The 56,476-nt window shown below is 64.5% G+C and carries 57 protein-coding genes (2 of these 57 cut by a window edge); 18 read left to right on the forward strand and 39 right to left on the reverse strand.

The genetic code is table 11. The features are described 5' to 3' along the window. The 7 genes from O9320_00850 to O9320_00880 form a co-directional block, all read right to left on the reverse strand. Positions 1–91, reverse strand: the 5' end (the start) of a protein-coding gene (locus tag O9320_00850) for a ribonuclease activity regulator RraA (protein ID MCZ8309369.1). Its footprint begins 632 nt before the window's first position; the window shows 91 of its 723 coding nt (coding positions 1–91); it begins with the start codon at positions 89–91; the stop codon falls past the left edge of the window. A 3-nt stretch (positions 92–94) separates the two neighbouring features. Further along, positions 95–1,318, reverse strand: coding sequence for a mandelate racemase/muconate lactonizing enzyme family protein (locus O9320_00855; protein ID MCZ8309370.1), 1,224 nt, complete (start codon positions 1,316–1,318; stop codon positions 95–97). 21 nt (positions 1,319–1,339) lie between these two features. Beyond that, positions 1,340–3,028 carry an ABC transporter ATP-binding protein gene (locus tag O9320_00860; GenBank protein MCZ8309371.1) on the reverse strand — a complete coding sequence of 563 codons (1,689 nt, stop codon included), beginning with the start codon at positions 3,026–3,028 and terminating at the stop codon, positions 1,340–1,342. A 5-nt stretch (positions 3,029–3,033) separates the two neighbouring features. Continuing rightward, positions 3,034–4,155, reverse strand: a complete 1,122-nt coding sequence (locus O9320_00865) for an ABC transporter permease (protein ID MCZ8309372.1) — start codon at positions 4,153–4,155, stop codon at positions 3,034–3,036. Positions 4,156–4,158: 3 nt separating this feature from the next. Continuing rightward, entirely contained in the window at positions 4,159–5,145 is a 987-nt protein-coding gene (locus O9320_00870; protein MCZ8309373.1) for an ABC transporter permease, read from the reverse strand. 86 nt (positions 5,146–5,231) lie between these two features. After that, positions 5,232–7,187 (reverse strand): ABC transporter substrate-binding protein, encoded by a 1,956-nt coding sequence (locus tag O9320_00875; GenBank protein ID MCZ8309374.1) that lies wholly within the window; start codon positions 7,185–7,187, stop codon positions 5,232–5,234. 72 nt (positions 7,188–7,259) lie between these two features. Further along, complete coding sequence (locus O9320_00880; protein ID MCZ8309375.1) at positions 7,260–8,045, reverse strand: GntR family transcriptional regulator; 786 nt, start codon at positions 8,043–8,045, stop codon at positions 7,260–7,262. Positions 8,046–8,155: 110 nt separating this feature from the next. On the opposite strand from O9320_00880, the gene O9320_00885 reads away from it, so the two are divergent. Together O9320_00885 and O9320_00890 are read left to right on the forward strand one after the other, a co-directional pair. Continuing rightward, positions 8,156–8,962, forward strand: a complete 807-nt coding sequence (locus O9320_00885) for an NAD(P)-dependent oxidoreductase (GenBank protein ID MCZ8309376.1) — start codon at positions 8,156–8,158, stop codon at positions 8,960–8,962. A 4-nt stretch (positions 8,963–8,966) separates the two neighbouring features. Further along, positions 8,967–10,238 (forward strand): glucarate dehydratase family protein, encoded by a 1,272-nt coding sequence (locus O9320_00890; protein ID MCZ8309377.1) that lies wholly within the window; start codon positions 8,967–8,969, stop codon positions 10,236–10,238. A 2-nt stretch (positions 10,239–10,240) separates the two neighbouring features. Here the strand turns inward: O9320_00890 and pcaG are convergent, their stop codons facing one another. From pcaG to O9320_00905, 3 genes are all read right to left on the reverse strand, one after another. Beyond that, positions 10,241–10,807, reverse strand: a complete 567-nt coding sequence (pcaG, locus tag O9320_00895) for a protocatechuate 3,4-dioxygenase subunit alpha (GenBank protein ID MCZ8309378.1) — start codon at positions 10,805–10,807, stop codon at positions 10,241–10,243. Beyond that, a complete protein-coding gene (gene pcaH / locus O9320_00900) occupies positions 10,800–11,513 on the reverse strand; it encodes a protocatechuate 3,4-dioxygenase subunit beta (protein ID MCZ8309379.1) in 714 nt (237 codons plus the stop codon). The genes pcaG and pcaH overlap by 8 nt, the downstream gene beginning before the upstream one ends. A 305-nt stretch (positions 11,514–11,818) precedes the next feature. Next, positions 11,819–12,235, reverse strand: coding sequence for a DUF3830 family protein (locus O9320_00905; protein MCZ8309380.1), 417 nt, complete (start codon positions 12,233–12,235; stop codon positions 11,819–11,821). 203 nt (positions 12,236–12,438) lie between these two features. On the opposite strand from O9320_00905, the gene O9320_00910 reads away from it, so the two are divergent. From O9320_00910 to O9320_00925, 4 genes are all read left to right on the forward strand, one after another. Continuing rightward, positions 12,439–12,915 (forward strand): hypothetical protein, encoded by a 477-nt coding sequence (locus tag O9320_00910; protein MCZ8309381.1) that lies wholly within the window; start codon positions 12,439–12,441, stop codon positions 12,913–12,915. A 159-nt stretch (positions 12,916–13,074) separates the two neighbouring features. Continuing rightward, positions 13,075–13,698 carry a hypothetical protein gene (locus tag O9320_00915; GenBank protein ID MCZ8309382.1) on the forward strand — a complete coding sequence of 208 codons (624 nt, stop codon included), beginning with the start codon at positions 13,075–13,077 and terminating at the stop codon, positions 13,696–13,698. Positions 13,699–13,793: 95 nt separating this feature from the next. Then, complete coding sequence (locus tag O9320_00920; GenBank protein ID MCZ8309383.1) at positions 13,794–14,936, forward strand: iron-containing alcohol dehydrogenase; 1,143 nt, start codon at positions 13,794–13,796, stop codon at positions 14,934–14,936. A gap of 37 nt (positions 14,937–14,973) precedes the next feature. Then, positions 14,974–16,512: an aldehyde dehydrogenase family protein gene (locus O9320_00925; GenBank protein MCZ8309384.1), complete on the forward strand. Its 1,539-nt coding sequence runs from the start codon at positions 14,974–14,976 to the stop codon at positions 16,510–16,512. Here the strand turns inward: O9320_00925 and O9320_00930 are convergent. The 9 genes from O9320_00930 to O9320_00970 form a co-directional block, all read right to left on the reverse strand. Then, complete coding sequence (locus O9320_00930) at positions 16,509–17,210, reverse strand: ABC transporter ATP-binding protein (protein MCZ8309385.1); 702 nt, start codon at positions 17,208–17,210, stop codon at positions 16,509–16,511. The genes O9320_00925 and O9320_00930 overlap by 4 nt on opposite strands. Continuing rightward, complete coding sequence (locus O9320_00935; protein ID MCZ8309386.1) at positions 17,210–17,971, reverse strand: ABC transporter ATP-binding protein; 762 nt, start codon at positions 17,969–17,971, stop codon at positions 17,210–17,212. The genes O9320_00930 and O9320_00935 overlap by 1 nt, the downstream gene beginning before the upstream one ends. Continuing rightward, positions 17,968–19,848 carry an ABC transporter permease gene (locus O9320_00940; GenBank protein ID MCZ8309387.1) on the reverse strand — a complete coding sequence of 627 codons (1,881 nt, stop codon included), beginning with the start codon at positions 19,846–19,848 and terminating at the stop codon, positions 17,968–17,970. The genes O9320_00935 and O9320_00940 overlap by 4 nt, the downstream gene beginning before the upstream one ends. A 12-nt stretch (positions 19,849–19,860) precedes the next feature. After that, entirely contained in the window at positions 19,861–21,069 is a 1,209-nt protein-coding gene (locus O9320_00945; protein ID MCZ8309388.1) for an ABC transporter substrate-binding protein, read from the reverse strand. Positions 21,070–21,136: 67 nt separating this feature from the next. Then, complete coding sequence (locus O9320_00950) at positions 21,137–22,594, reverse strand: aldo/keto reductase (protein ID MCZ8309389.1); 1,458 nt, start codon at positions 22,592–22,594, stop codon at positions 21,137–21,139. Between the two features lie 25 nt (positions 22,595–22,619). Next, complete coding sequence (locus O9320_00955; GenBank protein MCZ8309390.1) at positions 22,620–23,894, reverse strand: ABC transporter substrate-binding protein; 1,275 nt, start codon at positions 23,892–23,894, stop codon at positions 22,620–22,622. Positions 23,895–23,986: 92 nt separating this feature from the next. Then, the gene (locus tag O9320_00960; protein ID MCZ8309391.1) at positions 23,987–24,403 is read right to left on the reverse strand and encodes a hypothetical protein; all 417 of its coding nucleotides are present in this window, start codon (positions 24,401–24,403) and stop codon (positions 23,987–23,989) included. Then, the gene (locus O9320_00965; protein ID MCZ8309392.1) at positions 24,400–25,449 is read right to left on the reverse strand and encodes an aldo/keto reductase; all 1,050 of its coding nucleotides are present in this window, start codon (positions 25,447–25,449) and stop codon (positions 24,400–24,402) included. Before O9320_00965 ends, O9320_00960 begins: the two co-directional genes overlap by 4 nt. Further along, a complete protein-coding gene (locus O9320_00970) occupies positions 25,446–25,781 on the reverse strand; it encodes a TIGR04076 family protein (GenBank protein ID MCZ8309393.1) in 336 nt (111 codons plus the stop codon). Before O9320_00970 ends, O9320_00965 begins: the two co-directional genes overlap by 4 nt. Positions 25,782–25,885: 104 nt before the next feature. On the opposite strand from O9320_00970, the gene O9320_00975 reads away from it, so the two are divergent. The 7 genes from O9320_00975 to O9320_01005 all read left to right on the forward strand — a co-directional run bounded on the left by O9320_00975 (position 25,886) and on the right by O9320_01005 (position 31,617). Continuing rightward, the gene (locus tag O9320_00975; protein MCZ8309394.1) at positions 25,886–26,644 is read left to right on the forward strand and encodes an ABC transporter ATP-binding protein; all 759 of its coding nucleotides are present in this window, start codon (positions 25,886–25,888) and stop codon (positions 26,642–26,644) included. Continuing rightward, positions 26,641–27,369, forward strand: coding sequence for an ABC transporter ATP-binding protein (locus tag O9320_00980; protein ID MCZ8309395.1), 729 nt, complete (start codon positions 26,641–26,643; stop codon positions 27,367–27,369). Before O9320_00975 ends, O9320_00980 begins: the two co-directional genes overlap by 4 nt. After that, complete coding sequence (locus tag O9320_00985; GenBank protein MCZ8309396.1) at positions 27,366–28,295, forward strand: branched-chain amino acid ABC transporter permease; 930 nt, start codon at positions 27,366–27,368, stop codon at positions 28,293–28,295. Before O9320_00980 ends, O9320_00985 begins: the two co-directional genes overlap by 4 nt. After that, positions 28,292–29,242, forward strand: a complete 951-nt coding sequence (locus O9320_00990) for a branched-chain amino acid ABC transporter permease (protein ID MCZ8309397.1) — start codon at positions 28,292–28,294, stop codon at positions 29,240–29,242. Before O9320_00985 ends, O9320_00990 begins: the two co-directional genes overlap by 4 nt. Positions 29,243–29,318: 76 nt before the next feature. Further along, positions 29,319–30,329, forward strand: coding sequence for an aldo/keto reductase (locus O9320_00995; protein ID MCZ8309398.1), 1,011 nt, complete (start codon positions 29,319–29,321; stop codon positions 30,327–30,329). Continuing rightward, a complete protein-coding gene (locus O9320_01000) occupies positions 30,326–31,162 on the forward strand; it encodes an amidohydrolase family protein (protein ID MCZ8309399.1) in 837 nt (278 codons plus the stop codon). Before O9320_00995 ends, O9320_01000 begins: the two co-directional genes overlap by 4 nt. Further along, the gene (locus O9320_01005) at positions 31,162–31,617 is read left to right on the forward strand and encodes a fucose-binding protein (protein ID MCZ8309400.1); all 456 of its coding nucleotides are present in this window, start codon (positions 31,162–31,164) and stop codon (positions 31,615–31,617) included. The genes O9320_01000 and O9320_01005 overlap by 1 nt, the downstream gene beginning before the upstream one ends. A gap of 4 nt (positions 31,618–31,621) precedes the next feature. On the opposite strand, the gene O9320_01010 is transcribed toward O9320_01005, so the two are convergent. Further along, entirely contained in the window at positions 31,622–33,118 is a 1,497-nt protein-coding gene (locus O9320_01010; protein MCZ8309401.1) for a M81 family metallopeptidase, read from the reverse strand. 31 nt (positions 33,119–33,149) lie between these two features. Next, positions 33,150–34,271: a M24 family metallopeptidase gene (locus O9320_01015; GenBank protein ID MCZ8309402.1), complete on the reverse strand. Its 1,122-nt coding sequence runs from the start codon at positions 34,269–34,271 to the stop codon at positions 33,150–33,152. 165 nt (positions 34,272–34,436) lie between these two features. On the opposite strand from O9320_01015, the gene tcuA reads away from it, so the two are divergent. From tcuA to O9320_01030, 3 genes are all read left to right on the forward strand, one after another. Next, the gene (gene tcuA / locus O9320_01020; protein ID MCZ8309403.1) at positions 34,437–35,843 is read left to right on the forward strand and encodes an FAD-dependent tricarballylate dehydrogenase TcuA; all 1,407 of its coding nucleotides are present in this window, start codon (positions 34,437–34,439) and stop codon (positions 35,841–35,843) included. After that, the gene (gene tcuB, locus O9320_01025) at positions 35,830–36,939 is read left to right on the forward strand and encodes a tricarballylate utilization 4Fe-4S protein TcuB (protein ID MCZ8309404.1); all 1,110 of its coding nucleotides are present in this window, start codon (positions 35,830–35,832) and stop codon (positions 36,937–36,939) included. The genes tcuA and tcuB overlap by 14 nt, the downstream gene beginning before the upstream one ends. A 180-nt stretch (positions 36,940–37,119) precedes the next feature. Continuing rightward, the gene (locus tag O9320_01030) at positions 37,120–37,569 is read left to right on the forward strand and encodes a fasciclin domain-containing protein (protein ID MCZ8309405.1); all 450 of its coding nucleotides are present in this window, start codon (positions 37,120–37,122) and stop codon (positions 37,567–37,569) included. Between the two features lie 141 nt (positions 37,570–37,710). Here the strand turns inward: O9320_01030 and O9320_01035 are convergent, their stop codons facing one another. The 8 genes from O9320_01035 to O9320_01070 form a co-directional block, all read right to left on the reverse strand. Continuing rightward, positions 37,711–37,986 (reverse strand): hypothetical protein, encoded by a 276-nt coding sequence (locus O9320_01035; protein ID MCZ8309406.1) that lies wholly within the window; start codon positions 37,984–37,986, stop codon positions 37,711–37,713. 173 nt (positions 37,987–38,159) lie between these two features. Continuing rightward, on the reverse strand, positions 38,160–39,083 hold the full coding sequence (locus O9320_01040; GenBank protein ID MCZ8309407.1) for a peptidyl-alpha-hydroxyglycine alpha-amidating lyase family protein: 924 nt from the start codon (positions 39,081–39,083) through the stop codon (positions 38,160–38,162). Continuing rightward, positions 39,080–40,177 carry an ABC transporter ATP-binding protein gene (locus tag O9320_01045; GenBank protein MCZ8309408.1) on the reverse strand — a complete coding sequence of 366 codons (1,098 nt, stop codon included), beginning with the start codon at positions 40,175–40,177 and terminating at the stop codon, positions 39,080–39,082. The genes O9320_01040 and O9320_01045 overlap by 4 nt, the downstream gene beginning before the upstream one ends. After that, positions 40,174–41,655, reverse strand: coding sequence for an amidohydrolase family protein (locus O9320_01050; protein ID MCZ8309409.1), 1,482 nt, complete (start codon positions 41,653–41,655; stop codon positions 40,174–40,176). Before O9320_01050 ends, O9320_01045 begins: the two co-directional genes overlap by 4 nt. Then, complete coding sequence (locus O9320_01055) at positions 41,652–42,485, reverse strand: ABC transporter permease (protein MCZ8309410.1); 834 nt, start codon at positions 42,483–42,485, stop codon at positions 41,652–41,654. The genes O9320_01050 and O9320_01055 overlap by 4 nt, the downstream gene beginning before the upstream one ends. Continuing rightward, positions 42,485–43,642: an ABC transporter permease gene (locus O9320_01060; protein MCZ8309411.1), complete on the reverse strand. Its 1,158-nt coding sequence runs from the start codon at positions 43,640–43,642 to the stop codon at positions 42,485–42,487. The genes O9320_01055 and O9320_01060 overlap by 1 nt, the downstream gene beginning before the upstream one ends. Before the next feature lie 95 nt (positions 43,643–43,737). Further along, entirely contained in the window at positions 43,738–44,796 is a 1,059-nt protein-coding gene (locus tag O9320_01065; GenBank protein MCZ8309412.1) for an ABC transporter substrate-binding protein, read from the reverse strand. 20 nt (positions 44,797–44,816) lie between these two features. Beyond that, complete coding sequence (locus tag O9320_01070) at positions 44,817–45,878, reverse strand: ABC transporter substrate-binding protein (GenBank protein MCZ8309413.1); 1,062 nt, start codon at positions 45,876–45,878, stop codon at positions 44,817–44,819. A gap of 214 nt (positions 45,879–46,092) precedes the next feature. Here O9320_01070 and O9320_01075 point away from each other — a divergent pair, with 214 nt between their 5' ends. Beyond that, the gene (locus tag O9320_01075; protein ID MCZ8309414.1) at positions 46,093–46,821 is read left to right on the forward strand and encodes an FCD domain-containing protein; all 729 of its coding nucleotides are present in this window, start codon (positions 46,093–46,095) and stop codon (positions 46,819–46,821) included. 80 nt (positions 46,822–46,901) lie between these two features. Continuing rightward, a complete protein-coding gene (locus O9320_01080) occupies positions 46,902–48,263 on the forward strand; it encodes an amidohydrolase family protein (protein ID MCZ8309415.1) in 1,362 nt (453 codons plus the stop codon). Positions 48,264–48,328: 65 nt separating this feature from the next. On the opposite strand, the gene O9320_01085 is transcribed toward O9320_01080, so the two are convergent. The 10 genes from O9320_01085 to O9320_01130 form a co-directional block, all read right to left on the reverse strand. After that, entirely contained in the window at positions 48,329–49,090 is a 762-nt protein-coding gene (locus O9320_01085) for a LamB/YcsF family protein (protein MCZ8309416.1), read from the reverse strand. Then, positions 49,087–49,395, reverse strand: a complete 309-nt coding sequence (locus O9320_01090; GenBank protein ID MCZ8309417.1) for a hypothetical protein — start codon at positions 49,393–49,395, stop codon at positions 49,087–49,089. The genes O9320_01085 and O9320_01090 overlap by 4 nt, the downstream gene beginning before the upstream one ends. After that, positions 49,392–50,366: a biotin-dependent carboxyltransferase family protein gene (locus tag O9320_01095; protein MCZ8309418.1), complete on the reverse strand. Its 975-nt coding sequence runs from the start codon at positions 50,364–50,366 to the stop codon at positions 49,392–49,394. The genes O9320_01090 and O9320_01095 overlap by 4 nt, the downstream gene beginning before the upstream one ends. After that, entirely contained in the window at positions 50,363–51,028 is a 666-nt protein-coding gene (pxpB, locus tag O9320_01100) for a 5-oxoprolinase subunit PxpB (GenBank protein MCZ8309419.1), read from the reverse strand. The genes O9320_01095 and pxpB overlap by 4 nt, the downstream gene beginning before the upstream one ends. Beyond that, positions 51,021–52,373 carry an acetyl-CoA carboxylase biotin carboxylase subunit gene (locus O9320_01105; GenBank protein MCZ8309420.1) on the reverse strand — a complete coding sequence of 451 codons (1,353 nt, stop codon included), beginning with the start codon at positions 52,371–52,373 and terminating at the stop codon, positions 51,021–51,023. The genes pxpB and O9320_01105 overlap by 8 nt, the downstream gene beginning before the upstream one ends. Next, complete coding sequence (locus O9320_01110; GenBank protein ID MCZ8309421.1) at positions 52,366–52,680, reverse strand: biotin/lipoyl-binding protein; 315 nt, start codon at positions 52,678–52,680, stop codon at positions 52,366–52,368. The genes O9320_01105 and O9320_01110 overlap by 8 nt, the downstream gene beginning before the upstream one ends. A gap of 121 nt (positions 52,681–52,801) precedes the next feature. Next, on the reverse strand, positions 52,802–54,019 hold the full coding sequence (locus tag O9320_01115; GenBank protein MCZ8309422.1) for an aspartate transaminase: 1,218 nt from the start codon (positions 54,017–54,019) through the stop codon (positions 52,802–52,804). Between the two features lie 10 nt (positions 54,020–54,029). Continuing rightward, complete coding sequence (locus tag O9320_01120; GenBank protein ID MCZ8309423.1) at positions 54,030–55,337, reverse strand: TRAP transporter large permease subunit; 1,308 nt, start codon at positions 55,335–55,337, stop codon at positions 54,030–54,032. Further along, positions 55,334–55,909 carry a TRAP transporter small permease gene (locus O9320_01125; GenBank protein MCZ8309424.1) on the reverse strand — a complete coding sequence of 192 codons (576 nt, stop codon included), beginning with the start codon at positions 55,907–55,909 and terminating at the stop codon, positions 55,334–55,336. Before O9320_01125 ends, O9320_01120 begins: the two co-directional genes overlap by 4 nt. A gap of 1 nt (position 55,910) precedes the next feature. Further along, positions 55,911–56,476, reverse strand: the 3' portion of a protein-coding gene (locus tag O9320_01130; protein MCZ8309425.1) for a TRAP transporter substrate-binding protein. The gene runs 439 nt beyond the window's last position; 566 of the gene's 1,005 nt are visible here — the last part of the coding sequence; its start codon lies beyond the right edge, outside the window; its stop codon occupies positions 55,911–55,913.

Here is a 56,476-nt window from a genome sequence, read left to right on the forward strand (position 1 = left end):
GCAAGCCCCGCTTGAACAACGCCGTGCACAAGGTGGCGACGCTGACCTGCATCAGCTTTGCCCGCGTCGCATCCGATAGTTTCGGCGCCATCGCTCAGCCCTTCGGGAAATAGACGCCGCGCTTGAGGCGCGTCTGCACATAGACCTGCTCGTCGTACGTACCCTCGGCATAGGCGCCGCTTTTGGCGGCACCCGGGATCGAGACGTTGCATTCGCTCGGGTGCTGCTTGACGAAAGCCTCGTCGATGTCGACGCCGAGCCCGGGCCCGTCAGGCACTTTGAGGAAGCCGTTTTCCTGCAGGGGATGCGGCACTACGGTCTGCGCGCGCCCCACCCAATCGTCTTCGATGCGTTCGAGGATGAGGCCGTTCGGGATCGCCGCCAGCACATGCAGGGCAGCGTATTCGGCGACGGGCCCGAGCGAGCCCGAATGCGGCGCCATCATGATGTGGTGCGCTTCGGCCTGGGCCGCGATCTTCTTCATCTGCGTAATGCCGCCCGCACGGCCCGTGTCGGGCTGCACGATATCGACAAGATCTTTTTCGATGAGTTCGCGCAAGCCGTAGACCGTTGCCATGCGCTCGCCCGCTGCGAGCGTCACGTTTGCCGAATCGCGGATGCGCCGGAAGCCGTCGAGATTTTCGGGTGCGATCGGATCTTCGACGAACATCAGTCGATAGGGCTCGAGGGCGCGTGCCACTTGCGCTGCGTCGGCTGGCGTCAGCCACGGCGGCCCGTGCAGATCGATCATCAGATCCATCTCGTCGCCGATCGCGTCGCGCAGCATCGCCACTTTGCGCACGGGATCCGAGACGCCGCCGCACTTGATCGCCGTGATGCCGCGCTTCTTGAGCGACAGCGCGACCTCGGCCGTGTTGGCATGCGCGTAGATGCGAATGCGGTCGCGGATTTTGCCGCCGAGCAAATTCCAGACCGGCGTATTGAGCGCCTTGCCCTTGATGTCCCACAGCGCCATGTCGATGCCGGTCATCGCCCCGCCGCCGACCGTGCCGACCATGCCGTGGCCCATGATGGCGCACATCATCTTCTGCCACAGCCGCTCGATATGCATGGGGTCTTCGCCGATCAGGATCGATTTGAGATCCTGCACGGCCGTCTGGATCACGCGCGGCCAGCCGCTGCATTCGCCGATGCCGACGATCCCTTCGTCGGTATGCACCTTCACGAACAGCCAGTTGCGCGTGCCCGTGAGCCCCTGGCGCGTCGCTTTTGTTCCGAACGAACCGTCGGACGCCCACCCGCGTAGATTGGGCGCATCGACCTGCATCAAAAACGTCTCAATATCGACGATACGCAAAAGAACTCTCCCCCGATAGCCTCAGCCGACGTAGCGGAACCGTTTGTGGATGCTGCGCGCGCGCGGATCGGGGCGCGGAATGGCGGACAGCAGCGCCTTCGTGTAGGCGTGGTTCGGCGCATCGCACACTTGCTCGGCCGGACCCGTTTCGACCACGCGGCCGCGATACATGACGGCCACGCGATCGCACATGTAGCGGATCACGCCGATATCGTGGCTAATGAACACGTAGGAGAGGCCGAGTTCGTCCTGCAGATTCATCATGAGATCGAGCATCTGCGAGCGAATCGAAACGTCGAGGGCCGAGGTCGCTTCGTCGGCCACGATCACGCGCGGTCGCAGCGAAATCGCGCGCGCGATGCCGATGCGCTGGCGCTGGCCGCCCGAAAACGCGTGCGGATAGCGCTCGCGCCAAGCGGGATCGAGCCCCACTTGTTTGAGCAGCACCGCGACGCGGTCGTCGAGGTCGCTACCCTTGGCAATGCCGTTCACATAGAGCGGCTCGCCCACGATCTGCGCCACGGTCATGCGTGGATTGAGCGAACCCACCGGGTCCTGGAAGATCATGCGGATTTCGCGGCGCGCGGCCTTCAGGTCTTCGCCTTCGGCCGTCACGAGATCGACGACAGAGCCGTCCGCACGGCGATAGGCGATCGAACCGCCGTTGGGATTGTAGACGCGCAGCAGGCAGCGCCCCATCGTCGTCTTGCCCGAACCGGACTCGCCGACAATGCCGAGCGTTTCGCCGGGTTTCACCGACAGCGACACGTCGTCTACCGCTTTGAGCGGTGCGGCAGGTTTGCCGAAATACATGCACAGGCCCTTGACCTCGATCACGGGCTTGGCGTCTTGCGCGATGGGGGCGCGACGCAGCCGGATTTCGGCCTTCTGCTCGAGCCGCACGACCGAACCGATCAGCATGCGCGTGTAGTCGTCCTGCGGCGCATGGAAGATGCGGTCGACGGGGCCGGTCTCGGCGACCTTGCCGTGGTACATGACCAAAACGTCGTCGGCGATTTCGGCGACCACGCCCATGTCGTGGGTGATGAAGATCACGGCCATGCCGAGATCGGTCTGCAGCCGCTTGATGAGGTCGAGGATTTCGGCCTGCGTCGTCACGTCGAGGGCCGTCGTCGGCTCGTCGGCGATCAGAAGCAAGGGATTGCACGCAAGCGCCATCGCGATCATCACGCGCTGGCGCATGCCGCCCGAAAACTCGAACGTATAGCGGTCGATCGCCTTGTCGGGATTCGGGATTTCGACCTGCTTCAGAAGTTCGACCGTGCGCGCGCGCGCGGCCTTCTTGTCCATGCGCAGATGCAGGCGCAGCACTTCCATGATCTGGTCGCCGACCGTGTGCACGGGCGACAGCGACGACATCGGCTCCTGGAAGATCATCGCGATGTCGGCGCCGCGCACTTCGCGAATCGCACGGCTGCGCGGATGCAGGGCCGCAAGGTCGGTGATGCTGCCGTCGCGACGGCGCAGCTTCATGGTGCCGGCGACGATGCGGCCCGGCTGATCGACGATCTGCAGGATCGAGCGCGCGGTCACACTCTTGCCACTGCCGCTCTCGCCGACGATGCACAGGGTCTTGCCGCGCGCGACCTTGAAGGACACGCCGTCCACGGCCTTCACCACACCAGTACGCGTGGCAAAATGCGTGACGAGGCCTTCGACCTCGAGCACCGTTTCGTTCGAAGGCGGCATCGCGTTCATTTGTTGTAGGGGTCGGCTGCATCGCGCAGGCCGTCGCCGAGGAAGTTGAGCGCCATCACCGCGACCACGACGGCCGCACCGGGGGCAAACAGCCACGGGGCCGTGGCGATCGAGCGAATATTCTGCGCCTCGCGCAGCAGCACGCCCCACGAGATCGTCGGCGGCTGCAGCCCGAGCCCCAGGAAGGACAGCGAGGTTTCAGCCAAGATCATCGCCGGGATCGCGAGCGTAATGCTTGCGATGATGTGGCTCATGAAGCTCGGCAGCATGTGGCGGAAAATCACGCGCCCTTCCGAGGCACCGTCGAGCCGTGCGGCCACGACGAACTCCTCGGTGCGCAGGCTCAGGAAGCGGCCGCGCACCACGCGCGCCAACTGCGCCCAGCCGGTCAGCGAGAGAATGACCGTGATCATGAAATACTGCGTGGTGGCGGGCCAGTCCTGCGGCATGGCAGCGGCCAATGCGAGCCAGATCGGGATCGACGGCAGCGACAGAATGAATTCGATCACGCGCTGGATCCCGAAATCGAGCTTGCCGCCGAAATAGCCCGATATGCCGCCGAGCACCACGCCGATCGTCAGCGAAAGGAACACGCCGACCAATCCCAGTGACAGCGATATCTGCGCACCCTGCATGATGCGGCTGTAGACGCAGCGCCCGAGACGGTCCGCACCGAGCAGGAACAGCGGTTGGCGCGCATCGCTCGAGGCGAACATGTGCCGGTCGGTCGGGAACAGGCCGAACAAATTGTATTCGTAGCCCCTGCCGAATATTTCGAGCGGAATCTTGCGGCTCGTATCTTCGACATACACGGCCGCCAGCGACACGGGATCGCGACGCAGCGCGTAGGGATGGAAATAGGGACGGAACGCGAAGCCGTCGTCGGTGTCGAAAAAATGGATGGTCTGCGGCGGGTGGAAGGCGGCCCGCGCATTCTGGCGGGCAGGATCGTTCACGGCGAAAAAGCCCGGGATCGCCGCAACGAGATAGAGGAAGGCCACCACCACGAGCCCCACCATCGCGAGATGATGGCGCTTGAAAGCCCACCACAGCAATTGCCATTGCGAGGCAACCGCCATCTGCTTGGCATCGACCGCCCCTTCTGCAAGCGCCGCCATCGTCTACTCCAACCGGATACGCGGGTCGACGAGAGCGAGCAGAATGTCGCTGACGAGTGAGCCCAGCAAAGTCAAAGCGCAGATCAGCAGCACGAAGGCGCCGGCCAGATACATGTCCTGGCTCATTAGCGACTGCAGCAGCATGGGCCCCGCGGTCGGCAGGCTCAGCACGATCGCAACGATAACAGAGCCCGACACGAGATTGGGCAGAAGCCACGCGATCGTCGAGATGAACGGATTGAGGGCCACGCGCAGCGGGTATTTGACGAGCAAGGCGAACTCCGAAAGCCCTTTGGCGCGCGCCGTAGTGACGTAGGGCTTGTTGAGTTCGTCGAGCATGTTGGCGCGCATCACGCGGATGAGGCTCGCCGTACCGGACACCGCGAGGATCACGACCGGCACCCACAGATGCGACAAGAGATCGAGCACCTTGCCGAAGCTCCAAGGTGCGGCGACGTAAGGCTCGGAGAACAGCCCGCCGACATCCTGGCCGAACTTAACGGCCGCCACATACATGAGCACGAGGGCGAGCAGGAAGCTCGGGATCGCAAGCCCCAGAAAACTGAAGAAGGTCGCGATATAGTCGCCGACCGAGTATTTTTTGACCGCTGAAAAAACGCCGATCGGGAGCGCCAGCCCCCAGGTCAGCAGCAACGTCGAGACCGTCAGCAGCAAGGTCAGCGACATGCGCTCCCAGATGAGTTCGGAAACCGGCTGCTGCCACTCGAAGCTCAGGCCGAAATTGCCTTCGGTCACGATGCCGAAGATCCATTTTCCGTACTGCACGATCATCGGCTGATCGAGGCCGAAGCGCGCGCGCAGATCGGCGGCCGTGTTCTGGTCCACGATTTCGTTCGAAGCGGCGAGCGTCGCGATATAGGTCGTAACGTAGTCGCCCGGCGGCAGTTCGATCAGCACGAACGACAGGAAGCTCAACGCCACCAGCGACGGGATCATCCACAACAGACGCGAAACGATGAAGCGCAGCATTCGTGTTCGGGTTTCCGCTTGGGGGAAGAAGGCGGCGGCCGGCCCCGCCCTTTTCGAAGGGCAGGACCGGCCGCGCGAACCGTTCGTTACGTCGTGAAGAAGAACTGCTGCGGCAGGGACGGGCCCGGGTTGGGCCAGCTCCAGGCCTGCGGCATCTTCAGCGGCACGTTGCGCAGGTTGTTCTTCGCGATGCCGAACGAGTTGACCGCAAGGCAGACGCCGATCGTCTCGAAAGCGTCGGCCGTGAGGTCGAGCATTTCCTTGACGATCTGGCCGCGCTTGGCGATGTCGGGCGTGGCGCGCGCATCGTCGAACAGCTTCATGCGGCGCTTTTGGCTTTCCGGCGGCTCCTGGCCTTCCTTGCCGCCCGACACGTACCATTGCGTCCACGGGATCGCGTAACGCGAGCCTTGCGGATGCTGGGCGAGATAGTCGCGCGGATCGAGGATCGGATCGAGACCACCGGGGCCGGGCCACGTCGCCGCGTCGTGGTCGTTATTGTCGCCGCGCGTGTAGTAGAGGGCGCGCTCGATCGTGTTGACTTTGATGTCGACGCCCAGTGCCGCCCAGTGGCGCTTGACGAGTTCGAGCGTGTCGACCGCGTCCGGGTAGAGGGTCGGGATCACGTCGATCGCGAAGAACACTTTTTGCCCATCGGGGCGCAGGCGCATGCGGTCGGGCCCACGCCGGTAGCCGAGGCGGTCGAGGATCGCGTTGGCTTGGGCCGGATCGTGGCTCGTGAACTGGCGCGCGAGCTTTTCGTGGTACCAGGGATGGCCCGGGCGCGGCCCGGTCTGGTAGGGCTCCGACTGGCCGAGATAGACGAGATCGATGATCTCTTTGCGGTCGATGCCGAGCGACAGCGCCTGGCGGAACTCCTTGTTGGCGAACATGGCGCGCATCGCGGGATCTTTGTGCGTCATGTTCAGATAGATCATGCATTGCTGCGCGCCGGAGGCGACCAGCTCGACGAGGCGGTAGGCGCCGCGCTGCATGTTCTGCGACAGGGTCGGCTTGTTCTGCAGCGAGTCGATGTGGCGGTCCTGGATGTCGATACGGCCCGAGATCGTGTCGAGCATCAGCGATTCGACGTCCTGCGAGATGTTCATCGTCAGCTGGTCGATATAGGGCAGCTGTGCGCCGTTGGTGTCGACCTGCCAGAAATACGGATTGCGGCGCATCGTCACGCGCGTCGCACCGCCCGTGTAGGCTTCCGCGACGACCCAGGGATCGAGCGTGGGCTTCTCGGCGTTGCCCCAGCGCGACGGAATTTCAATGTCGCCACAGCGCGCGCGGAACAAAGTCGGCCAATCCGAAAGGTTGGCCGCGCGCACCTGGGCGTCGAGGCCAGTGTTATATTTCGGATGGAACTGGCTGCAATAATGCTTCGGGAACAGCGTGGGATGCTGACCGAGCGGCGTGGCCAGATTCTCGAGGAACATCGCATAGGGTGCTTCGAACGCGAACTTCACGGCCGTGTCGCTGACCTTGGTTACGACGGCCGGCTTACCGCCGATCGTGAGCACCGAGGGGACCGAGCGGTAGAGTTCGGAATTCTTCGTGCAGTCCTCGATCGCGAACACGACGTCGTCGGCGGTGAAGGGTTTGCCGTCCGACCATTTCATGCCCTGGCGCAGATGGAACACGAACTCGGTCGCGGTGGCGTTCACGTCCCAGCGTTCGGCGACGTTCGGCAGCACTTGCGTGAATTCGAGGTTCCAGCGCACGAGGCCTTGGTTGCCGACCATGCGCAGAATTCCGTTGTGGTCGCTCGAGCCGCGCAGGCCCCGGCGCAGCGTGCCGCCGTAGCGGCCCACGGTTTCGTGCGGCGTGACTACCATCGGATTGCGCGGCAGGCGCTGGTCGAGCGGCGGCAGGCGGTTTTCGGCGACCATGCGCGCGAGTTCGGGCGCTTCTTTGGGTGCGGCTTGGGCCAACGCCAAAGGCGGGCTTGCGGCGAGGGCAGCCACCCCGGCCACACCCTGCAGCAGAACGCGCCGCGATACGGCGCTCTCGGTCTTCGAATCCTGACGGTCCGACATCGGTTCCCTCCCGTTATGATGCGCCTTGGGGCGCGTTTGTTGGTTTCATTAGGGCACTAATATATCAGAGTGTCAACCTTGCTCCTCTTCGGCCGCATTGGGTGCGGTGGCAGCGGGTGCGGCGCGCACATATTCGGGAAAGCGCGCGCAGAGATTTTCGATGTTCGCCAGCGTGCCGGACAGATGCTTGCGCAGAAAAGCTTGCGCCACTTCCGGCTGGCGGTCGGCGATGGCTTCGACGATCGCCTGATGGTCATCGAGAACGATCTGGATCTTGCCGCGGGCGGGCAAATGCAGGCGCCGCAGCCGGTCGATCTGGCCGCTGTGGCGGCGGGCGAGATGCCACAGATCCTGCACGCGCGCCGCCTCGTACATCAGGCGGTGGAAATGCTGGTCCTCGGCCGAGAAGGCGCCAATATCGCTGTCCTTGGCGATCAGGCGCTGGCGCGCAAGCGAGGCGCGCAAGGAAGCGATCAGCTCAGCCGAAGGCGCCATCGCAAGCTCGCGCACGATTTCGAGCTCGATCGAACGGCGCAGAAAATGCGCCGCGCGCGCGGCCGTAAGGTCGATGAGACTCACGACCGTGGCATGCTGCGGAAAAACTTCGACGAGCCCTTCGGCCGCCAGCCGCATCAGCGCATCGCGCACCGGCGTTTGGCTCACGCCCAATTGGCGCGCAAGTGCGGCACGCGACAAGACCGTGCCCGGTGCCAGTTGCAGCGACACGATTGCCTCGCGCAGCCGCTCGAAGGCGTGGGGTGCAGCCCGGCCGCGGCGCACGGGCACCGGCTTGGGTGCCGCAGCCGCCAATCGGCGGACGGGTTTGCGCGAGCGCAGCGGGGCAGCAGGCGTTGCCATGAAACGCAGTGTATCAGAACGCGCGCTAGCGTCGAGCACTAATATATTAGTGCTTTGAAGCGAACCGCTTCCCCGCTAAAGTGGCCTTTATAAACGAACGGGAGGGACCCTTGAACATTCTTCTGACCGGTGCCGCCGGGCATATCGGCGGCAAACTGCGCCGCCTGTTCGCCGGGCGATTCTCGAAACTGCGCGTGAGCGATATCGCCCCCATCGCGGATCTCGCCCCCGGAGAAGAGAATTTCACCTGCGATCTTGCCGACCGCGACGCGGTCGAACGTGCCATGGTCGGAATCGACGGTGTCATCCATCTCGGCGCCTTGTCGGTCGAGTACGATTTCGACCGCATTCTGCAGGCCAACATCGTCGGCACCTACAATGTCTACGAGGCCGCACGCAAAGCCGGCACCAAGCGCATCGTGTTCGGCAGTTCGAACCATGCGGTGGGCTTCCATCCGCGCACGACCACGATCGACCACCGCGTCGATATCCGCCCCGATACGCGCTACGGCCTCAGCAAATGCTGGGGCGAAGCGGTGTCGGCCCTTTATGCCGACAAATACGGCGTCGAGACGCTCAACATCCGCATAGGCAATGCGGCCGACGTGCCGCAGACCTTGCGCGCCCTCGCCCTTTGGACGAGTGCACGCGATCTCGCCCAGCTCATCGCGATCGGCCTTGAGCATCCGGATATTCGCTGCGAGATCGTGTACGGCATCTCGCGCAACAGCCGCGCCTGGTACGACAATTCGAACGCCTATCGCCTCGGCTACAAGCCGCAGGACAGTGCCGACGACCATGTCGCGGCCGCCGAAGCCGGCGAAAGGAGTGCCGTGCAGGACGAGATCTCGCTGCACTTCCAGGGCGGGCCGTTCTGCTCGGCCGAATACGCAAAACCGCTGCGCGCGGCCCGTTAGCGCCATGAATCGCTCCAATCCGCGCATCGCCGCCGTCCGCACCACGCCGATCGCCTTTCGCGATCCCCCGCTCCTCAACGTGGCCGGCGTGCACGAGGCTTTTGCCTTGCGCAGCATCATCGAGGTCGAAACCGAAGACGGCCGCATCGGCCTCGGCGAGAGCTACGGCGATCTCGAAACGCTCGCCAACCTCGCCAAGATCGGCCCAATGCTCGTGGGCCTCGATCCCTACGACCTCAACGGGCTTGCGAGCCGCAGCTACCAAGCGGTGACGGGCCAGGAATTCGCGGGCCAGACCTATCCGGCCGCCGGCGACAAAGCGCTGGCGAGTGCGACCGCCGCCTTCGAAGTGGCGTTCCTCGATCTGCAGGGCCAGATCGCGGGCTTGCCGCTCTATGCGATCCTCGGCGGCAAGGTGCGCAGCCACGTGCCCTTCAGCGCCTATCTCTTCTACAAATTCAAGCAGCACAAGGACAATCCCGGCTACCCCGCCGACGATTGGGGCGAGGCGATCGACCATGCCCAGATCGTGGCGCAGGCCAAGCGCATGGTGCTTGAATGCGGCTTCGGTTCGATCAAGCTCAAAGCCGGCGTGTTCGAACCCGATTTCGAAATCGAATCCCTGCGTGCATTGCGCAAGGCCTTCCCCGACCATCCGCTGCGCATCGATCCCAATGGCGGCTGGTCGGTCGCGACGACCAAGCGCGTGATGCCGCAGCTCGACGGTTTGCTCGAATATCTCGAGGACCCGACCGGTACGCTCGAAGAAATGGGCGAGGTCGCGACCTTCGCCAAAATGCCGCTTGCGACGAACATGGTCACGATCGCCTTCGGCCATATCCCGAAATCGGTGCGACTCAATTCCGTGCAGATCGTGCTGAGCGACCACCATTACTGGGGCGGCCTGCGCGCGACCCAGAATCTGGCGCAGATCGGCCGCGTGTTCGGGCTTGGCATCTCGATGCATTCGAACTCGCATCTCGGAATCAGCTTGGCGGCGATGACGCATGTGGGAGCGACGATCCCGAACCTCGCCTATGCCTGCGACACGCACTATCCCTGGCAGGTCGAAGAGGTGATCGACGGCGGCAAGCTGAAGTTCGAGGGCGGCAGCCTGGCGCCGCCGCAGGGCCACGGCCTCGGCGTGCGCCTCGACCGCACCGCCCTTGCCACGCTGCATCGCCAGTACCAGACCTGCGGCATTCGCAAGCGCGACGACGCCAAAGAGATGCGCAAATACCGGCCGGACTGGAGCTCGGCGCGGCCGCGCTTCTAGGCTTAGACCGCGAAGAAGACCGTTTCGCCTTCGCCTTGCAGGCGGATATCGAACCGCCACTGGCCGGACGCTTCTTGCGTTGCGATCAATGTCGAGCGCCGCTCGGCCGGCACTAACGCGAGCACCGGGTCGGTTGCGTTGGCGGCTTCGCCTGCAAAATAGACGCGTGTATAAAGCCGGTTCAGCAATCCGCGCCCGAGGACGGAAACGGCGATGTGCGGGGCGCTTGCACCTGCCGCACCCGGCCTTACGGTCTGCAACCGGAAGACGCCGCCCGCATCCGTGGCCACGCGTGCGAACCCTCGGAACGGCGCATTGGCGGGCAGCCCCGCATCCGCCCCCGCATAGCGCCCGGCCGCATCGGCCTGCCAGAATTCGAGCATTGCATCGCCGACGGGCGCGCCATCGCCGTCCAACACCGCGCCGACGATTTCGATCGCGGCTCCTGCCCCTGCTATCGCCGCATCGACGGCGGCTTGGTAGGGATAGCCCGCCGGCGTCAGGCAATAATGGAAAAACGGTCCCACCGTCTGCGACGGCGTGATGCCCAACGTTTTGCGCTCAACCATGCGAACCACTTTCCATCGGCGTGGCCGCACGGCCGCGCAGCACGATGTCCCACACATAGCCGAGCGCCCATTCGGGCATCGTCGTGTCGATGTCGAAGCGCGCCACCATGCGGGCGCGCGCGGCGGCATCGGGCACCGAACCCATGATCGGATCGAGTGCGTGCAGCGGATCGCCGGGGAAATACATCTGCGTCACCAGCCGCTGCAGAAACGAGCGCCCGAACAGCGAAAAATGGATGTGCGCGGGCCGCCAAGCATTGGCGTGGTTGCGCCACGGATAGGCCCCCGGGCGGATCGTGGTGAAGCGATAGCGCCCTTGCGCATCGGTCGCCACGCGCCCCGCCCCGTAGAAATGCGGATCGAGCGGGGCCGGATGCTGGTCGACCGCATGGATGTAGCGGCCCGCCGCATTGGCCTGCCAGATCTCGACGAGCGTGTCGGGCACAGGCCTGCCGTCTTCGTCGAGCACGCGGCCCGACACGACGATGCGCTCGCCTTGCGCCTCTTTGCCGTCGTCGGTCTTCGTAAGATCGTCGTCGCCGGGGCGGCTCGCATCGTGCCCGAGCATGGGCCCCGACAATTCGGAAGCCCCCGCCTGGATCGCGATCGGCGGCAGCAAGGGTGCGCGCTTCTGCGTGCTGCGATAGCCCGGCGACAGCGACGGCGCATGCGCTGCCAAACTCGCCACGGGATAGATGTCGGTCATGTCGTCTCCCCCCACTCTGTCCCAGCACTTGGCGTGCCGCTTCAGATACGCGACAACAGGCTACAATCGGCGACAGGCGTTGACTATAGGCGACATCGGTAACCTATTTCCAACGCGCTGAAAACAAACACGAAGCACGCGATTTTGGGCCAATTGGGAGACGGATTCGGATTTTTCGAAATGTCGCCAATAGCCTTATTTCACCATGTCAAACAGCACAACGCCGCTGCCCCTCTTTTGCCGAAAGAGGAGCAGCGGCGCATTGTTCGAGAATACGCAGAACACAACCTAAATATCAATGATTTTCAGGCTGCGGCTTCGAACAGAATGTCCTGGGCACCCTGCCACAGCACGGTCTTGCCGAAGCTCGCGAGATTTTCGAGCCCGTCGGTCAGCGTGATGAAATGGTTGCCGGCCAACTGCCCGACCTTGCTCGCAAAGCGCACGCCACCATAGGCCAAGATGAGCTCGGTTTCGCTGATGCCGCCGGGATAAAGCAGGATATGGCCGGGGGCGGGATAGCTCGTGTGGTTCTCGAGCCCGAGGCCCAAATCGAGCGAGCCGAGCGGAATCCAGCAGCCCTCCCCACTCCAGCGCACATGGATGATCTTGCTGCGCCAGGGCAGCAGGCTGCGGAATTTCGCCACCGTCGCCGGGGCCGCTTCCGTCTCGAACCGACCGCCGAACACATAGCTACCTGCCGTCACGCGCACGCGATCCATTTTTTACCCTCTTGTTCGCCGATGATGCCGTTGTCGATCGACGGAATCTAGACGGCTCAGGTGCGGACGTCCAACCCGCGACGTTGGCGGTCAACTCTCCGATTGTATGGCCGAAAAAAAAGCACGGATACTCGCATTGACTTTCGATGATATTCGTATTATGTTCTTATAAGACTATATAACCCTTTAGAGGTATTTAGCCTATGCCGCTTATCGACAAGAAAATCCCCGGCTGGCTGAAAGGTGCGGTCGCCGGGATGCTGCTGCTGACGGTCGGGCATTTCATCTACCAGACCTTTTTCGTCGGCTGGCGGGAGTATCAAGTACTTGTCTTTGCGGATCAGCCTTTCGGGACTACCGACATCCGCTACGACATCTTCCTCGACGGCAACTACCGAGAAAAAACATTTTTCGTCAAACCGGCGCCGGACAGCACTTTCAGTCTCTTCGGCGCTGAACCGTTTCGCTCGACGGAGCGTCGCGTAAGCCTAGCGCTCGTTCCGCATTCGACCAACACAGCGCATCCGACCTACCGGTTCGTCGTCGAAGGCGATCCTGAAGGACATCGGTATTGCGAGATCGTGGTCTATCTGCACAACGGGACGCCCACAGTCGAAGCATGCAAGTTCAGAGAGTACGACGCTACGCTGTTTGGATTCTTCTTGAACGTCGTCAACTGACGGAAGGAGGAGGCAAACACCATGAGCGAGAAAACACAAAGGCCGGTACCGCCCGTCGATCGGGCATACCCAAACGAACTGGAGGAAGCGGTTGCCCAAAACGCGCGACAGACCTCATACCCTGGCGCCAACAACGGTCCAGCCGATGCCTACCGACACATGTTCGGTATCGCCGAAGTGCAGCGACGTAGCTCTCAGACTGTCGCGCGCACTGTCGGAACCGCGAATGAAATCGACCGCAAGACCTGGCGCCTCAAGACGGACGCCGGTTCGCAAATGGATCTTCACAACAATCGCATTGGCGAACGAATTGGCCGCGCCGCGCGCAACACCGCCGAGGTCGAAGCGTTGGTGCATGCCGAGGTGCGCGCCGCTGCCATCGAGGGCGGAACGGGGAAGAACGGCGCCGCCATATATCTGGCGCCCGAGAACTGGACCGGCGACGGCAATCGAACAACACCGATCGTCTGGCCACCGCACGATCTTGCGGGATCGAGCGAGGTCGAGCGGATTCTGGGCAAACCGACGCGGCTTTGGACCTCCGACGACGCGCGCAAAGTGATGCAAGACCGCATCTACAGGCAATGCACGCATCCGCGCCAAGCCGAAGCGTTCGAAAAAGTGCGCAAGCATTTCGAACATCGCTACCCGGCACCGACGCGCGGCAGGGCGGCCACGCAAAGCAGAGAAGGCAGCAGCGGGCCTGTCCATGTCGATGCCTATACGCGCGGGGACGGCACGCAAGTGACCACCCATTCGCGCAGCGCACCTGGACCGCGCTAGCGACGCCAGGGCGCGATCCAAGCGGCGGTTGGCGGCGATGCTGTCTTTGCTCTAACCTAGCTTCCGTCGCGAACAAGAAGACGGAAGAACGCCTAATGCCCCTCATCAAATACATCACCGACATCCAGATCGATTTTGGCGCGTCGAAGCTGCTGCACGAGGCTTGCGCTTCCGCGGGCATCAAACGCCCACTGGTCGTGACCGATAAGGGCGTGGTCGCGGCTGGTGTGGCCGCCCAAGCGCTTGCCGCGATCGAAGGGAAGCTGCCGTACGCGATTTTCGACGGCACCCCCGGCAACCCGACCGAGTCTGCCGTCGAGGCCGCCCTCGAGGCCTATCGCGCGCACGGCGCGGACGGGCTTATCGCGGTCGGCGGCGGCTCGTCGATCGATCTTGCCAAGGGCTTGGCGATCCTGGCCACGCACCCTGCCCCACTGTCGCAATACGCCACGATCAACGGCGGTGCGCCGAAGATCAGCTCGGCGTGCGCGCCCTTGATCGCGATGCCGACCACGGCGGGGACGGGCAGCGAAGTGGCGCGCGGCGCCATCGTGATCCTCAAAGACGGGCGCAAGGTCGGGTTCCATTCCTGGCACATCGTGCCGCGCACGGCCATTCTCGATCCCGACTTGACGCTGAGCCTGCCGCCGGGCCTTACGGCCGCGACGGGCATGGATGCGATGGCGCATTGCATCGAAACCTTCCTTGCGCCCGCTTTCAACCCGCCCGCCGACGGCATTGCGCTCGACGGGCTGGCACGGGCCGCCAAATGGCTGCGCCGAGCGGTCGAAAACGGCAGCGACCGCGAAGCGCGCCGCCAGATGATGAGTGCGTCGGCGCAAGGTGCACTCGCCTTCCAGAAGGGTCTGGGCGCCGTGCATTCGCTGTCGCACGCACTTGGCAGCTACAAAGTAAAATCGCTGCATCACGGCACGCTCAATGCCGTGGTGCTGCCCGCCGTGTTGCGCTTCAACGAAACCGCCGCAAGTGCGGTCGCCGAAGATAAATACGCGCGGCTGCGCCAGGCGATGGGCCTCGCCGCAGGTGCGGCCGTCGATGCGGCAGTGGCCAAACTCAACCGCGATCTTGGCCTTGCCTCGGGGCTTGGCGCCATGGGCGTGGAAAAAGACTTCATCGACGAGGCGATCGGCAAGGCGATGAAAGACCATTGCCATGCGACCAATCCGCGCATCGCGACACCCGAAGAATATCGCGCGATGCTGGCCGAAAGCTGGTAAGGCCGTCGCCCGCGCGTCCGCATTTTTGGAAAAAACCATGACCGCCATCGACTACGCCCAAGAAACTGCCCGCCTGCTCGCGAAGCTCGGCGTGGACCAAACCGCCTTCGCAAACGGGGCACGCCTCGTGCGTACGCCGATCACAGGCCAAACTATCGGTCGCGTTGCGGACGCGGATGTGGCCCAAGCGTCCGCCGCAATCGACGCGGCCCATGCGGCCTATCTCGCGTGGCGCCTCGTGCCAGCCCCGCGACGCGGCGAGCTCGTGCGATTGTTCGGCGACGAATTGCGCGCGCATAAAGAGGCACTCGGGCGGCTCGTGTCGATCGAGGTCGGCAAGGTTGCCTCCGAGGGGTTGGGCGAAGTGCAGGAGATGATCGATATCTGCGACTTCGCGGTGGGCCTGTCGCGCCAGCTCTACGGCCTCACCATTGCGACCGAGCGCGCGCAGCATCGCATGATGGAAACCTGGCATCCGCTGGGCGTGGTCGGCATCGTCTCGGCCTTCAATTTTCCCGTCGCGGTATGGGCATGGAACGCGGCCCTAGCGCTGGTGTGCGGCAATGCGATCGTGTGGAAGCCATCGGAGAAGACGCCGCTCACGGCCCTTGCCACGGCATCGCTGCTCGCGCGCGCGGCGGCCAAATTCGGCGACGTACCCGCAGGGCTGTCGGCCGTACTGCTCGGCGGGCGCGATGTGGGCCACGCCCTCGTCGACAACGCAAAAGTGGCGCTCGTGTCGGCGACCGGCTCCACGGCAATGGGACGTGCGGTTGGCCCACGCGTCGCACAGCGCTTCGGGCGCGTACTGCTGGAACTCGGCGGCAACAATGCCGCGATCGTATGCCCGAGTGCGGATCTCGATCTTGCCGTGCGCGGTCTTGCCTTCGCGGCGATGGGCACAGCTGGCCAACGCTGCACCACGCTGCGGCGCCTGTTCGTGCATAGCTCGATCTACGACGCGTTGATGGCGCGGCTCAAACAAGCCTATCTCTCGGTCGGCATCGGCGATCCTTTGGTCCCCGGCACGCTCGTAGGCCCACTCATCGACAAGGCCGCGTTCGATGCAATGCAGGCCGCCCTTGCCCAAGCAACCGCGCTGGGCGGCAAAGCGACCGGCGGTACGCGCGTAACCGACGGTATTGCCCCAAACGCCCATACTGGCGATGCCTTTTACGTGCGCCCGGCCCTCGTCGAAATGCCGGACCAGATCGGCCCCGTGCTCGAAGAAACCTTCGCGCCGATCCTCTATGCGATGCGCTACGACGATCTCGACGACGCGATCGCGAAGCACAATGAAGTTGCGCAAGGCCTGTCCTCGTCGATCTTCACGAACGATCTGCGCGAGGCCGAAATTTTCCTGTCCGCGCGCGGCTCGGATTGCGGTATTGCCAACGTCAATATCGGCCCGTCGGGTGCCGAGATCGGCGGCGCTTTCGGCGGCGAGAAGGAAACCGGCGGCGGACGCGAGTCAGGGTCGGACTCCTGGCGCGCCTATATGCGGCGGGCGACCAACACGATCAATTACGGGCGCACGCTGCCGCTTGCGCAAGGCGTAAAGTTCGATATCGGCTAAAGCTCGAGATAGGTTTTTCGCACGGCCGAGTCTGCCATAAGTGCGGCCATCGTGCCCGTATAGCGCACCTGACCCTTCTCGAGGATCACGGTGCGGTCGGCGAGCCGCCGTGCGAAATGCAGATTCTGCTCGCACAGCAGCACGGCGAGGCCTTCTTGTTTGAGCGCGGCGATGGCCGCCTCCATCTGCTCGACGATGAGTGGGGCCAAGCCTTCCGACGGTTCGTCGAGCAGCAGCATTTTGGGATTGCCCATCAGCGTGCGCGCGACCGCGAGCATCTGCTGCTCGCCGCCCGACATGCGCCCGCCCGGCCGGTCGATCAGCGTTTCGAGATTGGGGAAGAGCTTGAACAGGCGCGCATGCGTCCAAGGCGCGAACCCGTCGCGCGGGGGGCGGCGCGCCACTTCGAGATTCTCGCGAACCGTAAGGTCCGTGAAAATCCGCCGTTCCTCGGGCACATAGCCGAGCCCGAGCCGCGCGATGCGATAGGGCGCCAAGCCCGCAATGTCGGCGCCGTCGAAAACGATGCGCCCGCGCGTGGGCGGTACGATCCCCAAGATCGCTTTGAGCGTGGTCGATTTGCCGGCCCCGTTGCGGCCCAGAAGCGCGACCACTTCGCCGGCCGCGACGTCGAGCGACACACCCGAGAGAATCTGCGCGCGGCCGTAGCTTGCGTCGAGATCGCGAAGTTCGAGCATCATGTCGCGTCGCCGTACATGGTGCCCGCACCGAGATAGACGCGGCGCACGGTGGGATCGTTGCGCACGGTCTCGGGGCTACCCTCGGCGATCAGGCGGCCGCGATCGAGCACGAGGATGCGGTCGGCGTGGGCGAACACCGTGTCCATGTCGTGCTCGGTGAAGAGCACGCCGATCTTATCGCGGCGCGCGAGGTTTGCCGTAAGCGCCATCAGCGCAAGCCGCTCGGCCGGCGCCATCCCGGCCGTGGGCTCATCCATCAGCAAGAGCCGCGGTTTGCCCGCCAGGGCCACCGCAAGTTCGACGCGCTTCAAATCGCCGTAGGCGAGCGTGCCGCATTGCCGTTCGGCTTGGTCTGCCATACCCACGCGTGCCAGCAATGCAAACGCTTCGTCGCGAAAGAGCGCATCGGCCGAGCGCCACAGGCCAAAGCTTTTGCCCGCGAACGACTGCAACGCAGTCTGCACGTTCTCGCGCACACGCATCGAGGCGAAGGTCGCCGTGATCTGGAAGGTGCGGCCCACGCCCAAGCGCGCGATCGCGCGCGGCGGCAGCCTCGCGATGTTTTCACCCGCCAGCAGGATCGTGCCGCGATCAGGCGCAAGCTGGCCGTTCAGCATGTTGAAGCACGTACTCTTGCCGGCCCCGTTGGGGCCGATCAACGCAACGACCTCGCCGGGGTCAACCGCGAAGCCGACATCGACGACAGCTTCGACGCCGCCGAAGGCTTTGCGCAAGTCCGTTGCGACGAGAAGCGTCATGCAGCACCTCGCAGTCGCTTGAGCGCCCCGCCGAGCCCGTGCGGGAAGGCAAGTACGAGCGCCAGAATCGCGAGACCGAGGATCGCGCGCCAATACTGCGTGTTGCGCGCGATCTCGTCCTGCAGCCACGTGAAGACGGCCGCCCCCAAGACGGGGCCGGTCAAAGTCTGCACCCCGCCCAGCAGCACCATCGCCAACCCATCGACAGAGCGCGCCACACCGAGCGTTTCCGGCGAGATGCTGCCTTTGGCAAACGCGAACAGCCCGCCCGCAAGCCCTGCGAAAGCACCGGAAAGCGCAAAGGCGAGCCACTGCACGCGACGCGTGTCGATGCCGATCGCCTCGGCGCGCATCGGCTGGTCGCGCGCGGCGCGCAAGGCAAGGCCGAAGGGGGCATGCACCGTGCGCCACAAAAAGAAGATGCCGGCCGCACACAGCGTCAACGTAGCCCAGAAATAGAGCGTGCGATCTTTGAGCGCACCTGCGGGCCACAGGCCGATGAGGCCGTTCGACCCGCCGGTCGCATCGTTCCATTGGAACACGACCGACCAGGCGATCTGCGCAAACGCGAGCGTGAGCATCGCCAAATAAACCCCGCTAAGGCGCACGCAAAACCAGCCAAACAGTAGGGCGGCAACCCCGCCCGCAAGCGGGGCTGCGAACAACGCCGCTTCGGCTGGCAGATCGAAGCGCAGGAAAACGAGGGCTGCCGCGTAGCTGCCGAGCCCGAAATAGGCGGCATGGCCGAACGACACGAGCCCGCCCGGCCCCATCAGGAAATGCAAGGAAACGGCGAACAGGGCGAAGACCGCGATGTCGCCCATCAGCACCAGCAAATAGCGGTCGCCGCCGAGCGGGGCCAAGGCCAGGAGCACCAGAACGACCAGCGACGACGGCCAAAAGAGCGGCCCTGGCGGGTCGAGCGGGGCCGCATGCGCCCCCGCCCCGCGTGCCAAGGCCAGCGGCTTGCCAAGCAGACCCCAGGGGCGCAAGACGAGGACCGCCGCCATGATCGCGAATTCGACAACGAGCGTGAGTTTGCTGAACGACACGACCGTGCCGAACATCGATACGTCGCCAAGGGCGATGCACAAGGCTTTGGCTTGCGCAATCAGCAGCGCCGCCAGAAAAGCACCGCCGATCGAGCCCATGCCGCCGACCACGACGACGACGAACGCATCCGAGATTACGGCGATGTCGAGCGACAATTGGGCGGGTTCGCGCGGGATCTGCAACGCCCCGCCGAGCCCGGCCAGAAACGCGCCCAAGAAAAACACCGAGGTGAACAGGCGCCGCTCGTCGGTGCCGAGGGCCGCCAGCATCTCGCGGTCTTGCGTGGCCGCGCGCACGAACATGCCGTAGCGCGTGCGGTGCAGGAGCAGCCACAGCAAACCAAAGACAAGCGGGCCGGCCGCGATCATCAGGAGTTCGTATTCGGGAAAACGGCGGCCGAAGATTTCGACCGCACCGCGCAAGCCCGGAGCGCGCGGCCCCAGCAGTTCCTCGGCCCCCCAGAAATACAGCACGGCGTCTTTGATGATCAGGACCAGCGCAAACGTTGCGAGCAGCTGGAACAGTTCGGGCGCTTTGTAGATGCGCCGCAGAACGACAATCTCGATGGCGGCCCCGATGGCGCCGACGCACAAGGCGGCCGCCAGCACCCCGCCCCAGAATCCGAGCAGCGTGCTGCGCCCGAAAAGATCGATCAGGCTCCAGGCGAGATAGAGCCCGAGCATGAACAAGGCGCCGTGCGCGAAATTGACAATGCGCGTGACGCCGAAGATCAGCGACAGCCCCGCCGCCACCAGAAACAGCGACGAAGCGCCCGCCAACCCGTTCAGAAACTGGATCAGGATGTCGGCGAAAATATCCGACACGAAGCGATGGTCCTATTCGGGCGGGCGCAGGCTGCGGACCTCGGCGTCCGGCGGCAAATAATCGGCCCCGTCCGCGTAGCGCCAATCGGTCATGACGCCCTTGCCGTTGCGAAGGCCGATGCGGCCCACATAGGCACCCATCGTCGATTGATGGTCGAGCGGCCGGTAGACGATGCGCCCGAACGGCGTGCTGTGCGACAAACCCTTCATCGCGTCGACGATTTTTTCGGGCTCGAGCGAGCCCGCTTTGCGGATCGCCTCGGCCGCACCGATCACGGCCGCATAACCAACGACCGAACCGAGGCGCGGATAGTCGCGGAACTTCGCCTGATAGGCCGCCAAAAACCGGTCGTGCTCGGGCGTTTTGATGTCCTGCCACGGATAGCCGGTCACGTACCAACCGACGGGCGCTTCGTCGAGCAGCGGGTCGAGATATTCGGGCTCGCCCGCCAGCAGGTTGAAGACCTCGACATTGCGGAACAAGCCGCGCGTGGTGCCCTCGCGCACGAAGCGCGACAAATCGGGCCCGAACAGCGACGAGAAAATCGCCTCTGGCCGGGCAGCCTGCAAGGCGGCCGCGACCGGACCCGCTTCGATGCGGCCCAGCGGCGTTGCCTGTTCGGCAACGAACTCGATATTCGGCTGGCGCGCCTGCATGAGCTTCTTGAACGCAGCCGTCGCCGACTGGCCGTATTCGTAGTTCGGATAGACGATGGCCCAGCGGCGCTTGGCCACGCGCACGGCATCGGGGACAAGCATCGCGGTCTGCATGTAGGTCGAAGCGCGCAGACGGAACGTGTAGCGGTTGCCCTGCTCCCACACAATCTTGTCGGAAAGCGGCTCGGACGCCAAGAACGGCACTTTGCGTTCCTTGGCAAAACTCGACACGGCAAGTCCCACGTTCGACGCGAACGTGCCCATCAGCATCGACACGCGCTCGCGCGCCAAAAGCTCTTCGGCCACGCGCACCGCGTCGCCGGGCTGGCCGTTGTCGTCGCGCACCACGATCTCGATCGGCCGGCCCAGAGCGCCGCCGCTTGCGTTGATCTCGTCGACCGCGAGATCCATGCCCTTTTTGTAGGGCTCGAGGAAGGCCGCGAAGACTTTGTACGAGTTGAGCTCGCCGATGCGAATCGGCTCGCGCGCTTGTGCCATCGCACGGGGCGCGGCCAGGGCTGCAGCGGCAGCTCCACCGATTTTCAGCACATGCCTGCGATCCATCGCGTCGTCTCCTTCGGCGGAAATCATTGCGGCCGATTATGGCCCGATTATGGCTCAGATCGCCGCGCTATTCGACGACTGCTTCGGCTTCCATTTCAACCGCATAAGGGCCGACCAAGCGCCCGATCTCGAGCAGCGTGTTGGCCGGGCGGACGGCACCGAACACGCGCCCGTGCACGCGCGACACTGCCTCCCAGTCGTCGGCATCGGCCAGATACACGCGCGTGCGCACCACGTCGTCGATCGAAGCCCCAAGCGCTTCGAGCGACGCTGCGATCTTGTCGAGAATATAGACGGCCTGGCCTTCGGCATCGCCGGGGCACACGGCCATGCCCGTTCCGTGCGTGGCGGTCGTCCCGCTCACGAACACACGCTGGCCCTCGCGCACCGCGCGCGAATAGCCCGCAATGGGTTCCCACTGGCTGCCGCTGTCCACGCGCCAGCGCGCGGTGCGCCCCGGAACGGGCTGGGCTTCGTAGATTTTCGGCAACGAGTCGAGATGGTGGCTCAAATCGCCCGAGGCGGTCAGGAACGGCGGCTTGCGATATTCGTCGCCGCAATCGCCCGGAATGGGCGACGCGGTCGCCAACGCCGCATCGAGCCTCGCGCGGTCTTCTGCGTCGAACGAAAACGCAAACGTGCCGAGATTGGCCGTGCGATGCTCGCGCTCGCCGGGCCGCGACCCAACGATGGCAGCCGCCACGGCTTCATGGTCGAGCACCCAGCGCGTGGCCACATTGGCGACCGACACGCTGTGGCGCTTGGCGATTGCGGATGCGGCGCCAAGGATTGTCTGCAGCACCGCCCAGCCGCCCGCCGCATCGATAAAGCGTTTGTATTTGGACTTGCTCCAGTCCGGAATGTCGACGGGCTCGGGCTGGCCGACCCAACGGTCGGTCAAGAAGCCGCCCGCAAGCGTGCCGTAAGCGAGCAGCTTGACGCCGTGCGCGTTGCAGAACGCGCTCATGCGGCCCGCCGCACGCCGGTCGAGCAGCGAGAACGACACTTGGTTCGTCGCGATCGGAATGCCGTGCTTGACCAAGAGCCGCAGATGGTCGGTATCGAAATTGGTGAGGCCGAGGGCGCCGATGCGCCCCTCGCCTACCATCTTCGCCATCTCTGCAAGCGCATCGAGATAGGCTGGATGGCGATACTGCCACCAATGGAACTGCATGAGATCGATGCGCGCGAGCCCCAGACGCTCGAAGCTGCGCCCCACGCCTTCGCGCACGATCTCAGCATTCATCGGCCCCGGCGGCGGGCACCATTTGGTGAAAGCGCGCGCTTTGCCGCGCCACGGCCCTGCGAGCAGCCGACCGACGATGATCTCCGCACTGCCGTAATGGTCGGCCATGTCGAACGCATCGAACCCGGCCGCCGCGTACTCTGCAAGAGATGCGGCGGCCACATCGGGATCGAGCGCCCCGCGATCGCGCTCCATGTCGGCGACCTGCCACAGGCCGGTCAGCAGGCGCGGGATCGCGAGCCCGGGTGCGAGTTCGATGCGCGGCGGAACAGCCGCCATTGCGAAGACCCTTGTGCGGCCCGCGTCAGCGCGGCGGCAGACGGCGCTGCACGTCCTGCACTTCGTTCGTCGACATTTCGCCGACCGTGACGATGTTGCCGTCCGTGATGCGCCACTTGCGGAACGGACCCGTGATGTCGCCGTTCGCATCGAACGTGACCGGGCCGATCACGCCGACATACGAGATGCGCTTGCCTTCGCGCAGCAGCTGCAGGCCGCGGCGGAACTCGGCCGCACCGGCATGGATCGGCTCGCCGCCCGGGCCCGTCACTTCGCGGATCGCGTCGCGGATGGCGGCGGATTCCGCACGGCCGGCTTTGGCGATGGCAAGGCCCAGAATGGCGGCGGCATCGTAAGCGCGGTCGGCGGCCGGCGCGTTCGCGTCGAACCCGCCCGACATGGCAGGGTACGCGGTCGCGAAATACTCGGTCGACGGCGTGCGCACCGTGCCCGACGAGGTGCCGAACGCGTTGTTGAGGAAGCGCGGGCCAACGTCGCGGATGAAATCGGCACTGTTCATGCCGTCGTTGAGCAGGAAGGTCTGCGCCCCGCCCTGCTGCAGCCACGTGCGCGCGATCGTCGTGCCGTCGCCGGGATACGAGACGAGATAGAGGGCGGGCGGATTGCCGCGCATCGCAGCCGTCACTTCGGGCGCGTAGGAGGGCTGGCTCGGATTGTAGGGCACGGTGTTCGTGATCTTGCCGCCGAGGGCTTCGAAGGCGCGGCGGAATTCGTTCACCATGTTGACGCCGAAATCGTTGTTCACATGGATGATGGCGAGTTCCTTGAGGCCCTGGTCCATCGCGTATTTCGCGGCGGCCGTTCCCTGCAGCGCGTCCGACGTGATCGTTCGGAAAAACACGCCCTTGGACGTGCCCTCGGCCGACAGGCGCGTGAGCGTGGGCGAGGACGATGCGGGCGAAATCTGCACGATGCCGGCAGGTGCGGTCACCGACGTCAGCACCGGGATCGACACTGACGAGATGATGCCGCCGAGGATTGCGGGCACGCGGCGAAGATCGACCAACTGGCGCGCCTGGTCGACTGCGACCGAACCCTGGCTCTGCGCATCGCGCAGATCGATCGCCAGACGGCAGCCGGCAACGCCGCCTGCCGTGTTGAGATCGTTGAACGCAAGTTCAGCCGATTTGGATGCCGCCTGGCCGAAACGCCCGGCCGGCCCCGTCAGCGACACGACCATGCCGATCGTGTGGGTGCAGCCCTGCGCCAGAACGGGTGCGGGCTGGAATTGAGCAGCAGCGGCAACGGCAGCAACGGCGATCAGCGAAGCAAAGCGCACGGCTTGGATCCTTTCGGAGGGGGGCGGTCGGGAGACATTAATTGCGCACAGTTTGGTAGGGGAATTCCGATTTGGCAAGCGGGTTCAGGCGCTCAACCCGCAATCCATGTCTCGTGCACGGCGAGCCAGCGCAGGCCATTGGGCGCAGCTTGGACCGGGCGGAACACGGCACTCGCGCGGCGCTGCAACGGACCGGGGCGGCCGGTCTGGATTTCGTCGTAGCCGACGCAGATGAAATCCGCCCCGTGCGCCAATGGTACAGCGGCTTCGATCGCGATGCCAAAACCGGCGCCGAAGGCGGCACGGTTTGCGTTCAGCATTGCGAGCACACCCGCGCGGTCGAGGCGTTTGCCGGCGGGGCCGACCATCGTGAATTCAGGCGCGAACGCCGATTCGAAACGCGCGAAGAGTTCGGGGCCGCCACCCAGCCCCATCCACGCCGCAAAAGCCGCGTGCAGTTCTTCGATCTCGCGCAAAGCGGCGGCGAAAGAAGGAACCGCGTCGGTCATGGCTTGTTCAGATTGTATTTCATGATGCGGCCGTGGCGGCCCTCCTTGTCGCGCTCGAGCGTGTAGGTGTCGCCGAGCGGCCCTCGACGGCGGGCGAGCACCGCGTCGATCCGGGCACGGTCTTGCGCGTCGAGCGCAAAGGCGAACATACCCAGATTGTCGGCCAGGTGCGCTGCATAGCGGGCACCGACGATGATGCCGGCCACGTGCGGGCGGTCGAGCGTCCAGCGACCGGCCACGCACGAGAGCGACACGCCGTGCTTGTCGCCGATCGCCTGGCAGACCGCGAGCAGTTCCTGGAACAGATCCCAGCCGCCGAAATCGTCGATCACGAGCTTGTATTTGACGAGGCTGCGATTGTGCGAAAGATCGCTCGGCTCCGGTTTGCCGAGCCAAGCTTTCGAGAGAAAACCGCCCGCAAGCGTGCCGTAGCACAGGAGCTTCATGCCCGTGCGGGCGCACAGGCCCGCAAGGGCGGTCTCGGGGCGCGCGTCGAGAAGCGAATACTGCACTTGCATCGAGGCGAGCTTCACGCCCGCATCGAACATCGCTTGCGTGTGCGGCGTGTCGAAATTGGTCGCCCCGACCTGGTCGATCTTGCCTTCGCGCGCGAGATCGGCCAGCACGCAGGCGATCTCGGCATGGCGCGGTACTGCGTAGTTCCACCAATGGAACTGCACGAGATCGAGCCGCGCGGCACCCAAGCGCTTGAGCGACCGCTCCACGATCGCGCGCGCATAAGCGGCGTCGCAGGTCGCAAGATCGTCCCAATCGGGCACAAATTTTGTGTGGACTTTGAGGCCTGCGAGGGCGGCGGCCCCTCGGGCTTGCAGCAGGCGGCGGCGGAATTCGCCGATGAGTTCTTCCACGCCCGTATAGATGTCCGCACAGTCGAAGACCGTTACGCCCGCATCGACGAACGCGAACATGTCGTCGACCGCGCGCGCCGCATCGACCGGGCCGTGGCCGCCCGCAAGCTGCCAGCCGCCGCGCAGCAGGCGCGAAATTTCGTAGCCTGGGGCGAGGCTGAAGCGTTCGACCGTCATGGCCGTTTCACGGCCGTCGTTGCGGCATGGCTGAAGCGGCGCTTCTCGCCCCGCTTGATGCGAAAACGCGTCGTGCAGTTGGGATCGGGGCAGGCGACTTCCGCGTCGGTCGTCATCCAATCGTTGGGATGCGTGGGGCGTTGTTTGGCCGCCAGCAGCGGCAGCAAGGCGCCCAGCGAATAGATCGAAAAACCCTGGCCCGGCGGCAGATGCAGCATCTCGCCGCGCAGCTCGAAATGATCGCCCGGTTTGGCGCCGCAATAGACGGCCCCGCCCTCGGGCGCCACGACCTCGACGCGCAGATCGTAAAGCTCGAAATTGTCGTCGCTCAAACGCCGATCCCCATGTTGCGATGGCTTGCGGATGCGCGTTCCTTCATGCTCTATTTTCGCCATGCGCGCAACGCCCCCACATAAGCGCGCACATCTCGGGATCCATGCTGCAAATACGCGACCTTGCCAAACGCTTCGGCGGCAACCGCGCCGTCGACGGCGTCTCGTTCGACGTGCCCAAGGGTGCCATCGCCGGCCTCATCGGCCCGAACGGGGCCGGCAAAACCACGTTGTTCAACTGCGTGGCCGGGCTCTATCGGCCCGATGCCGGCGCGATAACGCTCGACGGCAACCGCATCGACGGCAAGCGGCCGTCGCTTGTGCATGCGGCAGGGCTAGGGCGCACCTTCCAGATCCCGCGCCCGTTTCCGGCCATGAGCGTGCTCGAAAACGTGCTGGTGGGGGTACCCGGCCAGAGCGGCGAGCGTTTCTGGGCCAACTGGTTTGCACCCGCACGCGTCGCTTCCGACGAAGCCAAGGCCCGCGAGACCGCGCGCGCCTGGATCGATTTCGTGGGCCTGAGCGCCCTCGAACAGGCCCCTGCCCGCGTGCTCTCGGGCGGGCAGCGCAAATTGCTGGAACTGGCGCGTGCGATGGTCGCCGACCCGCGCTTGGTGCTGCTCGACGAGCCGGCCGCCGGCGTCAATCCCGCCTTGCTCGAGAAGATCATCGACCGCATCGCCGAGATCAACCGGCGCGGGACGAGCTTCCTGATCGTCGAACACAATATGGATATGGTCATGCGCCTGTGCCATCCGATCGCGGTGATGGCGCAGGGCAAGCTCATCGCGTTCGGCGACGCGGATTCCGTGCGCCGCAATCCGACCGTGGTCGAAGCCTATCTCGGCGGTGCCGTCGCATGAGCGTCGCCCTCGAAATCTCCGACCTCGAAGCGGGCTACGAGCCGGGCCTTGCGATCGTGCGGGGTGCTTCGCTTGGCGTTGCGGCGGGCGAGATCGTGGCGTTGCTCGGACCCAATGGGGCGGGCAAATCCACGCTCGCCAAAGCGGTCGCGGGCCTCGTACCGATTTTTTCGGGCAGCGTGAGGCTTGGCGGTGCGGAGATCGCGGGCACGGCGGCGCATTTGTTGGCGCGTGCGGGCTTGGGCTTCGTGCCGCAGACGGAAAACGTGTTCGCACCGCTCACGGTCGCCGAAAATCTCGAACTTGCAGCGGCCGTGGCGCACGTGAAAGCCAAGCAGCGCTTGCCCGAGCTTTACGCGCTGTTTCCGGATCTCGCCAAAGCGCGCCGCATCGATGCCGGGCGGCTCTCGGGCGGCCAGCGTCAGATGCTGGCGATGGCGCGCGCCCTCGTGCCCAACCCGCGCGTGCTGATCCTCGACGAGCCGTCGGCGGGCCTGTCGCCGAAGCTCGTCGATCACGCCTTTGCCAAACTCGTCGAAATCGCGGCATCGGGTGTGGCCGTGCTGCTCGTCGAGCAGAACGTCAAAGCCGCACTTGCGATCGCAGCACGCGGCGCGGTGCTGGTCGAAGGCCGCGTGCATGTCGATGCCCCCGCGCGCGACCTGCAAGTGCCGGGCGTGCTCGAGCGTTTGTTCTTCCCGCATGCCGAGGTGGGCGCACCATGATCCTGCAGATCCTCGCAGACGGCCTCATCGTCGGCTCGACGATTGCGCTCGGCGCCATCGGTCTCACCATGACCTATTCGCTGCTGCGCTTCGCCAACTTCGCGCATGGCGAATTCATCGCGTGGGGGGCGTATCTGGTTTTGACGTTCCTCGGCTTTTTCCTCGCACTCGGCGGCGGCGGGGCGATGGCGCCATTGGGGCCGTTCTCGTTCGGCTGGCAATTGCTGGCGGCACTCGTTGCGGGGGCGATCGCGACGGCACTCCTCGCCCTCCTGCTCGACTGGCTGCTGTTCGACCGGTTGTCGACGCAGGGCAGCGCCATCGTGCTAACGATCGCGAGCTTCGGTGCCGCGCTGGCGCTGCGGAACTTTCTGCAGTTCGTCTACGGCTCGCTGCCCGCCTATTACACGCGCGAACTGCAGATCGCGATCCATATCGTGCCGCGCGATGTGGGCGGCGGCTTGCGCGCGACGCCCGACCAACTCTTCGTGCTGGGACTTGCCCTCGTGCTGGTCGTGGCCTTGCACCTGTTCTTGCAGCGCACGACGGCCGGGCGCGCGATGCGCGCGGTTGCGCACAATCCCGCTTTGGCGCGCGTGACCGGCATAGACGTTGCGAGCGTGGTGCGCTGGACCTGGATTCTGGGTGCGATCCTTGCGGCGGTGGCCGGCACGTTTGCGGGCCTTGTAGGCCAGCTACGCCCGCAGATCGGTTTCGATCTGCTGCTGCCTTTGTTCGCGGCCGCCATTCTGGGCGGGATCGGCAGCGTGCCGGGTGCCGTGATCGGCGGGCTCATTGTGGGTCTCGCCGAAAGTGCCGCCGTTCCGCTGATCGGGGCCGAATACCGAGCAGCGGCCGCGTTCGGCGTGCTGATCGCGATTTTGCTCGTACGCCCGCAAGGTCTGTTTGCGGAGCGTGCGAAATGAGCGAGCTACTGCCGGTCCTGTCCTACGCGACGTTCTTTTTCGTCTTCGCGTCGATCTTCGCGACGATGGCGCTCGGGCTCAATCTGCAATGGGGCTATACGGGGCTGTTCAATGTCGGCGTGGCGGGCTTCGTGGCGGTCGGTGCCTATGCCTCGGCCCTGCTGACCACGCCGCCCGACGCGGCACCGGGTGCCGTGCGCGTCGTCGGCCTCGGCCTGCCGATCGTGGTGGGCTGGATCGGCGGCACGGCCGCTGCCGGTCTCGTCGCTGCCGCCGTCGGATTTGCAGCTTTGCGACTGCGTCACGACTATCTGGCGATCGCGACGTTCGGCATCGCCGTGGTGATCCAGCTCGTCGCCCTCAATGCGCAGAAATTGACTGGCGGGCCGTTCGGCATCCAGTTCATCCCGAAACCTTTCGACGCCGAACTCGACGGCTCGCTTGCCTTCAACGCGCTCTATCTCGTGCTGACGCTGGCGGCTCTCGGGGCCGTCTATGCGGGCCTCCAGCGTTTGGCCGCAAGCCCGTGGGGCCGCGTTTTGCGCGCAATCCGCGAGGATGAAACGGCCGCCGAAGCGCTCGGCAAACGCGCCTTCGCGTTCCGCCTGCAATCCTTCGCGATCGGCGGTGCGATCATGGGCTTCGGAGGTGCTCTCTATGCGCATTTTGTGGGCTACATCGCCCCCGAAGATTTTCTGCCGATCCTCACCTTCCAAATCTGGACCATGCTGATCGTCGGCGGGGCCGGCAGCAATCGCGGGGCCATCGCAGGCGCCATCGTCGTGTGGGCGATCTGGACGATCGCGGGCAACGGCTTGCGCGAACTGATCCCGCCGGCCGACCAGGCGCGCGCGGCCTCGCTGCAGATCGTGCTGGTCGGCGTGCTGCTCGCGGCGATGCTGTTGTGGCGCCCGCACGGTCTCTTGGGGCCGCGCCCGTCCAAGTGAGGCGTTCCCGCTTGGCGAGCGGATGCGGGACGCGGTATCAAAAAGACTCCAAGAACCCGCGGAAAAGGGCACGGCCATGATCGCAGCGCGCACGCTCGGCAAATCGGGGATTGCCGTCTCGGAGATCGGTTTCGGCGGCGCGCCGCTCGGCGATCTCTTCGCCGTGCTCGACGAAAGCGCGGCGGTCGCCACCGTCGAAGCTTCCCTCGATGCCGGCGTGACCCTGCTCGACACATCGCCCCTCTACGGCCACGGCCTGTCCGAACATCGCATCGGGGCTGCCTTGCGCCGACGGCCACACGTGCGGTCCGTGCTCTGCACGAAGGTGGGCCGTGTCGCCGATCCGTTTTTGCCGCGCGCGGGCGAGACCGATTTCGTCGGCGGATTGCCGCATCGGCTGCGCTTCGACTATTCCCACGACGGCGCGCTGCGCTCGATCGAGCAGTCGCTGCTGCGCTTAGGCACATCGCGCCTCGACGTCGTGCTGATCCACGACGTCGATGTGTGGACGCACGGGGCCGCCGCGATCGACGCGCGCTTCGAAGAAGCGGTCGCGGGCGCCTATCGCGCCTTGCGCCGCTTGCGCGACGAAAAAACCATCGGCGCGCTCGGTGTGGGCGTCAACGAAGCCGACATGTGCATGCGGTTCGCCGAGCGCTGCGACATCGACTGCGTGCTGCTGGCCGGGCGCTATTCGCTGCTCGAGCAGCCGGCCGCCGAAACGTTCCTGCCGCTTGCACAAGCGCGCAATATCGGCGTGATGCTGGGCGGGGTATTCAATTCCGGCATCCTCGCGACAGGCGCTGTCGCAGGTGCCAAGTACAATTATAAACCCGCCCCGCCTGAGATCCGCGCGAAGGTCGAGAAGATCGAAGCGGTCTGCCGCCGCCACGGCGTCAAGCTCGCCGATGCCGCGCTGCGTTTTGCCCTCGCCCATCCGGTCGTCGCCAGCGTCGTGCTGGGGGCGGTGACGCCGACTGAAATCGCCGCCCAGCAGGCGAGCCTTGCCGCCACGATTCCGAGGGCCTTGTGGGCCGATCTCGTTGCCCAAGGCTTGCTCGACGCAAATCTGCCGGTGCCCACATGACGCATCGGCACATCGACGCGCACCAGCATTATTGGCGCGTCGCGCGCGGCGACTATGGCTGGCTCACGCCCGCATCGGGGCTGCTCTATCGCGACTACATGCCGCCGGATCTGGCCCCCCTGCTTGCCGCGCACGCAATCGGCGAGACCATTCTCGTGCAGGCGGCCCCCAGTGTGGCCGAAACGAATTTTCTGCTCGAAATCGCGCGCGGTACGCCGAGCGTTGCGGGCGTCGTCGGCTGGGTCGATTTCGCCGACGGCGACGCGCCTGCGACCATCGCTTCACTCGCGCAAAATCGGCTGCTGGTCGGGCTTCGGCCGATGGTGCAGGACATCGCCGACGACGATTGGCTGCTCGACCCGCGCCTCGACGCGGCGTTTGCGGCACTCGCCGCACACGGGCTCGTGTTCGACGCGCTCGTTCTGCCGCGCCATCTGCGGCAATTGCTCGTGCGCGCCCGCCGCCATCCCAACGTAACGTTCGTGATCGACCATGCCGCCAAGCCGTTCATCCGGGCTGGCACGCTCGATCCGTGGCGCCGGGAACTCGCCGAACTCGCTTTGCTTCCGAACACCACCTGCAAACTCTCGGGCCTCGCCACGGAAGCCGCCGAAAACTGGACCGTTGCCGACCTCGCCCCCTATGCGGCGCACGTGCTCGCCTCGTTCGGGACCGAACGCACGCTCTGGGGGAGCGATTGGCCGGTCGTCGAGAAAGCCGGCGGCTATGCGCGCTGGTTCGACACGGCTCAAACGCTTGCCGGTTTGCATCCCGGCGTGTTCGGCGACAATGCGGCACGCCTCTATCTTGCGACGCGCGGAAGGAACGCCTGATGCTGACGAATATCGATCCGGTTCTGTCGCCCGATCTGCTGTGGGTGCTCGCCGCCATGGGGCATGGCGACGATCTTGCGCTCGTCGATGGCAACCATCCGGCCGAAACGATCGCGGCACACACGACGTCCAAGCGGCTGGTGCGCCTGCCGGGCTTGACGATGGAGCGGGCCGCGCGCGCCATCCTGTCGGTGCTGCCGCTCGACGATTTCGTCGACGATCCGGTGCGCCGCATGCAGATGGTCGGCGATCCCGCGACCGTACCCGACGTGCAGAAGCGCGTACAGGCCGAGATCGATCGTGCCGCAGGCCGTAGCCTCGCACTCGTCGGCATCGAGCGCTTTGCGTTTTATGCGGCCGCAAAATGCGCGTTCGCCGTCGTACAGGTCGGCGATCCGCGCGCCTATGGCTGCTTCCTGCTGCGCAAGGGCGTGATCGCGACCGAACTCCGATAGGCAATCAGCCGAAGACCGGCCCGTGCGGGCGCAAGCGTAAGCCTTTGCGCAAGCGCTTCCACGCGAGTGCGGCCGGATCGGCCGGATTGGGGCCCGGTGCGGCGACAACCAGCACCTCTTCGGCGATCGGCTGGAAATCGGCGCGGAAATGCACCGAGCTCTTGACCGCGACGATCTTTTCGCGGATCGGCTCGATGCCGACATGGCGGAACATTTCCTGGTCGGCCGTCTGCACCTTCTTGCTCGCGAGCACCACGCGAACGCCATTCGCCTCGAGTACTGCCATCGGCCCCAGCTGCATGCGGCTGCCGCCGTAGAACGGCCCCGTGCACATGAAAGCACCGTCCCCGGTCGCCAGCACCTTGAACGGGCCGACGACCGGCTCCACCCCCGGCCAGCCGAACAAGGCGCCCAACCGAAACTCGGCACTGTTGCCGATGCCCACTTGATGCGCCTGGCGTGCGGCGGCGGGATCGATCAGCATGCCCAACACCGCGCCTTGCGGGCGCAGGCGCAGCATGGCCGCAAGCAGCCCGGTCGTGTCGCCGTTGCCGCCCGCACCGGGATTGTCTTGCGTATCGGCGAGCACGACCGGCTTGCCGTTGCGCCCGCCACGTGCGGCCGCGCGTGCGACCGCGTCTGCAGGCGAATAGAGTTCCGCCACATAGTCGCGCTCGGCCTCGCACACAGCGGCCGCGAGTTCGGCAACGGCGGCCTCGATTGCGGCAGCATTGTGCGCAAAGCCGAACACGGACGGCGCGCAGTCGCGAATGTCGGCGGCCGGAAAGCCCGTGCAGTAGGACAAAACGGCACCGCTGCGCGTCTCGATCTCGGCCAAGCGCCGATAGAGTCCGGCACTTGGCTCGATCAGCGAGCATTGTGCCGTGAGCGGGATCATGAACGGGATCTGGCGGAAAGCGCCAGCAAGCCGCTCGCCCGTGGCAAGCAGGCGTGCGACGAGCGCGAAGGCGCGCGCGCCCGTCTCGGCCATATCGACATGCGGATAGGTGCGGTAGGCAACGCACGCATCCACGATATCGAACATCGCGCGCGACACGTTGGCGTGCAGATCGAGCGACACGACGATGGGCACGTTCCGCCCGACGACCGCGCGCACGCGGCGCACGATTTCGCCCTCGCCGTCTTCGAGCGAGTCGGTGACCATCGCCCCGTGCAGATCGAGATAGACCGCATCGACCGGCAAAGCCTTGGCAAGATCGGCGCACATCGCGTCGACGACTTCCGCGAAGATGTCGTCGGCGACTTCCGCGGAGGGCGTGGCATTGGCACAGATCAGCGGGGCGAGCCTGTGGCCCGCGGCCGTGGCGGCCGCGATGAAACCCGCGATCGGCACGTTCATGCCCACAAATGCCGCCGGAATGGCAGCCCCCCGCACCATCGACGGCCAGCCGCCGCCATGCAGAAAGGCCGCGCGATCGGCTTTGGAAGGCGCAAACGTGTTGGTTTCGTGCTGGAAGGTTCCGACCGCGATCGTCGCCATTTTTTGTCCTCTGACTTTGCCGTACCCGCTTCTAGCCGACCACGTGCCATTGGTGGCGAAAGCCGCCCAGCGCCCGGCCGCCGTCGGTGCCGACCAGATAGTTGTTGGTGGCCGAAATCCCGAGCCCGTCGGCCGTGAGAATGCCGGGATGAATGTTGATCATCGTGTTTTCGCGGATCGGATCGGCCGATCCCGGCAGCCCGAATGGGCGCAGCAGCGAGTGCATGCCCTGGCCGTGGAAATCCCACAAACGGCGGCCGACGATCTCGACGCCGGCTTTTTCATAGGTTCGGCGGATGACGCCCACGACGTCGTCCGCGACGATGCCAGGCCGCGTCGAGGCGATCGCGTTTTCGATCGCCTCGGCCACGAGGGAATGTTTGCAAAGCCACGCCGCTCCGGGCGGCCGAAACGAAAAACAAGCGCCAAGCTCGACGAGATAGCCGTCGTCGGTCAGGAACTCCATGAACATTTTGTAGACATCGTCGGCGTCGATGCGCCGATCCGTCGCCGGGCGCGTGCCGGCCTTAAAATCGTGGTTGAGATGGATGACGCCCTCGAGCGCACCCCGACCGATCGCCGTTTGGAACGCGTCGGCCACAACCTCGCGCTCGCTGCGGCCCGGGCGCAGCGCGGCTTTGAATGCGTCGAACACGCGCGCGACGTCGTCGTGCGCGCGCGCAACGGCGCCGAGATCCTCGGGCGACAAAACGCACCACAGATCCTCGACGAGGTCGGTCGCATCGGCGAGCGGATTCGCCGGCAGGGCCGCCGCCAGCTGCTGCGCGTCACCATGCCCCAATATCGTCTTCATGCCGACGATGCCGATCGTCGCCTTGGCGCCGACGGTTTCCTTGAGAAGGGCGGCTGCGGCTGCGATCTTGTCGGGAACCGCGCGCGTGTCGGCGATGGCGCTAAGCTCCTTTGCCCATTCGGCCTGGGCACCCATCCCGAGCAGCAGTACTGGATCGCGTGCCAGCGAAACCACTAGAAAAGCCGTGCCGCCATAGAGGCGCCAATTCGCGTAGTAGCGAATATAGCCCTTTTGCTGGAATTCGGTGTTGCCGACGATCACGAGGGCCTCGAAGCCCGCTTCGCGCATGCCTGCACGCAGGCGCTGCTGGCGACGGTCGATCTCGGTCGGCGATGCCATGCGGGCGTGTCCCTTCTGCGCGACCACGCGCGCAATTCGTTAGGCTAGCCGCATCCGCCCTTCGGAATCCACCGCCTTGCCGGTTCAGGGGTTCTGTTCAAATCTCGGAGCAATATGGGATACTCCCCGCCCCATGAACGCGCGATCCGAATCGGCGGCACGCATTTGACGCAAGCGGAAACAGACGACCGCCTCTACGACGTGCTCGTGGCGGGCGGCGGCAATGCGGCCTTGTGTGCGGCGATCGCGGCGCGCCGCGGCGGCGCAAGCGTACTGGTGCTCGAAGCCGCACCCAAATTCTACCGCGGCGGCAATACGCGCCACACGCGCAACATGCGCTGCGCCCACGACACGGCGACCGAGACGCTGACGGGTCCCTACACGGAAGACGAATTCTGGACCGACCTCCTTCAGGTGACGGGCGGCCAGACCGACGAAGAACTTGCCCGGCACATGATCGCGGAATCCAAAGAAATGCTCGACTGGATCGCCGAACAAGGCGTGCGCTTCCAGCCGTCGCTGGGCGGCACGCTGAGCCTCGGGCGCACCAATTCGTTTTTTCTGGGCGGCGGGCGCGCGATGTTGAATGCGCTCTACCGCACCGGCGAAAAGCTCGGCGTCGAAGTGCGCTACGATGCCGAACTCGTCGGCCTCGATATTCGCGACGGCATGTTTCTGGCAGCCCACGTGAAAAGCGGCGACCGCACGGCGAAGATCCGAGCGAAAGCCTTCGTTGCGGCAGCGGGCGGGTTCGAAGCCAATATCGAATGGCTCAAGCAATATTGGGGCGACAAGGCCGACAATTTCCTGATCCGCGGTACGCCCTACAATCGCGGCAAGGTTCTGAAGATGCTACTCGACGCAGGGGCCCATCCAGTCGGCGATCCCACGCAGTGCCATGCGGTTGCGATCGACGCGCGCGCGCCCAAATTCGACGGCGGTATCATCACGCGGCTCGATTGCGTCGTCTTCGGCATCGTGGTGAACAAACATGCCCAGCGCTTCTACGACGAGGGCGAAGATTTCTGGCCCAAGCGCTATGCGGTATGGGGCAGGCTCGTAGCCGCCCAGCCCGACCAGATCGCTTACATCCTGTTCGACAAAAGCACATCGACGCTGTTCATGCCGTCGCTGTTCCCGGCCATCGAAGCGCCGACAGTCGGTGCGCTTGCGACAAAGCTCGGCCTCGATCCGGCTGCCCTCGAAAAGACCGTGCGCGACTTCAACGCGGCCGTCCAACCCGGCAGTTTCGATGCGACGGTGCTCGACGATTGCCGCACGCATGCGCTGGAGCCGCCGAAAAGCCATTGGGCGCGGGCACTTGAAACGCCACCCTACTTCGCCTATCCGGTGCGGCCGGGCATCACCTTCACGTATCTCGGCACAAAGATCGACAAGGGCGCGCGCATCCTGATGCAAGACGGCAAACCCTCTTCCAATATGTTTGCAGCCGGCGAGATCATGGCCGGCAACGTGCTCGGCAAAGGCTATGCGGCCGGGATCGGCATGACGATCGGTGCTGTGTTCGGCCGCATCGCGGGTCGGGAGGCCGCCAAACGTGCGAACAACTGAGCCCGCAACGCCCGCCCTTGCCGAAGCCGACCGTTTGATGACGGTCTGCAACTCGTGCCGCTATTGCGAAGGCCTGTGCGCGGTGTTTCCGGCGATGGAGATGCGCCGTAGCTTCACCGACGGCGATCTGCGCTACTTCGCCAATCTCTGCCACGGTTGCGGCGCCTGCTACGACGATTGCCAGTTCGCCCCGCCGCACGAATTCGACGTCAACGTGCCCAAAGCGCTCGCCGAGCTGCGCGCCGAATCCTACGCGCTTTATGCGTGGCCGCGCGGTGCGGGCCGTCTCTTCGAGCGCAACGGGCTTGCGGTCGCCCTTGCCGCGTCGCTGAGCGTGGCCGCTTTCGTCGCAGGCTTCGCGGCATGGACGGACCCAAGCGTGCTGTTCGGCGCGCATGCAGGACCGGGGGCGTTCTATCGCGTGATGCCGCACAACACGATGGTGCTGATTTTCGGCGGCGTTTTTCTCTACGCGCTCTTGGCCCTTGCGATGGGCCTGCGCGCGTTTTGGGCCGAGGGCAAGGGCGCTGATGCCGGCGCGCATGCGGCGGCAGCGCACGATGCGGCACGGTTGCGCTATCTCGACGGCGGCGGTGCGGGCTGCAGCGACAGCGACGATCCCACGCCGGACCGTCGGCGCCTGTTCCACCATCTCACCTTCTACGGCTTCCTCTTGTGCCTCGCTTCGACCTCGGTCGCCACGCTCTACCATTATCTGCTCGGCCGCGAGGCCCCGTACCCTTGGTACGATCTGCCCGTGCTACTCGGCACGCTGGGCGGCATCGGCTTGCTTGTGGGCCCGATCGGCTTGCTGCGCGAGAAAGCCAAACGCGCGCGCGCCACGCGCGTGCCGCAGCTCGGCGGCATGGAAACGGCGTTCGTTGCGATGCTGTTCTTGACGAGCCTTACGGGCCTCGCCCTGCTGGCGCTGCGCGAAACGGCGGCGATGGGCCTGCTGCTCGCAGCCCATCTCGGCGTCGTGTTCGGACTTTTCCTGACGCTGCCCTACGGCAAGTTCGTGCACGGGCTTTATCGTTACGCCGCCCTTGCGCGCTACGCCAACGAGCGAAAATCGCGCCTGCACGCGGGCGAATAACCAACGACTGCATCGCGCGAACCCGCGAACGCAGGTACGTAGAATCCGAGCCTATCGTCTTTCGGCGGCAAATTTGATGGTCGCGGCCGATGATCGGGTTCCCTTTCGCCGACGAACCGCTCATCGCGCCTGAAATGCCGTGGATATCGCTCCGCGAGCTCTCAACATTTGGAGAAACTTATGACAACGACTCTTCTGCACGACGACATCGTCGCGACCGCCGTCAAGGCCGGCTCGTTCAAGACTCTGGTCGCGGCCGTCAAAGCGGCGGGCCTCGTGGCGACGCTCGAAGGGACGGGCCCGTTCACGGTGTTCGCGCCCAACGACGACGCTTTCGCCAAGCTGCCGAAGGCGACGCTCGACGATCTCCTGAAGCCGGAAAACAAGGCCAAGTTGACCGCGATCCTCACCTATCACGTGGTCAGCGGCAAGATGATGTCGAAGTCGCTTGCTGGCAAGGCGACGAAGGCGAAGTCCGTTCAAGGCGCGGAGCTCTCGATCGATGCGACCAAGGATGTGATGGTCGAAAACGCCAAGGTCGTGAAGGCGGACATCGAGACGTCGAACGGCGTCATCCATGTCATCGATACCGTTCTCATGCCGCCCGCCAGCGCCAACACCCATCGCTGACGAACCCGAACCAGCAGCCATTGGGCTGCTGGTTCGCCCCTCGCCCGCGCTCCGAAAAGACCAGAAACAAGCGCTTCACGCGGCTTTCGACGCATGCGCAGCGATGCGTGCGGCGAGTTGTGGCATCCAAGCGCTGCAATTTCACTCAAGCCTTTGCTCTCCATGAGGATGCCCTTGGCGCGATCGACGATCTTGCGCGCTTCGAGCGATTCTTGCGCATCCACCAAGGCGCGTTTGAGGCGCTGATGCTCGCAAAGAACGCGCGATGGCCACGTCGAGAAAGGGCTTCACGCGCTTGGCGGCGAGGTCGTCGACAATGCGACTGCCCGAGCCGTCGAGCGCCTCGTCCACGAGGCGCGCGCGGGCCGGGTCGGCAACGACCAGCCGAATGTCGATCGGTTCGACGGTTTCGTCCATTGGCGCTTGGCGATGCAGGGTCTATGCCGAGGCCGCATGCGAACTCTTGCCCCGCCTCGTTGGGAAGATGCCAAGACCCAGTCTCGATGCCCAGCTATCCTACGCCGCAGGACGACAGAATGCCTTAGGCCGCGCGGCGAACGCCGATGCGGCGAGCGCAGCAGCGCCGAGATCTATGCCGATTCCAACACGCGGGCGAACTTCGCGACTTGGCCGCTCGCGACCTCGGCGACATAGATGCTTCCCGAACCATCGACAGCGAGTGCGTGCCCGCCGAGCATCAAATCGCAAGCCGCTGAGTCGGTTCCGCACCATTGTGCCAGAAGGTGTCCATCCAATGTCCACAGACTGATGCGGCACCTGCCGGGACCGCGCTGCGCGTGGCGGAAGGGCTGAAGTTCGCTCACGTAAACAACGTCGTCGCGGATGCAGATCCCGCTCGGGTTCGCGAAAGGCCATTCATCGAGAAATGCACCTTCGCGATCGAATATCTGGACACGGTCGTTCTCGTCGTCGCACACGAAAACACGCCCGCGACTGTCGAGTGCGATGTCGTGCACCAAAGCAAATTCGCCCGGCCCCGCCCCCTGTCGTCCCCACGAGGCGATCAGCCTTCCGTCGGCAGAAAAGCGATGGACCTTGTGATTGCCGTAGCCGTCCGCCGCATAGATTTCGCCGTCCGGGGCGATTGCCAGATTGGTCGGCATATTGAACGGGCGTGCACGCACAACACGTCCGTCGCAGGTCGGGGACGGTGCCAACTTGCGCCCCAGTGTCTGGAGGGGGCGCCCGTCGGGGCTGAACCGGGTCGCCACATGCCAGTCGCGATCGACTATCCAGATCGTCCCGTCGGCAGCGGCAGAGATGCCGTGCGGCTGGTCCGAGACCAGACCGGCACCCCAGGCAGTCACGAACGTCCCGTCCGCACGCCACGCCGATACCGGATGGTGCGAATTCCGGCACAGGACCCAAACGAGCCCGTTCGGATCGACCGCGACGCCGCTGGTGCATTCGAGCGACCAACTGTCGGGCAAGAGCGGCCAGATTTCGGTCCGACGAAAGCGGTAAGCACCGCTGCCGACGATGGGATAGTTCACGACACCTGTTTCGGGAAAATGCGGCAGTCCGCCACGCCGAAACACGCCTGCACGGCCGCACCGTTTGCCGCAAGGCGGATGCTGCGCGCGTTCGGCAATTTCACGACCAGTTCGGCGCCGGACGCCAAACGCAAGACAACGCGCATTGAGTCGCCGTGGAAGATCGCCCGATCGACGACCGCCGGCAATCGGTTCGGCGCATCGACGCCGTCGATCTCGATCCGCTCGGGCCGGATGCTGACAACGACCGGCGTGCCGACGGCAAGGCTGCGACGGTCGCCCGACAAAAGTATCGTTCCGTCGGCAAGCCGGATGCGCACGCCGCTCGGATCTTCGCCCGCAATGGTTCCTTCCAGCCTGTTGTTCTCGCCGACGAACTCCGCGACGAAGAGCGACTCTGGCGCCTCGTAGAGCAATCCCGGTGGCGCCAACTGCTGAATGCGGCCTTCGTTGAAGACGGCGATGCGGTCGGACATCGTCAACGCTTCCGACTGGTCGTGCGTGACATAGACCATCGTCACGCCGATGCGACGATGGAGTTGCTTGAGCTCGTCCTGCATCCGCTCCCGCAGTTGCTTGTCGAGAGCGCCAAGCGGCTCGTCGAGCAGCACCAGTTCGGGTTCGAAAACCAGCGCGCGCGCGAACGCGACACGCTGCTGCTGCCCGCCGGAAAGTTGCGCAGGCCTTCGCGCGCCGAAACCGCCGAGCTTCACCATATCGAGTGCGGCGTCGACCTTCTTCTTTATGTCGGCGGCAGCGACGCCGCGGACTTTCAGCGGATAGGCGACGTTGTCGGCGACCGACATGTGCGGGAAAAGTGCATAGTTTTGGAACACCACGCCGATGCCCCTTTTGTGCGGGGGCAGATGCGTGATGTCGTTGCCGGCGAGAAGTATCGTGCCGACGGTCGGCGCCTCGAACCCGGCAAGCATCATCAGAGTCGTCGTCTTGCCGGAACCCGACGGGCCGAGCAGCGTCAAAAACTCGCCGCGCGCGATATCGAGATCAAGATCGCAGACGACGCGCGTTCGCCCGTCGTAGCTTTTGCTGACGTTAGAAAACCGCACGAGCGGCGACGGGGCGGATCCATTCATCGGGTGCGCTCGGCCCAGTCCGTGTAGGCCGGCGGAAACGCGGCGCCAAGCGAGCGGCCCTGCAGGTCGCTCTCCGGAAAGCGCTTCCAGACGCGCTCGCTGGAGGCGCGCGCCGACGCGACGATCTCCGCCTCGTCGGCAACCGTAATCTTTCCGTTTTCGACAAGGACCCGGCCGCCGACGACGACAGCCGAGATCATGCCCGGGGTTGCGACATGGACCAGCGCCCGCACGGGGTCCGGATTGGGTCCGAAGGAGAGGCTTTGCGCATCGACGACGACGATGTCCGCGGCAGCACCCGGCGCTATCCGTCCGATATCGGGGCGGCCGAGGGCGGCCGCACCGGCGAGATTGCTCGCCTCGAACACGGCATTGGCCGGGGCGGCCTCGAAGTTCTTTTCGACGGTCTTGCACATGATTGCGGCCAACCGCATCTCGCCGAACATGTCGAGCGGATACGTGTCCGTTGCGAGCGCCACATTCACGCCGGCGCGACGGAAACGATCGAAACTCTCGAACGCGACGCCGCGACGCGAAAACGCGACGGGCGAATGCGCGACAGTCGCACCGCTCTGCCCGAGCAGCGCCACGTCGTCGACCATCGGATAGCCGACCAGGCTGTGGCCCGCATGGTAGATGCAATGCGCGAGGATCGTACCGGAATCCAGAATGCCTTCGTCGGCGAGGATCTGAATCGGCGTTTTGCCGGTCGACTGCATCGTGTCGAAGAACTCGCGGTGCTGCTCGATGAAATGCAGCGTGAACGGAACGCCCAACGCGCGCGCCGCTTCCTTGCAGGCCTTGCGTAGGGCCGGCGTCGAAACAAGGTACTCGTCGAGCGCGATCATCCCGCACACGGCACCCCGCGGATTGCGTTTGAGCTTCTCGACAAAGGCGACGGTTTGCGCGAGAGCGGCCAATCCCGCCTTTTCGTCGATCTCGCGCTCGACGCGTCCGTCGTCCCCCAGCCAGTATCGCCCGCCCGAAACCAGCGGCGACCAGTAAAGCCGAATCCCGAATTCCTCGGCAGCGGCAAGCATCGTTTCGCCGCCGTCCGGACCCGCCGGTCCGAACGCGACAACTGTCGTCACGCCGTGCCGCAGCAGCGTTGCAAAGCCGTAGCGCAGCGAGGCGCGGCTGTCCTGCGGCGCCAGGAAACCCGGCCCGCCCGAGCGCCGCGCCGGGAGGAAATGCAGAAATCCGGAGCGCACGAAATCGCGCCGTCCGGCATCGATTAGCAAACGCGGGCCTTCATGCGCGCCAATATGGGCGTGCGTCGAAATCTGGCCTGGGATGACGATGCAGCCGCGCGCATCGATCGTTCGCTTCGCATCGACAGCCAGATTCCGGCCGACGGCCGAAATGCGGTCGCCGACGACGGCGACCGAGCCGCCTTCGAGGTATCGGTGGGACGTGCCGTCGAACGCAACCACGGTTGCGTCGCGAACAAGCAGATCGGCTTGGCGGGTCTCGGTCATGTCGTCTGTCCTCCGGCCATTCTCAGCTTTTCCGACCGTCGCCGGAGCAGTTCCATCACCCCCATGAGTGCCACGGAGACAACGAGCAGCACCACCGCCGCCGCCGTGATCGTCGGGCTTATGTTCTCGCTCACGCCGCTGAAGATCTGGCGCGGAAGGGTGCGTTGCTGGGGGCTCGACAAGAAAATCGCGACGACGAGCTCGTCGAACGACGTCACGAACGCAAACAGCGCCCCGGACACCACGCCGGGTGCGATGATCGGCAGCGTAACGGTCCGGAACGCCAAGAACGGCGAAGCACCAAGGCTCGCCGCTGCCCGTACGAGATTCGGATCGAATCCCTGCAGCGTTGCCGATACCGTGACCACGACGAAAGGCAGCGCCAAGACCGTATGCGCAAGCACGATACCGGCATAGGTTCCGACGAGCCCGAGCGACGCGAAGAAATAGAACGTGGCGACCGCGACGATCACGACTGGGATTGCAAGCGGCATGACGAGCAAGGCCATGACGGCACCTGCCCATCGCGCTCTGCAGCCATGCAAGCCGATCGCCGCCGCCGTGCCAAGCGTCGTCGCCAACGCGGTGACGACGACGCCGATCCACACGCTGTTGCGCAGCGCGTTTGTCCAGATCGGGTTTGTGAAGAAATCCTCGTACCACTGGAGCGACCAACCGGGCAGCGGAAAGACGAGCAATTGCCCGGATGTGAACGACAGCGGCAGCACCACGAGAACCGGCACGATCAAGAACACCAGCATGGCACCGGTATAGATCCGCGTTCCCGAGCGGACAGCGACTTCAAGCGAAGTTCGCGTTCCCCGCGCCATTACCGCACCTTGAGCCGGTCGAAGCCGACCAGCTTGCCGAGAACGAGATAGGTGGCGGCGACCAGCACGAGCAGGAAAGCGCCGAGCGCCGAGGCGAGGCCCCAGTTGACGGCCGAGTTCGTGAAATAGGCGATGAAATAGCCAATCATCTGGTCGCGCGGGCCGCCCACCAGGGCCGGCGTCACGTAGAACCCGACCGCCGACACGAAGACCAACGTGGCGCCGGCCGCCACGCCCGGCATCGTCAGCGGCAGATAGACCGTGAAAAACACGCGAACCGGCGAGGCCCCAAGCGAGGAAGCGGCGCGCAGGTGGCTCGGCGATATCCCCTTCATGACGCTGTAGAGCGGCAGGATCATGTAGGGCAACAGCACGTGAACCATCGCGATGTAGACGCCCGTTCGATTGAAAACGAGCGCCAATGGCGCATCGATCGCGCCGAGCCAAATCAGGGTCTTGTTCACCAGACCTTCGTTTTGGAGCAGAATCACCCAAGCCGTCGAACGCACAAGCAGTGATGTCCAGAACGGCACGAGGATCGCCATCAGCAGCCAGTTCGCCGCCGCGGGCGTTGCCTGCGCCATCACCGCGGCGACCGGATAGCCGATCACCAAGCACAGCAGCGTAACGCCGACACTGACGGTCAGCGTCCGCCCGTAGAGATCGACGAAGATCGCTTGCTCGCGATCGACATCGACGACGTTTCCGTTCGGATCGCGTTTCAGGTCGAGTGCCGTGAGCAGATAGAAATCTGTCACCTTTCCCGATTGTTGGCGCAGCACGCCCCAAGCCGCCGGATCGGCCCATTTCGCGTCGATCGCAATCAAGGCGGCCTTCGGGCTTTCCGGCATGGATTGCGGTAGAAGGCGGCCGGTCCGTGTGATCACGCCGCGGAAACCCGGGATCGCGTAGTTCAGACGACGCGCAAGCAGCGCCAATTGCGGCGTGCCGCGCAGTTCCCCAAGGTCCAAAGCGAGCGCCGCGTAGACCGGCTCCGGCGGCAATTCGCCTTCGCGCCAGTCCGCGATCGCGACCGTCGTCCGCGGGAGAGCCTGCGGGATCTCGGTGTTGTCGATCGCCCGAAATAGGAAAAGCAGGATCGGCAGCGCGAAGAGGAAACAAACAAACACGACGCTCGGCGCCATCAGCGCCAGCATGCCGAGCCTGTGCCGTCGCTCGGCACGCGCAACGTCGCGGCGGAGGGTCGTTCCCTCCGCCGCGCTTGTCGAACCCGCCGAAGCGAACGTCACCGCTATTGGGCGACGAACGTAGCGAAGCGCTGCCGAATCGCGTCGCCGTTGTCGAGCCAGAAGTTGATGTAGAGTTGGCCGCCCTGCATCATGCCGCGGTCGAGATACTGACCCGGCAGGTCGGCGCGCTTGCTTTCCGAAAGCAGAGGATAGGTGTCGGCATTCGCCGGTGGCAGCCCCATGATTTCGGCGTAACGGGCGAGCGTGTTGGCCGCCAGATTGTACTGTATCAGCCTGACGGCGTCGGCCTTGCGCGGTGTTCCCTTCATGACGCCGAGATAGATGATCGCATTCACGTAACCGGCCGGCCAGACGATCTTCAGATTGCGCTTGTTCGCCGCGTTCGCGGCGTTGACGCGGCCTTGCCAGCCGTAGCCCATCTCGACCTCGCCGGTCATGATGAGCTGCATCGATTCGTCGCCGCTGCGCCACCAGCGCACATGCGGCTTGATCTCGGCGAGTTTGCGGAACGCGCGATCCACGCCGCCGGGTGCGGTAAGCGCCTTGGGAACGTCGGGCGGCAAGACGCCGTCGGCAATAAGTGCGACCTCGAGCATCTGGTCGGGCTGGTAGAGAAGTCCGCGCTTGCCAGGGAATTTGGCGACGTCCCAGAAATCGACCCAGGATTTCGGCGCGCGGTCCGCGGAGATCCGATCGGCGTCGTAGACCATTACGCCGGGCGAGATCAGGTAGGGTGCGCCGCATTCGCCGAACCCGCCGACGGCGGCGAACGGCCGCGGATCGACCATCGACTTCCAGTCGATCTTTTCGAGGAGTCCCTCTTCGCAGCCGGCCGCCTCGTTGATCGGGTTCAGGCTGACGACGTCCCAGATCAGGTTCTTGGTCTCGATCTGCGAGCGCAGGCGCGCGAGTTCCTGGTTGTACGTGTCGACGACAACGCGAATCCCGGTCTCCCGAGAAAAGGGCTCAAAGACGGCGACGCGCTGCGCTTCCGCAGGTGCGCCGCCCTGGTTGACGATCGTCACGGTCTGCTGGGCTTGGGCAGCAGCGCCCATGAACGCGACGGCAAATGCGATGCCGACGGCAGGTTTCCTGAACATCTTGGCGTCCTTTCTGCGCGTTATTGCGCCGCGAAAGTTATGAAACGCTGGAGCAGTGCGTCGCCGTTATTGAGCCAGAAATCGAGATAGAGCTGGCCGCTCTGCAACGAGGCGAGATGCAGATGCCCGCTCGGCAGCGTCGAGCGTTCGAGCTCGGTCATCAACGGGTACGCCTTCGCGTTCGCCGGCGCGTAGTCGATGGAACGCGCGAAATTCGCCTGCTGCGGCGGTGCCGAAGTGAACTTAATGAAATCCGTGGCGAGGTTCTTCTTCGGCGTGCCTTTCATGATCGCGATCATCTGGCTGCCGGAGACGTGGCCGGCCCCGAATTCGATCTTGAGGTTCCGCTTGTTGGCCCGGTTGGCCGTCGATACGCGCCCGTTCCAGGCGAACGTCATGACCACTTCGCCGGTCAGGATGTTCTGCATGGATTCGTCGCCGCTCTTCCACCACTTCACGTGTGGCTTGATCTCGGCAAGCTTGCGGAACGCGCGATCGACGCCGCCGGGGGCAGCGAGCACTTTCATCACGTCGGCCGGTGGAACGCCGTCGGCCATGAGTGCGACCTCCAACGTCTGTTCCGCGCGGTAGAGCAGGCCGCGCTTGCCGGGAAACTTCTGGACGTTCCAGAAGTCCGCCCAGGTCTTCGGCACGTTGTCGCCCTTGTAGACGTCCCCGTCATAGACGAGCCCGCCGGAAACGAAATTGTTCGGGATGCCGCATTTGCCGAGCCCGCCGACAGCGGCGAAATCCTGCGGATCGAGGATCGTGGCCCAGTTGATTTGTTCGAGCAGTCCTTCCTCGCAGGCCGTCGCCTCGTTGATCGCCGTGACGCTCACGACGTCCCAGATAAGGTTTTTCGTCTCGACCTGCGAGCGGATCTTCGCAAGTTCCTGATTGAACGAATCATCGACGACCGCGTGGCCCGTCGCGGCCGTCCACGGTTTGTAATAAGCCTCGCGGAAGCCCAAACCCGCAGCACCGCCGTTGTTTGCGACCGTAAGCGATTGCGCAAAGGCGCCGCCCGCAAGCGCAGGTGTCGCGAGCAACAGTGCCAACGTGAGGGCTTTCCAGCGTTTCATTTCGGTCCCCTTTGGGAATGGTTGAAATTTGTTGCGTTGCGCCCGGTCGGTGAACGACAGTGCAAGAACTGAAGATGTTTGAAGCGCTGGAAAGGATCGTGAGGTTGCACGACTTTGTTGTCAATCGCGGATGTACTGCGCGGCGCAAAAGAGTCGTGAATCGCAAGCGTTTTAGGCACGTTGCATTCAACCACAACAGCATTGGTTGCGAACGATGAGGCTCCGCGTCCTTTCCGGCCGGTCTCTCGCGCAATCGGTCCAGCAGGCGATCCTGCAGATGATGGCGGAAGCGAAGCTCGGTCCGCAGAGCCAAATTCCAACGGAACGGGAGATATGCGAGCGCCTCGGCGTCACCCGGCACGCGGTGCGCAAGGCGCTCGAGATGCTCGAGGCCGACGGAAAGATATGGCGGCATATCGGCCGCGGCACCTTCGTCGGGCCTGCACCCGGCCCGAATCCGGCGGATCCGAAATCCGTCGCGCGCCACACGACGCCGCGCGAAATCGCCGATGCGCGGCGCCTCCTCGAGCCCCAGTTGGCGGCAGCGGCGGCGGGCCGCGCAACGCCGGCCCAGATCGCCGATATCGAGGATGCGTTGCGCCGCTGTGCGGCGTCGCGGAACATGGAAGCCTACGAAGTCGCCGACGAGAGCTTCCACCGCTCCCTGGCCGCCGCGACCGGCAGCATTTTGCTGCGCAGTCTCTTCGAAACCATCAACGAGGCGCGCAAAGAAATCGCTTGGGGGGCAATGCGGACGTCGATCCTGAGACCCGAGCGGCGCGACGCTTTCACGGCTGAGCACGAGCGCGTCGTACAGGCCATTCGGAACCGCGACGCGAATGCGGCGTGGGTCGCAATGAATGCACATGTTGCGACGATCGCCGACATCTACGAAGCGATCGACAAGGCGCAGACGGTCGGGCACCGCCTGATCGCGATCTGATCGGCCGCAGGGCCGGAAAGGACAAAGCCGTGGGGCCGAGCGAGAATGCAGACCTAATCGTGCGCGGATGCGTTGTGACGATGGACCGCGAGAGACGGGTGATCGACGACGGTGCCGTCGCAGTGCGCGCAGGCTCGATCGTCGCCGTCGGCAAGCGCGAAGACGTCGAGCGCCGCTTCGCGAGCCGCGAGACGCGCGGCGGTGCGCGTGCAATCGTCATCCCCGGCTTTATCGAAGGCCACACGCATTGCTCGCAGTGTTTCGTGCGCTCGTTGACCTCCGGCGAACTCCCGATGATCCCCCGGCTCTACAATCCAGCACAGCGCTCGCTGACGCCCGAGCAGGCCGCAGCCACCGTGCGCCTTATATCGGCCCAATTGCTTCGTGCGGGCGTCACGACGATGTGCGAGGGCACGCTCAATCCCGCACACGAGGCAGCCATTGTCGGCGCCGTCGAAGAAACCGGGATACGCTGCGCGCTCGCACGCGGCGCTGCCGACCAGGATTTCCACCACGCTGCACTCTACGATCAGATCCGCAACCGATCCTGGGCAAAACCGCGCCCAGGCGAAGCCGAGGCCGACCTCGCGCGGACAGAAGCATTTCTAGATCGCTACCCCGCACGCGGTCGCGGCCTGATCCGCGGCGCCGTAAACGCGTCGGCGCTGCTCGGATTTTCGGAAGGCTATTTCCGCGAGGGTGCCGCCATCGCGCGCCGCCGCGATGCGACGATCCAAGTCCATGTCGGACGCGACCGCGAAGAGGTTGAGTTCTGCCTCTCGGTGTGGGGACGCCGCCCCGTGGAACGCCTTGCTGATCTCGGCGTCATCGACGAACATCTGGTCGCGGTGCACGCCGTCCTTTCGAGCGAGCGCGAGATCGAACTTCTCGCCGAAGGCGGTGCCGCCCTCGCCCACTCGCCCGTCGAATGCGTCGCGAACATGAACGCGATCCCGAATCTGCCGCGCTTCCGCAGCCGCGGTATCCGCGTTACTCTCGGCTGCGACAACCAAGGCAACGACATGTTCGTTGCGATGCGGGCCGCTTGGCTTATTCATGGCGCCAAGTTCGGCATCGCCGCCTACGATCCCGAATTCCTGAGTGCAGGCGACCTACTCGCAATGGCGACGATCGAGGGCGCGTCCGCCCTTCGAATGGACGACATCGTCGGCTCGCTCGAAACCGGAAAGGCCGCCGACATGGTCGTCCTCGACGGGTCGGCGCCGCACCTGATGGCGATGCAACATGTCGCATCCGACCTCGTCCGGTACGCCACGCGCGGCGAGGTTCTCCAAACGATCGTGAATGGCCGCGTTCTCTACGACCGCGGCAGTTTCGCGACGATCGACGTGGAGCGCCTCTACAATGTCGCTGCCGAAGGGGCCGCGCACGCGCGCGAGGTTCTTCACGGACGGCGTTACAAGGAACTTCCCGATTTCTGATCCGCCGGAAGGTTCCTTAACCTACTTGTGTCGCGGCTGACCTGCCATTGCGGTGCCAATCGACGTTACTGTGCCGACATCGGAGTCAGATCCACGCCGGACGATTCGATCAATCCGCGGATCGACCGCGCGAGTTCGACAGCACCAGCCGTGTCGCTGTGCACCAAGATCGAATTCACTTCGACCTTCAAGATTTCCCCTTCGGCCGAAACGACCGTGCCGTCGGTCAATATCCGCGAAACGCGCCCAAGGACATCCGCCTCGTTCTTGACGACGGCACCGGGAAACCGCCGCGGCACCAATTGTCCGGTCCGATCGTAGGCGCGATCCGCGAGAAACAGATTGTAAGTGGGCACGCCGGCTTTCGCGGCCGCCCGTTCGAGTTCGGTGTTCGACAGCACCAACAACGCGACTTTCGCGTCGAAGCTCCGAACGGCACCGACAAGAATATCGGCGACGTCGCGCTCCGCGCATACAATGTTGCCCAAAGCGCCATGCGCATTGACGTGCGTGATCTTGTGGCCGTTCACTCGCGCTATCGCCTCGAGTGCGCCGAGTTGGTAGAGGATGTGCATCTCAAGCTCGCGCGGCTCCAAACGCATCGGTCGGCGCCCGAAACCGGCGAGATCGGGAAAGCTCACATGCGCGCCGAGATCGACCTTGTTGGCAAGGGCTGCGCGCACAGTCCTGTCCATGATCAGCGGATCGCCGGCATGGTACCCGCAAGCGACGTTCGCGGATGTGACGATGCCAAGCAGCGCATCGTCGTCGCCCATCGTCCAGGGGCCGAAGCCCTCGCCAAGATCCGAGTTGAGGTCGATTTTCATGTCGAAACTCCTCCTGCCCGAAGATCCTCAAGCGAAGCGAATTCGGCCAATGTGGCACCGTAGCCGACGACGCCCGTCGGTGCGACCGACAGCACGATGCATGCGAGCGGCGCGCGCACGGGAACAAGGATCGGTCCCATTTCGATCAGTCCGAGCGTTGCCCCAGCCGCCAGAATTTGTCCCGGCAGCGCAAACGTTCTGAGGCGCGTCGGGTGTGCGCGTAGAAAACGACCCGGCCCCGGCGCCAGAACCGAAGTCCCGATCCGCTTTCCGTCTATCGCAAGCGTTACACCTTCGAAGGTCATGCGCCGCTGCTCCGATAGAGATCGATCCACATGCGGACTTTCGCTCGATCGGCGTCGAATGCCGCTTGAGCCGCGCGCGCAGCTTCGTAGTCCACCTGCACGAAGCGGAGCGCGCTGCCCAGCGGCGCTTGCGCGACCCGCCACAGGTCGGCGGCGACGACCGTGCCGATCTTCGGATATCCGCCGGCGGTAAATGCGTCGGCGAGTTGGATGATCGGCGTGCCGCCGTTTGGCGCCTGAATGACGCCAGGCAGAAGCCCATGCGAACGCATTTCAAGGGCGGTCTCAAGATGGAGATTCGGACCGATCAAGCGATAGCCCGAGCGGTTGCTCTGCGCCGAAATCTTCCACGCTGTCGTCCAGAATGCCGTGTGCGAAGCTTGCGAGAAACGCTGATATTCAGCTGCCGCCAAGACCCGAACATGCGTGATGCCCGGAACGTCGCCGGGCAATGCTAAAGTCTTCCGGGGCGGCGTCAGGCCAAATACGCCCGTTTTGTCAGCGTTCGCCGCACCGATCGCGAGAAGATCGCCACGCGCCAAAACGCGTCCTTCATAGCCGCCGAAGCCCCCCCGCAGATGGGTGCTGCGCGAGCCGAGCGTGAGCGGAACCTCAAACCCGCCTTGAACGGCGAGATAGCTGTAGGTGCCGGTCGACGGGCGATCCACCTGCAATTCCGAACCGGCCTGCGCGGGCGAGGTCGAGTCCGGCAGCAGTTCGAGCCCGTCGAGCTTGGCCGCCGCTCCAGCACCGACGAGGGCAAACTGGACCGCGGTCCGAAAACCCACGCGCAACGGCGTTCCGGGAATCTCGATCGCCGCGGCATCGAGGGCATTTCCAACGAGGAGGTTCGCGCGCTCAAGCGCCAACGGATCCATGGCGCCGGACGAGCCTACGCCGATCGCGCGCCATCCGAAGCGACCGCGATCCTGGATCGATGCTTGGCTGTCGTCGTCGAGTATTTCGATCATTCGCGTATTCTCGCGATCCGAAAGCGGATCGTATCGCCGGGCGCCAACAAGGCAGGAGCCGCCGCGTGCGGGTCGAAGAATCGGGCTTCCGTATGACCGATCGTGTGCCAGCCGCTCGGCCCGTCCGACGCCGAGGCGCCGGTCTGCCAGCCGCCGATCGACACTGCACCGGCCGGTATCGATATGCGCGGCACTTTACGGCGCGGAATGAAAAGACGCGGATCGACTGTTCCGAGATAGGCGTAGCCGGGGTGGCTGCCGAGCGCAAAAACGGTGTAGTCCCGGCCGGCATGTATTTCCACGACGTCCGCTCGCGACAGGCCCGTTTGCTCGGCCATAAAGTCGAGGTCCGGCCCGCCTTCGCCGCCATAATCGACATCGAATTCAAATCGTTCGCCGCGCCCGGCTTCGCCTGCGGCCTTGTCCCACAACTCGCGCAGCGCGCCGTCGACCGCGACGATATCTTCCGGCGGTGCCCGAAAGACCAAAAGCAGATTGGTCATGCCAGGAACGACCTCGGCCACCCAATCAAGGGCCGACGCTGAATTCGCAAGCGCCCAGATGCGGCGCTGGTTGGCTAAATCGAACGCCCCCGGCGCCTCGAACAAAAGCCCCGATGTGCCGAGAAGGCTTATCTGCGGCGCCGTCTTCGAATCATCCATGGCGGCGCTCCGCAAGCAATCGCTCGAGATGGTGGATGTCGAAGCCCCCGACCGAAACGGTCGAATCTTCGAGAACCCACCGCAGCAACGGCAAATTGCTCGAGATCCCCTCGAGGTTCGTTTCTGCAAGCGCTTGCTGCAGGCGGCGCAGCGCCTCGCCCCGCGTTGCGCCGTGCGACACGATCTTGGCAACAAGCGAATCGTAATGTGGCGGCACGCGCGCACCGGCGTGCAGATGACTATCCACACGAATACCGGGGCCGCCGGGCGGCAACCACTGCGTGACCCGACCCGGCGATGCGGCAAAGGTTTCGGGATCTTCCGCATTTACACGCACTTCGATCGCGTGTCCCGCCGCCAGGATGTCGGATTGACCGAAGGTCAAAGCGTGCCCTTGGGCAACGCGAATCTGCTCCGCCACAATATCGATCCCGGTCGTCATTTCTGTGACAGGATGCTCGACCTGCAAGCGCGTATTCATCTCGATGAACGCGAACAGACCATCTTCATAGAGGAACTCGAAAGTTCCGGCACCGCGATAGCCAATGCGCTTGCAGGCTTGCGCGCATTTGGCGCCAATGTTGGCGATCTGCGCAGGCGAAATCCCAGGCGGCGGCGCTTCCTCGACAACCTTTTGATGGCGCCGCTGCAGCGAACAGTCGCGCGCACCCAGCCACAAGGCGGCCCCATAGTTGTCGCACAGCACCTGGATCTCGACATGACGCGGCTTCTCGAGAAAGCGCTCCAAATAGAGGTCTGGATTGCCGAACGCTTGCGTTGCTTCTTGGCGCGTGAGCCCAACGGCATCGGCAAGTTCGCTGCGCTCGCGAACAATACGCATGCCGCGCCCACCGCCGCCACCTGCCGCTTTGACGATAACCGGATAGCCAATGTCGTCGGCAATCCGTGCAACCTCGGCAGGATCATCCGGCAGACGGTCCGGGGATCCAGGGACACACGGCACGCCCGCCGCGATCATTGCGGCTTTGGCCGCTATCTTGTCGCCCATCGTGCGGATCGCAGCGGTGGGCGGTCCGATAAAGACAAGACCTGCCGCAGTCGCCTGCTCCGCAAAGGCGGCATTCTCGGCGAGAAAGCCGTAGCCCGGATGAATGGCGCCAGCACCCGTCGCAAGTGCCGCCGAGAGAAGTGCCGCCGAATTGCGATAGCTCGCCGCAGCAGGTGCGGGTCCGATGCAAATCGCGTCGTCTGCCAGAGCGACGTAAGCGGCATCTCGGTCCGCCTCCGAATAGGCGGCGACCGCGCGAAGGCCAAGCTTGCGGCAGGCACGCAGAATTCGGAGCGCGATCTCGCCGCGATTTGCAATAAGAACCGCGTCAAACATCGCGGTCCCCGCTTTTCGGCTCCAGCCGAAACAAGATCTGTCCTTGCACAACTTCGTCGCCTGTCGCGACGCAGATCTCGGCGACGCGCCCTTCAACCGGCGCTGCAACGGTGCTGAAGACCTTCATCGCTTCGACCAAGCAAACCTTCTGTCCAGACAGAATCATGTCGCCGACGCGCACGAATGGCGGTGCTCCCGGCGACGGCGACAGATGCACAATGCCAAAACACGGAGAAACGACCGCATTCGGATCGTCCATAGTGTTCGCAGCTAAGGTCGACGTTTCATCGCGCGGCAGCCGCGCCATCGTTGCCGACGCATCGATCCGTATTGCGCGCCCGTCTTCGGTGTATTCGACGACGCCGCGCTCGGCAATCGCCTGCTGTATGACTTGCTGCAGCCGCGCGACATCCATCGGCGGCCTCCAGTCAGGTCAACGCTCGGCATGCGCGCGCAATGCGTGTGCACGCTTCGTCGAGCACGGCCTGGCTGGTTGCAAACGACAAGCGAAAGTGCGGCGAAAGCCCGTAGGCGCCGCCATGCACGGTCGCAACACCTTCGGCATCCAAAAGATAGCGCACAAAATCGAGATCGTCTGCGATCACGACACCCGCAGGGGTTCGCTTGCCGATAAGGCCGGCGCAGCGGGGAAACAGATAGAAGGCGCCGGATGGCGAAACGCATTCAAGCCCCGGTATCGCCCGCAGCCGATCGACGACGATATCGCGGCGGCGCCGATACTCAGCCGTGCAGGTTCTGACGAAATCGTCCGGACCGTTCAACGCGGCCACAGTCGCCGCCTGGCTGATCGACGACGGGCAAGAAGACATCTGCGACTGAAGCGTATTGATCGCCTTCACGAGGTCCGGCGCGCCGATCCCCCATCCCATTCGCCATCCCGTCATCGCGTGGGATTTCGACACGCCGTTGACCAACAGGATGCGGTCCGCCATGGTCGGATCGACGGACGCGATGCTGACGAACGGCGCTTCGCCAAACCAAATCGAATCGTAGATCTCGTCGGCGAGTACCATTACGCGCGGATGGCGCGCCACCACTTCGAGGATCGCGGCAAGTTCGCTGCGGCTGTATCCTGCGCCCGCTGGATTGCCCGGCGCATTGAAAACGAGCCAGCGCGTCTTCGGCGTGATGGCGGCATCGAGCGCGGCCGGATCGATCTTGAAACCCGTCTCTTGTCCGCATGGCAGAAGGATCGGCGTGCCCTCGTTTGCGAGGACCATGTCGGGATAGGAGACCCAGAATGGCGCCGGAACGATGACCTCGTCCCCCGCACCGATCGACGCCATCAACGCGAGGAAAATCACTTGTTTGGCGCCGCCGCCGATCGTGATGCGCGCGTCGTCGCACGCGCGCCCGACCAACCGCCGGTACCAGCCGGAGATGGCACCGCGCAATGCCGGCGTGCCGTTGACGGCCGTGTATTTCGTGGCCCCCGCCGCGATCGCTGCCATGGCAGCGTCCTTCACGTGCTGCGGCGTATCGAAGTCCGGTTCGCCGACCGTCAGGTCCACGATATCGCGACCGGCCGCCTTCAGTTCGCGCGCGCGCCCCGCAGCCGCAACGCTCGGCGAAGGCTTGATCCGCCGAACGCGATCCGACGGTTCAAAGGTGAAAGCTGCCGTCATTCGAATGCCTCTAGCGGCTCAACAAATAGTCCGGGAGCCAAAGAACGATCTGGGGAAAAACTGCAATCAAGATCACGAACAGCATCATGATCAGCAAATAGGGCATCGTGACCCGCGTGAGGTACGACATGCTCTGTCCGCTTATTCTTTGAATGATGGACAGATTGAACGCAACCGGCGGCGTGATCTGGGCCATCTCTACCACCAGGACCATGAATATGCCGAACCAGACCTTGTCGAACCCTGCCGCAGTGACCAGCGGCAGGACGACGGGCAAGGTCGTTGCGATCATCGAGAAACCTTCGAGTACGGTTCCGAGCAGCAAAAAGAGCAGCATCAGCGCGATGATCAGTTGCAGCGGCGAAAGATTCCATGCGCTCACCGTGCTTGCCACGGCGTCCGGGATGCCCAGAAACGCCGTGATATTGCCTAGGACAGCAGCGCCCATGATGATCAAGCCCATCATGGAGCAAGCCTGGATCGACCCGACGGCGACGTCGCGCAACGCTTGCCGCGTGAGCGCCCCCTGAAACGCCGCAAGACCCGCAGCGCCGACGACGCCCAGTGCAGCGGCCTCCGTCGGCGTTGCGATCCCTCCGTACATCGAGCCCAACACGCACAAGATCAAGAACAGTGCCGGCCCCAGTTCCTTAAGCGCTCGGATGCGAACACCCAGGCCGACGTTGCGCATGTTGCGCTCCGATTCGGGCACCAGATCGCGGCGGATGGTCGTATGGATCATGATCCAGCTGCTGAAACAGGCGGCGAGCAGAAATCCCGGGACCACGCCTGCCGTGAAGAGCCGCAAGACCGACTCCTCGGCAAGAACGCCGTAGATGATCATCACCGTCGAAGGCGGAATGAGAAATCCAAGCGTGCCTGCGCCCGCAAGGCTGCCGGTCGCGATGTCTGGCGAATAGCCGCGGCGAAGCAGCTCGGTCAACGTCATGCGTCCGACGACCTGTGTCGTGGCCGCCGACGAACCCGAGATTGAAGCAAAGATCGAGCAGGCGATGATGTTCACATGAAGCAAGCGGCCGGGCAGCAAACCGGCCCAAGGTGCTAGGCCGTTGAACAAGCTTCTCGAAAGACGCGTGCGAAAAAGAAATTCGCCCATCATCACAAACAGCGGCAGGGCCACAAGCTCGGACGCCGTCATGATGTTGTACACGTGCTGCGGCAAAAGGCGCGTCACGGGGATGTCGGTGAACATCCAGGCAAGCGCCATTGCTGTCGCCCCAAGCGCGATCCCAATCCAGGCGCCTATGGCGAGGATGCCGAAAAGCAGACCGAACAGTGCGGTGAAAATCGCGGTCATTCGGGCAACGTCGCGACGCCAAGCGACTTGTCTTCAAGCGGCTTGCCGAGCAGGCAAGCAGCCAGACGAACGAGCATTTGAATGGCCAGGATCGTTGCGCCGAGCGCCAAAACGGATTGCGGGATCCAGAGAGGCGTGAAGCTTTCCGGCGAAAGCTGGTTGAAGCTGTATGCCTGAAGCGTAAACCGTATCAGGGACCCAGCGAGCAACACGGTGAACGCCAAACCCAGCGCCGCCGACACGGTTTCGAAGAACCGCGCATAGCGATGCCCGCGCATCGCAATGAGAAGCTCGACGCGCACATGCATGCCGGCGCGCAAGGCGAGTCCCGACCCCAGCATGAAGGCGGCCCCCATCAGATACGAGCTGTATTCCCACGCAAAACCGATGCTGCTCGGAAAGACCGGCGACAGCCGCGACAATACCCCGACGAGAATCTCGCTGAGCACGATCAGCAAGAGCGCAACGAGACAACCGGTCGCAGCCCATGTGGCGGCGACCGATAGGCCGTCGGCGGCAGCTTGGAGGGCGGCGAAAGCGCCGCCCTCCGATCGCCTTTCGCGGGCGGCCATTTCAGGCCCGTCCGGTCGCTTTGAGATAGTCGCGGATCACTTGGCGGGCCGCCGGCACGCGCTCGAGATACTGGTCGGTCAGCGGTGCGGCCATTTTCCACATATCAGCCGCCATTTTGTCGGAGACCGGCATCACTTCCATGCCATTCGCCTTAAGAACCGAGACGCTTTGTGCGTCGTCGGCCGCCGAGATGGCCCAGAACTCGGGTTCGAGGGCCTTGGCCGCGTCTTCGATCGCTTTCTGGCTGGCGGCCGAGAGCCGCTTCCACGTATCGAGGTTCACGTTGACCATATTGCACGACCAAGTGTGGTTGGTCGGGTATGCGTATTTCATGAATTCCCAGAACTTTGCATCGACACCCGTCGCAGCAGATGTGGCGACCGCGTCGACGCGCCCCGAGGCGAGTGCCGGGATCAGCTCGCCGAACGGAATCTGCACCCCGGCCATGCCCACCGCGATGCAGGTATCCACCGTGTTCTTATCGGCTCCGCGGATCTTGATGCCGCGCAAACCGCTGACATCGTCAACCTTCACCTTCAAGAACATGTACTGGAAAGGCGACGGAA

The sequence above is a fragment of the Magnetospirillum sp. genome (assembly GCA_027532905.1).
Lineage (GTDB): Bacteria > Pseudomonadota > Alphaproteobacteria > CACIAM-22H2 > CACIAM-22H2 > Tagaea.

Bases quoted from the DNA above. Each gene is read 5' to 3' on its own strand.
- O9320_00950 (MCZ8309389.1), bottom strand. From the start codon at position 22,594: ATGGCGGCTGTTCCGCCGCGCATCGAACTCGCACCCGGGCTCGCGATC.
- O9320_00945 (MCZ8309388.1), bottom strand. From the start codon at position 21,069: ATGGATCGCAGGCATGTGCTGAAAATCGGTGGAGCTGCCGCTGCAGCC.
- O9320_01050 (MCZ8309409.1), bottom strand. From the start codon at position 41,655: ATGACCGAGACCCGCCAAGCCGATCTGCTTGTTCGCGACGCAACCGTG.
- O9320_01110 (MCZ8309421.1), bottom strand. From the start codon at position 52,680: ATGGCGCGGCTGCCGCGCGATGAAACGTCGACCTTAGCTGCGAACACT.
- O9320_00980 (MCZ8309395.1), top strand. From the start codon at position 26,641: ATGAGCGTCGCCCTCGAAATCTCCGACCTCGAAGCGGGCTACGAGCCG.
- O9320_00995 (MCZ8309398.1), top strand. From the start codon at position 29,319: ATGATCGCAGCGCGCACGCTCGGCAAATCGGGGATTGCCGTCTCGGAG.
- O9320_01000 (MCZ8309399.1), top strand. From the start codon at position 30,326: ATGACGCATCGGCACATCGACGCGCACCAGCATTATTGGCGCGTCGCG.
- O9320_01080 (MCZ8309415.1), top strand. From the start codon at position 46,902: ATGGACCGCGAGAGACGGGTGATCGACGACGGTGCCGTCGCAGTGCGC.
- O9320_00905 (MCZ8309380.1), bottom strand. From the start codon at position 12,235: ATGGATCGCGTGCGCGTGACGGCAGGTAGCTATGTGTTCGGCGGTCGG.
- O9320_01125 (MCZ8309424.1), bottom strand. From the start codon at position 55,909: ATGGCCGCCCGCGAAAGGCGATCGGAGGGCGGCGCTTTCGCCGCCCTC.
- O9320_01085 (MCZ8309416.1), bottom strand. From the start codon at position 49,090: ATGAAAATCGACCTCAACTCGGATCTTGGCGAGGGCTTCGGCCCCTGG.
- O9320_01090 (MCZ8309417.1), bottom strand. From the start codon at position 49,395: ATGACCTTCGAAGGTGTAACGCTTGCGATAGACGGAAAGCGGATCGGG.
- O9320_01070 (MCZ8309413.1), bottom strand. From the start codon at position 45,878: ATGAAACGCTGGAAAGCCCTCACGTTGGCACTGTTGCTCGCGACACCT.
- O9320_01005 (MCZ8309400.1), top strand. From the start codon at position 31,162: ATGCTGACGAATATCGATCCGGTTCTGTCGCCCGATCTGCTGTGGGTG.
- O9320_00880 (MCZ8309375.1), bottom strand. From the start codon at position 8,045: ATGGCAACGCCTGCTGCCCCGCTGCGCTCGCGCAAACCCGTCCGCCGA.
- O9320_01095 (MCZ8309418.1), bottom strand. From the start codon at position 50,366: ATGATCGAAATACTCGACGACGACAGCCAAGCATCGATCCAGGATCGC.
- O9320_00860 (MCZ8309371.1), bottom strand. From the start codon at position 3,028: ATGCCGCCTTCGAACGAAACGGTGCTCGAGGTCGAAGGCCTCGTCACG.
- O9320_01035 (MCZ8309406.1), bottom strand. From the start codon at position 37,986: ATGGACGAAACCGTCGAACCGATCGACATTCGGCTGGTCGTTGCCGAC.
- O9320_00985 (MCZ8309396.1), top strand. From the start codon at position 27,366: ATGATCCTGCAGATCCTCGCAGACGGCCTCATCGTCGGCTCGACGATT.
- pcaG (MCZ8309378.1), bottom strand. From the start codon at position 10,807: ATGGTTGAGCGCAAAACGTTGGGCATCACGCCGTCGCAGACGGTGGGA.
- O9320_00920 (MCZ8309383.1), top strand. From the start codon at position 13,794: ATGCCCCTCATCAAATACATCACCGACATCCAGATCGATTTTGGCGCG.
- O9320_00890 (MCZ8309377.1), top strand. From the start codon at position 8,967: ATGAATCGCTCCAATCCGCGCATCGCCGCCGTCCGCACCACGCCGATC.
- O9320_00865 (MCZ8309372.1), bottom strand. From the start codon at position 4,155: ATGGCGGCGCTTGCAGAAGGGGCGGTCGATGCCAAGCAGATGGCGGTT.
- pcaH (MCZ8309379.1), bottom strand. From the start codon at position 11,513: ATGACCGACATCTATCCCGTGGCGAGTTTGGCAGCGCATGCGCCGTCG.
- O9320_01060 (MCZ8309411.1), bottom strand. From the start codon at position 43,642: ATGCTGGCGCTGATGGCGCCGAGCGTCGTGTTTGTTTGTTTCCTCTTC.
- O9320_00875 (MCZ8309374.1), bottom strand. From the start codon at position 7,187: ATGTCGGACCGTCAGGATTCGAAGACCGAGAGCGCCGTATCGCGGCGC.
- O9320_00870 (MCZ8309373.1), bottom strand. From the start codon at position 5,145: ATGCTGCGCTTCATCGTTTCGCGTCTGTTGTGGATGATCCCGTCGCTG.
- O9320_01105 (MCZ8309420.1), bottom strand. From the start codon at position 52,373: ATGTTTGACGCGGTTCTTATTGCAAATCGCGGCGAGATCGCGCTCCGA.
- O9320_00965 (MCZ8309392.1), bottom strand. From the start codon at position 25,449: ATGACGGTCGAACGCTTCAGCCTCGCCCCAGGCTACGAAATTTCGCGC.
- O9320_01030 (MCZ8309405.1), top strand. From the start codon at position 37,120: ATGACAACGACTCTTCTGCACGACGACATCGTCGCGACCGCCGTCAAG.
- O9320_00990 (MCZ8309397.1), top strand. From the start codon at position 28,292: ATGAGCGAGCTACTGCCGGTCCTGTCCTACGCGACGTTCTTTTTCGTC.
- O9320_00975 (MCZ8309394.1), top strand. From the start codon at position 25,886: ATGCTGCAAATACGCGACCTTGCCAAACGCTTCGGCGGCAACCGCGCC.
- O9320_00935 (MCZ8309386.1), bottom strand. From the start codon at position 17,971: ATGACGCTTCTCGTCGCAACGGACTTGCGCAAAGCCTTCGGCGGCGTC.
- O9320_00930 (MCZ8309385.1), bottom strand. From the start codon at position 17,210: ATGCTCGAACTTCGCGATCTCGACGCAAGCTACGGCCGCGCGCAGATT.
- O9320_01120 (MCZ8309423.1), bottom strand. From the start codon at position 55,337: ATGACCGCGATTTTCACCGCACTGTTCGGTCTGCTTTTCGGCATCCTC.
- O9320_01075 (MCZ8309414.1), top strand. From the start codon at position 46,093: ATGAGGCTCCGCGTCCTTTCCGGCCGGTCTCTCGCGCAATCGGTCCAG.
- O9320_01015 (MCZ8309402.1), bottom strand. From the start codon at position 34,271: ATGGCATCGCCGACCGAGATCGACCGTCGCCAGCAGCGCCTGCGTGCA.
- O9320_00925 (MCZ8309384.1), top strand. From the start codon at position 14,974: ATGACCGCCATCGACTACGCCCAAGAAACTGCCCGCCTGCTCGCGAAG.
- O9320_01055 (MCZ8309410.1), bottom strand. From the start codon at position 42,485: ATGGCGCGGGGAACGCGAACTTCGCTTGAAGTCGCTGTCCGCTCGGGA.
- O9320_00910 (MCZ8309381.1), top strand. From the start codon at position 12,439: ATGCCGCTTATCGACAAGAAAATCCCCGGCTGGCTGAAAGGTGCGGTC.
- O9320_01010 (MCZ8309401.1), bottom strand. From the start codon at position 33,118: ATGGCGACGATCGCGGTCGGAACCTTCCAGCACGAAACCAACACGTTT.
- O9320_00960 (MCZ8309391.1), bottom strand. From the start codon at position 24,403: ATGACCGACGCGGTTCCTTCTTTCGCCGCCGCTTTGCGCGAGATCGAA.
- O9320_01065 (MCZ8309412.1), bottom strand. From the start codon at position 44,796: ATGTTCAGGAAACCTGCCGTCGGCATCGCATTTGCCGTCGCGTTCATG.
- pxpB (MCZ8309419.1), bottom strand. From the start codon at position 51,028: ATGGATGATTCGAAGACGGCGCCGCAGATAAGCCTTCTCGGCACATCG.
- O9320_00915 (MCZ8309382.1), top strand. From the start codon at position 13,075: ATGTTCGGTATCGCCGAAGTGCAGCGACGTAGCTCTCAGACTGTCGCG.
- O9320_01045 (MCZ8309408.1), bottom strand. From the start codon at position 40,177: ATGAATGGATCCGCCCCGTCGCCGCTCGTGCGGTTTTCTAACGTCAGC.
- O9320_01115 (MCZ8309422.1), bottom strand. From the start codon at position 54,019: ATGACGGCAGCTTTCACCTTTGAACCGTCGGATCGCGTTCGGCGGATC.